Annotated in this window: 53 protein-coding genes (2 of these 53 only partly in view); 13 read left to right on the forward strand and 40 right to left on the reverse strand. The window is 72.3% G+C overall.

Going from position 1 to position 56,590, the window contains the following annotated elements; genetic code table 11:
• The 12 genes from AC0KTA_RS04965 to AC0KTA_RS05020 form a co-directional block, all read right to left on the reverse strand.
• Positions 1-708: the 5' portion of an ABC transporter permease gene (locus AC0KTA_RS04965; protein WP_481053869.1), read on the reverse strand. 159 nt of this gene lie to the left of the window's left edge; 708 of the gene's 867 nt are visible here — the first part of the coding sequence; the start codon lies at positions 706-708; the stop codon falls past the left edge of the window.
• A gap of 140 nt (positions 709-848) precedes the next feature.
• Positions 849-1,748: a LysR family transcriptional regulator gene (locus AC0KTA_RS04970; RefSeq protein ID WP_481053870.1), complete on the reverse strand. Its 900-nt coding sequence runs from the start codon at positions 1,746-1,748 to the stop codon at positions 849-851.
• A 285-nt stretch (positions 1,749-2,033) separates the two neighbouring features.
• Positions 2,034-3,242 carry a glycine C-acetyltransferase gene (locus AC0KTA_RS04975; protein ID WP_481053871.1) on the reverse strand — a complete coding sequence of 403 codons (1,209 nt, stop codon included), beginning with the start codon at positions 3,240-3,242 and terminating at the stop codon, positions 2,034-2,036.
• Between the two features lie 100 nt (positions 3,243-3,342).
• Entirely contained in the window at positions 3,343-4,371 is a 1,029-nt protein-coding gene (gene tdh, locus AC0KTA_RS04980) for an L-threonine 3-dehydrogenase (protein ID WP_481053872.1), read from the reverse strand.
• 163 nt (positions 4,372-4,534) lie between these two features.
• Positions 4,535-5,782 carry a Gfo/Idh/MocA family protein gene (locus AC0KTA_RS04985; RefSeq protein ID WP_481053873.1) on the reverse strand — a complete coding sequence of 416 codons (1,248 nt, stop codon included), beginning with the start codon at positions 5,780-5,782 and terminating at the stop codon, positions 4,535-4,537.
• A 75-nt stretch (positions 5,783-5,857) separates the two neighbouring features.
• Entirely contained in the window at positions 5,858-6,466 is a 609-nt protein-coding gene (locus AC0KTA_RS04990; RefSeq protein WP_481053874.1) for a GAF domain-containing protein, read from the reverse strand.
• A 33-nt stretch (positions 6,467-6,499) separates the two neighbouring features.
• Positions 6,500-7,099 (reverse strand): GTP-binding protein, encoded by a 600-nt coding sequence (locus AC0KTA_RS04995; protein WP_481053875.1) that lies wholly within the window; start codon positions 7,097-7,099, stop codon positions 6,500-6,502.
• Positions 7,077-7,448 (reverse strand): DUF742 domain-containing protein, encoded by a 372-nt coding sequence (locus tag AC0KTA_RS05000; protein ID WP_481053876.1) that lies wholly within the window; start codon positions 7,446-7,448, stop codon positions 7,077-7,079. The genes AC0KTA_RS04995 and AC0KTA_RS05000 overlap by 23 nt, the downstream gene beginning before the upstream one ends.
• Positions 7,449-7,450: 2 nt before the next feature.
• Positions 7,451-7,885: a roadblock/LC7 domain-containing protein gene (locus AC0KTA_RS05005; RefSeq protein ID WP_481053877.1), complete on the reverse strand. Its 435-nt coding sequence runs from the start codon at positions 7,883-7,885 to the stop codon at positions 7,451-7,453.
• Between the two features lie 121 nt (positions 7,886-8,006).
• Complete coding sequence (locus tag AC0KTA_RS05010; RefSeq protein ID WP_481053878.1) at positions 8,007-10,148, reverse strand: sensor histidine kinase; 2,142 nt, start codon at positions 10,146-10,148, stop codon at positions 8,007-8,009.
• Between the two features lie 362 nt (positions 10,149-10,510).
• The gene (locus AC0KTA_RS05015) at positions 10,511-10,969 is read right to left on the reverse strand and encodes a TetR family transcriptional regulator (RefSeq protein ID WP_481053879.1); all 459 of its coding nucleotides are present in this window, start codon (positions 10,967-10,969) and stop codon (positions 10,511-10,513) included.
• Positions 10,970-11,018: 49 nt separating this feature from the next.
• Entirely contained in the window at positions 11,019-12,203 is a 1,185-nt protein-coding gene (locus tag AC0KTA_RS05020; protein ID WP_481053880.1) for an MBL fold metallo-hydrolase, read from the reverse strand.
• A gap of 239 nt (positions 12,204-12,442) precedes the next feature.
• Here AC0KTA_RS05020 and AC0KTA_RS05025 point away from each other — a divergent pair, with 239 nt between their 5' ends.
• The 3 genes from AC0KTA_RS05025 (at position 12,443) to AC0KTA_RS05035 (ending at position 14,068) form a co-directional block, all read left to right on the forward strand.
• Positions 12,443-13,021, forward strand: coding sequence for a carboxymuconolactone decarboxylase family protein (locus tag AC0KTA_RS05025; protein ID WP_481053881.1), 579 nt, complete (start codon positions 12,443-12,445; stop codon positions 13,019-13,021).
• Between the two features lie 106 nt (positions 13,022-13,127).
• Positions 13,128-13,361, forward strand: coding sequence for a hypothetical protein (locus AC0KTA_RS05030; RefSeq protein ID WP_481053882.1), 234 nt, complete (start codon positions 13,128-13,130; stop codon positions 13,359-13,361).
• Positions 13,362-13,456: 95 nt separating this feature from the next.
• On the forward strand, positions 13,457-14,068 hold the full coding sequence (locus tag AC0KTA_RS05035; protein WP_481053883.1) for a TetR/AcrR family transcriptional regulator: 612 nt from the start codon (positions 13,457-13,459) through the stop codon (positions 14,066-14,068).
• A gap of 65 nt (positions 14,069-14,133) precedes the next feature.
• Here the strand turns inward: AC0KTA_RS05035 and AC0KTA_RS05040 are convergent, their stop codons facing one another.
• From AC0KTA_RS05040 to AC0KTA_RS05050, 3 genes are all read right to left on the reverse strand, one after another.
• Positions 14,134-15,006 carry an SIMPL domain-containing protein gene (locus AC0KTA_RS05040; protein ID WP_481053884.1) on the reverse strand — a complete coding sequence of 291 codons (873 nt, stop codon included), beginning with the start codon at positions 15,004-15,006 and terminating at the stop codon, positions 14,134-14,136.
• A 397-nt stretch (positions 15,007-15,403) separates the two neighbouring features.
• A complete protein-coding gene (locus tag AC0KTA_RS05045) occupies positions 15,404-16,210 on the reverse strand; it encodes an SGNH/GDSL hydrolase family protein (RefSeq protein ID WP_481053885.1) in 807 nt (268 codons plus the stop codon).
• Between the two features lie 78 nt (positions 16,211-16,288).
• Positions 16,289-18,484 carry an alpha-galactosidase gene (locus AC0KTA_RS05050; protein WP_481053886.1) on the reverse strand — a complete coding sequence of 732 codons (2,196 nt, stop codon included), beginning with the start codon at positions 18,482-18,484 and terminating at the stop codon, positions 16,289-16,291.
• Positions 18,485-18,772: 288 nt separating this feature from the next.
• Between AC0KTA_RS05050 and AC0KTA_RS05055 the strand changes: the two genes are divergently transcribed.
• Positions 18,773-19,570: a tyrosine-protein phosphatase gene (locus tag AC0KTA_RS05055; RefSeq protein ID WP_481053887.1), complete on the forward strand. Its 798-nt coding sequence runs from the start codon at positions 18,773-18,775 to the stop codon at positions 19,568-19,570.
• A gap of 29 nt (positions 19,571-19,599) precedes the next feature.
• On the opposite strand, the gene AC0KTA_RS05060 is transcribed toward AC0KTA_RS05055, so the two are convergent.
• The 19 genes from AC0KTA_RS05060 to AC0KTA_RS05150 form a co-directional block, all read right to left on the reverse strand.
• Positions 19,600-19,716, reverse strand: coding sequence for a DUF6126 family protein (locus AC0KTA_RS05060; protein WP_037661371.1), 117 nt, complete (start codon positions 19,714-19,716; stop codon positions 19,600-19,602).
• A 55-nt stretch (positions 19,717-19,771) separates the two neighbouring features.
• Positions 19,772-20,443 carry a helix-turn-helix domain-containing protein gene (locus AC0KTA_RS05065; RefSeq protein WP_481053888.1) on the reverse strand — a complete coding sequence of 224 codons (672 nt, stop codon included), beginning with the start codon at positions 20,441-20,443 and terminating at the stop codon, positions 19,772-19,774.
• 75 nt (positions 20,444-20,518) lie between these two features.
• Entirely contained in the window at positions 20,519-21,913 is a 1,395-nt protein-coding gene (locus AC0KTA_RS05070; RefSeq protein WP_481053889.1) for an aspartate aminotransferase family protein, read from the reverse strand.
• Positions 21,910-23,928 (reverse strand): 1-deoxy-D-xylulose-5-phosphate synthase, encoded by a 2,019-nt coding sequence (gene dxs / locus AC0KTA_RS05075; RefSeq protein WP_481053890.1) that lies wholly within the window; start codon positions 23,926-23,928, stop codon positions 21,910-21,912. The genes AC0KTA_RS05070 and dxs overlap by 4 nt, the downstream gene beginning before the upstream one ends.
• 23 nt (positions 23,929-23,951) lie before the next feature.
• The gene (gene ispG, locus AC0KTA_RS05080; protein ID WP_481053891.1) at positions 23,952-25,118 is read right to left on the reverse strand and encodes a flavodoxin-dependent (E)-4-hydroxy-3-methylbut-2-enyl-diphosphate synthase; all 1,167 of its coding nucleotides are present in this window, start codon (positions 25,116-25,118) and stop codon (positions 23,952-23,954) included.
• Positions 25,119-25,122: 4 nt separating this feature from the next.
• A complete protein-coding gene (gene hpnH, locus AC0KTA_RS05085) occupies positions 25,123-26,142 on the reverse strand; it encodes an adenosyl-hopene transferase HpnH (RefSeq protein ID WP_481053892.1) in 1,020 nt (339 codons plus the stop codon).
• A gap of 5 nt (positions 26,143-26,147) precedes the next feature.
• Positions 26,148-26,798 carry a phosphorylase family protein gene (locus AC0KTA_RS05090; RefSeq protein ID WP_481053893.1) on the reverse strand — a complete coding sequence of 217 codons (651 nt, stop codon included), beginning with the start codon at positions 26,796-26,798 and terminating at the stop codon, positions 26,148-26,150.
• Positions 26,798-28,792, reverse strand: a complete 1,995-nt coding sequence (shc, locus tag AC0KTA_RS05095) for a squalene--hopene cyclase (protein WP_481053894.1) — start codon at positions 28,790-28,792, stop codon at positions 26,798-26,800. The genes AC0KTA_RS05090 and shc overlap by 1 nt, the downstream gene beginning before the upstream one ends.
• 105 nt (positions 28,793-28,897) lie before the next feature.
• Entirely contained in the window at positions 28,898-30,022 is a 1,125-nt protein-coding gene (locus tag AC0KTA_RS05100; RefSeq protein ID WP_481053895.1) for a polyprenyl synthetase family protein, read from the reverse strand.
• Positions 30,019-31,608, reverse strand: coding sequence for a hydroxysqualene dehydroxylase HpnE (hpnE, locus tag AC0KTA_RS05105; RefSeq protein WP_481053896.1), 1,590 nt, complete (start codon positions 31,606-31,608; stop codon positions 30,019-30,021). The genes AC0KTA_RS05100 and hpnE overlap by 4 nt, the downstream gene beginning before the upstream one ends.
• Complete coding sequence (hpnD, locus tag AC0KTA_RS05110; RefSeq protein WP_481053897.1) at positions 31,535-32,485, reverse strand: presqualene diphosphate synthase HpnD; 951 nt, start codon at positions 32,483-32,485, stop codon at positions 31,535-31,537. Before hpnD ends, hpnE begins: the two co-directional genes overlap by 74 nt.
• Entirely contained in the window at positions 32,482-33,384 is a 903-nt protein-coding gene (gene hpnC / locus AC0KTA_RS05115; RefSeq protein WP_481053898.1) for a squalene synthase HpnC, read from the reverse strand. Before hpnC ends, hpnD begins: the two co-directional genes overlap by 4 nt.
• Before the next feature lie 336 nt (positions 33,385-33,720).
• Positions 33,721-34,473 carry an ABC transporter ATP-binding protein gene (locus AC0KTA_RS05120; RefSeq protein WP_481056309.1) on the reverse strand — a complete coding sequence of 251 codons (753 nt, stop codon included), beginning with the start codon at positions 34,471-34,473 and terminating at the stop codon, positions 33,721-33,723.
• A gap of 61 nt (positions 34,474-34,534) precedes the next feature.
• Positions 34,535-35,464 (reverse strand): ABC transporter permease, encoded by a 930-nt coding sequence (locus tag AC0KTA_RS05125; protein ID WP_481053899.1) that lies wholly within the window; start codon positions 35,462-35,464, stop codon positions 34,535-34,537.
• Between the two features lie 95 nt (positions 35,465-35,559).
• Positions 35,560-36,432: a glycosyltransferase family 2 protein gene (locus AC0KTA_RS05130; RefSeq protein ID WP_481056310.1), complete on the reverse strand. Its 873-nt coding sequence runs from the start codon at positions 36,430-36,432 to the stop codon at positions 35,560-35,562.
• Positions 36,433-36,449: 17 nt separating this feature from the next.
• Positions 36,450-37,229, reverse strand: a complete 780-nt coding sequence (locus AC0KTA_RS05135; protein ID WP_481053900.1) for a CDP-alcohol phosphatidyltransferase family protein — start codon at positions 37,227-37,229, stop codon at positions 36,450-36,452.
• Positions 37,207-38,271: an iron-containing alcohol dehydrogenase family protein gene (locus AC0KTA_RS05140; RefSeq protein WP_481053901.1), complete on the reverse strand. Its 1,065-nt coding sequence runs from the start codon at positions 38,269-38,271 to the stop codon at positions 37,207-37,209. Before AC0KTA_RS05140 ends, AC0KTA_RS05135 begins: the two co-directional genes overlap by 23 nt.
• Entirely contained in the window at positions 38,259-38,996 is a 738-nt protein-coding gene (locus AC0KTA_RS05145) for a phosphocholine cytidylyltransferase family protein (protein ID WP_481053902.1), read from the reverse strand. The genes AC0KTA_RS05140 and AC0KTA_RS05145 overlap by 13 nt, the downstream gene beginning before the upstream one ends.
• Positions 38,993-40,873: a DUF5941 domain-containing protein gene (locus tag AC0KTA_RS05150; RefSeq protein WP_481056311.1), complete on the reverse strand. Its 1,881-nt coding sequence runs from the start codon at positions 40,871-40,873 to the stop codon at positions 38,993-38,995. The genes AC0KTA_RS05145 and AC0KTA_RS05150 overlap by 4 nt, the downstream gene beginning before the upstream one ends.
• Before the next feature lie 263 nt (positions 40,874-41,136).
• Here AC0KTA_RS05150 and galE point away from each other — a divergent pair, with 263 nt between their 5' ends.
• From galE to idi, 4 genes are all read left to right on the forward strand, one after another.
• Positions 41,137-42,114: a UDP-glucose 4-epimerase GalE gene (gene galE, locus AC0KTA_RS05155; RefSeq protein WP_481053903.1), complete on the forward strand. Its 978-nt coding sequence runs from the start codon at positions 41,137-41,139 to the stop codon at positions 42,112-42,114.
• Between the two features lie 214 nt (positions 42,115-42,328).
• Complete coding sequence (locus tag AC0KTA_RS05160) at positions 42,329-43,261, forward strand: cation diffusion facilitator family transporter (protein WP_481053904.1); 933 nt, start codon at positions 42,329-42,331, stop codon at positions 43,259-43,261.
• Between the two features lie 178 nt (positions 43,262-43,439).
• Entirely contained in the window at positions 43,440-44,723 is a 1,284-nt protein-coding gene (locus AC0KTA_RS05165) for a bifunctional class I SAM-dependent methyltransferase/N-acetyltransferase (protein ID WP_481053905.1), read from the forward strand.
• Between the two features lie 134 nt (positions 44,724-44,857).
• Positions 44,858-45,451 (forward strand): isopentenyl-diphosphate Delta-isomerase, encoded by a 594-nt coding sequence (idi, locus tag AC0KTA_RS05170; protein WP_481053906.1) that lies wholly within the window; start codon positions 44,858-44,860, stop codon positions 45,449-45,451.
• A gap of 35 nt (positions 45,452-45,486) precedes the next feature.
• Here the strand turns inward: idi and AC0KTA_RS05175 are convergent, their stop codons facing one another.
• Entirely contained in the window at positions 45,487-45,999 is a 513-nt protein-coding gene (locus AC0KTA_RS05175) for an ATP-binding protein (protein WP_481053907.1), read from the reverse strand.
• A gap of 93 nt (positions 46,000-46,092) precedes the next feature.
• Positions 46,093-46,797 (reverse strand): HdeD family acid-resistance protein, encoded by a 705-nt coding sequence (locus AC0KTA_RS05180; protein ID WP_481056312.1) that lies wholly within the window; start codon positions 46,795-46,797, stop codon positions 46,093-46,095.
• Positions 46,798-46,880: 83 nt separating this feature from the next.
• Here AC0KTA_RS05180 and AC0KTA_RS05185 point away from each other — a divergent pair, with 83 nt between their 5' ends.
• Entirely contained in the window at positions 46,881-47,636 is a 756-nt protein-coding gene (locus AC0KTA_RS05185) for an enoyl-CoA hydratase/isomerase family protein (RefSeq protein WP_481053908.1), read from the forward strand.
• 12 nt (positions 47,637-47,648) lie between these two features.
• On the opposite strand, the gene AC0KTA_RS05190 is transcribed toward AC0KTA_RS05185, so the two are convergent.
• Both AC0KTA_RS05190 and AC0KTA_RS05195 read right to left on the reverse strand, forming a co-directional pair.
• Positions 47,649-48,317 carry a DJ-1/PfpI family protein gene (locus tag AC0KTA_RS05190; RefSeq protein ID WP_481053909.1) on the reverse strand — a complete coding sequence of 223 codons (669 nt, stop codon included), beginning with the start codon at positions 48,315-48,317 and terminating at the stop codon, positions 47,649-47,651.
• A 76-nt stretch (positions 48,318-48,393) separates the two neighbouring features.
• The gene (locus AC0KTA_RS05195; protein WP_481053910.1) at positions 48,394-49,482 is read right to left on the reverse strand and encodes a GlxA family transcriptional regulator; all 1,089 of its coding nucleotides are present in this window, start codon (positions 49,480-49,482) and stop codon (positions 48,394-48,396) included.
• Between the two features lie 153 nt (positions 49,483-49,635).
• Between AC0KTA_RS05195 and AC0KTA_RS05200 the strand changes: the two genes are divergently transcribed.
• From AC0KTA_RS05200 to AC0KTA_RS05210, 3 genes are all read left to right on the forward strand, one after another.
• Positions 49,636-50,529, forward strand: coding sequence for an SCO6745 family protein (locus AC0KTA_RS05200; RefSeq protein WP_481053911.1), 894 nt, complete (start codon positions 49,636-49,638; stop codon positions 50,527-50,529).
• A gap of 150 nt (positions 50,530-50,679) precedes the next feature.
• Positions 50,680-50,823 carry an LPFR motif small protein gene (locus tag AC0KTA_RS05205; RefSeq protein ID WP_481053912.1) on the forward strand — a complete coding sequence of 48 codons (144 nt, stop codon included), beginning with the start codon at positions 50,680-50,682 and terminating at the stop codon, positions 50,821-50,823.
• Between the two features lie 88 nt (positions 50,824-50,911).
• Complete coding sequence (locus AC0KTA_RS05210; protein WP_481053913.1) at positions 50,912-53,335, forward strand: Tex family protein; 2,424 nt, start codon at positions 50,912-50,914, stop codon at positions 53,333-53,335.
• 190 nt (positions 53,336-53,525) lie between these two features.
• Here the strand turns inward: AC0KTA_RS05210 and AC0KTA_RS05215 are convergent, their stop codons facing one another.
• Positions 53,526-55,169 (reverse strand): ABC-F family ATP-binding cassette domain-containing protein, encoded by a 1,644-nt coding sequence (locus AC0KTA_RS05215; protein WP_481053914.1) that lies wholly within the window; start codon positions 55,167-55,169, stop codon positions 53,526-53,528.
• A gap of 100 nt (positions 55,170-55,269) precedes the next feature.
• The gene (locus AC0KTA_RS05220; protein WP_481053915.1) at positions 55,270-56,292 is read right to left on the reverse strand and encodes an oxidoreductase; all 1,023 of its coding nucleotides are present in this window, start codon (positions 56,290-56,292) and stop codon (positions 55,270-55,272) included.
• A gap of 66 nt (positions 56,293-56,358) precedes the next feature.
• Between AC0KTA_RS05220 and AC0KTA_RS05225 the strand changes: the two genes are divergently transcribed.
• Positions 56,359-56,590 carry the 5' portion of an FAD-dependent oxidoreductase gene (locus AC0KTA_RS05225; RefSeq protein ID WP_481053916.1) on the forward strand. The gene runs 737 nt beyond the window's last position, so 232 of the gene's 969 nt are visible here — the first part of the coding sequence; its start codon is at positions 56,359-56,361; its stop codon lies off the right edge, out of view.

A 56,590-nucleotide genomic window follows, 5' to 3' on the forward strand; every position in this document is an offset into this window, starting at 1 on the left:
GAGAATGACGTAGCCGAGGCCTTCGTTCGCGCCGACGAACTCGCCGACGACGGCGCCGGTGACGGCCAGCGTGACGGCGACCTTCAGGCCGGAGAACAGGTGCGGGAGCGAGGCCGGGAAGCGGATCTTCAGGAAGGTCTGCCAGGGCCGGGCGCCCATGGTGGCGGAGAGCTGGAGCATCTCCGGGTCCACGGCCTTGAGCCCCGTCACCATCGAGATCACCACCGGGAAGAAGGCGATGAGGACGGCGATGAGGACCTTCGGGCCGATGCCGAAGCCGAGCCAGACGACGAACAGCGGCGCGATGGCGATCTTCGGTACGACCTGGGCGAAGAGCAGGATCGGGTACAGGGTCTTCTCGACAGTCGACGAAGCGACCATCACGACCGCGCTGAGGACGCCGACGCCGACGGCGATGAGGAAGCCGAGCAGTGTCTCGTACGTGGTGACCCAGCCGTGCTCCCACAGATAGCCGGGCTTGTCGACGATCACGTCGAGGGTGGCGCCGGGCGTGGGCAGCAGATACGACTCGACCCAGCCGGCGGCGGCGATCACCCACCAGGCGCCGAAGCAGACGACCAGCAGGGCGAGCGGCCGCCAGCTCTTCTCGGCCGCCTCGACGACGCGCCGGCGCGGGCTTGGCAGCGTACGCTCGGCGACTCCCGCCGTCGTCTTCGGGGCAGTGGGGGACAGGACGCGCTGGCTCACGGTGAACTCCCCGGAACGTCGGCGGACATCGTTCACGTCATCCAGAAAGCGCTTTCTCGCACGGTGTCCGCCACGCTAATGACTGGCCGACGGCAGGGTCAATACATGGTCGAGAAGTTTCGGCGTACGCGGAGACCGCCCTATCCGGCCGCATCCCCCAGGGCATCCAGAACCGGCGAAATGAGCGGATGCGCCTCCGCGCCGGTCCGCACCGCGGCGAACACCCGCCGGGTGGGCGCGTTCCCGTCCACGGGCCGGACCACCGCACCGGCCACGTCCATGCCGCGCAGCGCGGACCGCGGTACGAGGGCGACTCCGGCCCCCGCCGAGGCGAGCGCGACGACGGCGCGGAAGTCGTCGGAGGTGTGCTCCAGGACCGGCTGGAACCCGGCCTGTTCGCAGGCCAGCACGACCACGTCGTGGCAGGGGTTGCCGGGGAAGGGCCCGATCCACGGGTCCTTGGCGAGCTCGCCCAGCGGCACCCGCTCGCTCCCGGCGGCCCGGTGCCCCGCGGGCAGCACCGCCTCGAACGGCTCGGCGTACAGCGGCACGCGGGTGAGCCGGGAGTCGTCGGCCCCGGGCGCTCCCCGGTACTCGACGGCCACCGCCACGTCCACCTGCCGGTCGAGGACCATCGGCAGGCTCGCGTCGCCCTCCGCGTCCTGGACACGCACCCGGATCCCCGGCGCGGTCTCGGCGAGCCGGGTCAGCGCGGGCGCGACGACGAGCCCGATGCCGGTCGCGAACGAGGCGAGCGTCACCGTGCCCGCCTCGCCGGAGCCGTACGCGGCCAGCTCGGCCTCGGCCCGTTCCAGCTGGGCGAGGACGGCGTTGGTGTGGGCGAGCAGGATCTCGCCGGCGGCGGTCAGCCGGACCCCGCGCGCCGAGCGCTCCACGAGGCGGTGGCCCGTCTCCTGCTCCAGTGCGGTGAGCTGCTGGGAGACGGCGGACGGGGTGAGGTAGAGGGCGGCGGCCGCGGCGGTGACCGTGCGGTGGTCGGCCACCGCACGGAGGATGTGCAGCCGCCGCGCTTCGATCATGCGGTTATTCTCCCACCCACCCGCCCTCACCTGGCGCGGCGGCCCCAGCCCCCGGGCCCTTATGGGGCTACGCCCCTCTCCCCCTTGTCGGCCCTTCGGGCCTCGTCCTCAAACGCCGGACGGGCTGAATACTCGCCGCACCGGGGCATTTCAGCCCAGCCCGGCACCTTCTAGCCCGTCCGGCGTTTGAGGACGAGCCGCGGAGCGGCGATAGCGGGGGTCCAGGGGGCGGCAGCCCCCTGGTTACGGTGAAGGGGTGGGACTGGGGCGCCTCCCCGCGAGGGCCTACGCGCCCGCGCCCTCCAGCTCCGCCCGAGCCGACACGAACGCGTCCACCGCCCGGTCCACGTCCTCCGTGGAGTGCGCCGCCGACAGCTGGACGCGGATGCGGGCCTGCCCCTGCGGCACCACAGGGTACGAGAAGCCGATCACGTACACGCCCCGCTCGAGGAGCAGCTCGGCCATGCGTCCGGCCACCGCCGCGTCCCCGATCATGACGGGCGCGATCGCGTGGTCGCCGGGAAGGACGTCGAAGCCCTCCGCGGCCATCCGGGACCGGAACAGCGCGGTGTTCGCCGCGAGCCGCTCCCGCAGATCCCCGGCCGACTCCAGCAGGTCGAGCACCTTCAGGGAGGCCGCCGCGATCACCGGGGCGAGGGTGTTGGAGAACAGGTAGGGGCGCGAGCGCTGGCGCAGCAGTGCGACGATCTCGGCGCGGGCGGCGACGTAGCCACCGGACGCACCGCCGAGCGCCTTGCCGAGCGTGCCGGTGATGATGTCGACGCGGTCCATGACGCCGTGCAGCTCGGGCGTGCCCCGGCCGCCGGAGCCGACGAAGCCGACGGCGTGCGAGTCGTCGACCATGACCATGGCGTCGTACCGCTCGGCGAGGTCGCAGATCTCGGCGAGCGGCGCGACGTACCCGTCCATGGAGAAGACGCCGTCGGTGACGACGAGCTTGCGCCGGGCGCCGCCCTCGGTGGCCTCCTTGAGCTGCTTCTCCAGGTCGGCGAGGTCGCGGTTGGCGTAGCGGAAGCGGCGGGCCTTGGACAGGCGGATGCCGTCGATGATCGAGGCGTGGTTCAACGCGTCCGAGATGACCGCGTCCTCGGGGCCGAGCAGCGTCTCGAAGACGCCGCCGTTGGCGTCGAAGCAGGAGGAGTAGAGGATCGTGTCCTCCTGGCCGAGGAAGGAGGAAAGGCGCGCCTCCAGCTCCTTGTGCACCTCCTGGGTGCCGCAGATGAAGCGCACGGACGCCATGCCATAGCCCCACCGGTCGAGGGCCTTGTGCGCGGCGGCGATCACCTCGGGGTGGTCGGCGAGCCCGAGGTAGTTGTTCGCGCAGAAGTTCAGTACGTCGCCGGGGCGGCCGCCCTCGGTGACGCCGACCGTCGCGGACTGCGGGGTGCCGATGACGCGCTCGGGCTTGTGCAGGCCGGCGGCGCGGATCTCGTCGAGGGTGGCGGCGATGTCGTCGCGTACGGAGTCGAACATCAAGGAGTCCTTCGGAGTTCGGAGTTCAGCGGGTGGGCGGAGCCGGGACCCGGGCGGGCCGGGCGCTCGGGCCGCCGCGGGCTCGGGCGGTCCAGGGGGATCAGGCGGTCCAGTCGAGGATGACCTTGCCGCCGCGGCCGCTCGCCGCGTCGTCGAAGGCCTCCTGGAAGTCGCGGTACCCGTACCGGCCGGTGATCACGGGCGCGAGGTCGAGGCCGCCTTCGAGCAGCACCGACATGGCGTACCAGGTCTCGAACATCTCGCGGCCGTAGATGCCCTTGATCGTGATCATGGAGGTGACGATCCGCGCCCAGTCGACGGCGAACTCCTCGGCCGGCAGGCCGAGCATGGCGATCTTGCCGCCGTGGGTCATGTTGGCGACCATGTCGCGCATCGCGCGCGGGTTGCCGGACATCTCCAGGCCGACGTCGAAGCCCTCGCGCAGGCCCAGCTCGCGCTGTCCGTCGGCGATGGTGGACTCGGCGACGTTGAGGGCGAGGCTGACGCCGGTCTTGCGGGCGAGCTGGAGGCGCTCCTCGCTGACGTCGGTGATGACGACGTTGCGGGCGCCCGCGTGCTTGGCGACGGCCGCGGCCATCAGGCCGATCGGCCCCGCGCCGGTGATCAGGACGTCCTCGCCGACCAGCGGGAAGGACAGGGCGGTGTGCACGGCGTTGCCGAACGGGTCGAAGATCGCCGCGACGTCGAGGTCCACCGGCACCCGGTGCACCCACACATTGGCGGCGGGCAGCGCGACGTACTCCGCGAACGCGCCGTCGCGGCCGACGCCGAGCCCGACCGTGGCGCGGCACAGGTGGCGCCGTCCCGCCTGACAGTTGCGGCACTTGCCGCACACCAGGTGGCCCTCGCCGCTCACCCGGTCCCCGGCCTTGATGTCCGCGACGTCGCGGCCGGTGTCGACGACCTCGCCCACGAACTCGTGTCCGACGATCAGTGGCGCCGCGATGGTCTGCTGCGCCCAGCCGTCCCAGGCCCGGATGTGCAGGTCGGTCCCGCAGATCCCGGTGCGCAGCACCTTGATCAGGACGTCGCCGGGGCCGATCTCCGGCTCCGGGACGTCCATCAGGCGGAGCCCGGGCTCCGCTTTCTCCTTGACCAGCGCCTTCACGCGACGACTCCTGTCGTGCCTCTGGGGGGTGCCGGCGTCCCGTACCTCTCGCGTACGTCGCGTCCCGGTGGCCTGCACCGGTCGCACACCGACGCACAGCAATCTTCCGTACGTCGCGCCGCTGGTCCATCGAGGATTTCTTAAGCGCTGCCGCAGCTTTCCTTCAGACCGCAGGCGGGCCACCTGTCACCGGGCCGGTCGGGCCGGCGTGCCTGCTCTTATCGGCCCAGCGCGCCTGCCCTCGTTCGAAGTAGGCGATCAGCTCCGGGGCGAGCTCCGGCACCTCGCGCGGGGTGCCGCCGTCCCGCAGCGACTCGGTGGCCCGCACCCCGGCCGCGACGGCCATCCGCGCGGCCACCGGCGAGGTGTCGGTGGCTCCACCGTCACGCACGAAGCGCAGGAACTCGTCGACGAGCAGCGGATCGGCGCCGCCGTGCCCGCCCTCGTCCTGGACGTCCGGCACCGGGTACGCGGCGTCGCTCTCCGCGCGGTACGTCGAGCGGCGCGCGTTCCAGACCCTGACGACTCCCCCGGGGCTGTCGCCGAAGTTCTCCAGGCGGCCCGCGTCGCCGATGACGGTGTAGTTGCGCCAGTAGTCGGGCGTGAAGTGGCACTGCTGGTAGGCCGCCAACACTCCGTTGTCGAGGCGCATGTTGACCAGGGACACGTCCTCGACGTCGATGACGGGGTTGAGGGCGCGCTGGGTGCCCGGCGGCCAGTGGCCGTCCTCGGCGTACCAGTCGTCGGCCTTGGGTTCGCCGGGCGCGCGGCGGTGCGGGTTGGCGCCGTAGACCATGAGGTCGCCGAGCGCCTGCACCTGCCGGGTCCAGCCGCCCGCGAGCCAGTGCAGTACGTCGATGTCGTGGGCGGCCTTCTGGAGCAACAGGCCGGTGGTGTAACGGCGTTCGGCGTGCCAGTCCTTGAAGTACCAGTCGCCGCCGTATCCGACGAAGTGGCGCACCCAGACCGTCCTGACCTCCCCGATCTCGCCGCGCGCGATGATGTCGCGCATCAGCCGGACCACGGGCATGTGGCGCATGTTGTGCCCGACGTACAGCCGGGTGCCGGTGTCGTACGCGGCGCGCAGGATCTCGTCGCACGCCTCGACGTCGATGGCGAGCGGCTTCTCCACGAACACCGGCCTGCCCGCGCGCAGCGCCTCGACGGTGAGCTCGGCGTGGGTGTGGTCGGGGGTGAGGACGAGGACGGCGTCGACGTCCGGGTCCTCGACGACCTTGCGGTGGTCGGCGGATATCCGGGCGCCGGGGAAGGCCGCGGCGGCGTCCGCGCGGGCCGCCGGGTCGTGGTCGGCGACCGCGGTGACGCGGGAGCCCGCGCCGGGCCGGTGGGCGACGCGCGCGAGGGAGCCGCGCAGTCCATAGCCGAGGACGCCGAGACGGAGGTCGGTCATGTGGAGACCTTTCGTGGGGCGGACACGCACGGCGCCACGGTACGGATCACGTTCCCCGGGAACGACCCGGTTCCGTCACAGCGGGGCGGCCAAGTCCCCGTCGTCCTCGCGGCGCTGGACGCGCTCGGCCAGCTCGGCCGCCATCGACTTGATCGTGTCGAGCCCGGCGCGCCCCCACGGCCGCGGCCGGACGTCGGCGACGCACACCGTGCCGAGCACGAGCCCGGCGCGATCGGCGAGCGGTGCGCCCAGGTAGGACCGGATCCCGATCTCGTCGACGACCGGGTTGCCCGCGAACCGCGGGTAGTCGCTCACGTCCTCAAGGACCAGCGCCTTGCCCCGCACCACCACGTGCGGGCAGTAGCCGCGCTCGCGCGCCATGTGCCGCCCGATGACGCCGGGCGGCAGCTCCGCCACGTCGTTCCCCACCGCGATCTCCACCCCCGCGATCTCCGGCTCCGCGATCAGCGGCGCGTGCAGCCCGGCGAAGAACTGACCTTCCTCGTCGATGAAGTTGACCATCGCGTAGGGCGCGTCCAGCACCCGCGCGAGCCGGTCCGCGAACGCGTCGAGCCCGGGTTCGCACCGCTCCCCCAGGCCCAGTTCGCGCAGCCGCCGCACCCGGGCCGGCGCCTCCTTGTCGACCGGGGTCAGCAGTAGCCGGCCGGCCGCTTCGTACGTCATCGGCGTACTCCCGTCATCGGCGTGCTCCAGGGTTCATGTGGTGCGGGCCCCGTAGGTGGGCTCGGCGGGGGCGTGGGCGAGCAGGTGGCGTACGAGGGTGAGGAGCGTCTGGATGCCGGAGCTGGAGATGCGCGCGTCGCAGCGGACGACCGGCACCTGCGGGTCCAGGTCGATGGCGGCGCGCACTTCCTCGGGCTCGTAGCGGTAGGAGCCGTCGAACTCGTTGATGGCGACGATGAATCCCATGCCGCGCTGCTCGAAGAAGTCGACGGCGGCGAAGCAGTCCTCCAGGCGCCGGGTGTCGGCGAGGACCACCGCGCCGAGCGCTCCCTCGGACAGTTCGTCCCACATGAACCAGAACCGCTCCTGGCCGGGCGTGCCGAAGAGGTACAGCACGTGCTCCGGGTCGAGGGTGATCCGCCCGAAGTCCATGGCGACGGTCGTCGTGGTCTTGTGCTCCACGCCCGACAGGTCGTCGGTGGCCTCGCTGACCGTGGTGAGCAACTCCTCCGTGCTCAGCGGGGCGATCTCGCTGACCGCGCCCACGAAGGTCGTCTTGCCGACCCCGAACCCGCCCGCGACGAGGATCTTCAGCGCGGTGGGGAAGGGGTCAGAGCTGTCGTCGTAGTCCATCGAGCACTGCCTCCAACAGGGACCGGTCAGTTGGGTTGTGGTAGAAGTCCGGGGCTCTGGTGGTGATCGCCCCGCTGTCGACGAGGTCGGAGAGGATCACCTTGGTGACCACCGCGGGCAGCTTGAGCTGGGCGGCGATCTCCGCGACGGACGTGGGGGCCTCGCACATGCCGAGTGCGAGCGTGTGCTCGGGGCCGAGATAGCCGGCCGGGACGGTTCCGGTCGCCCGCACCTGGGACAGCAGGTCGAGCTGTGCCGTCGGTCTGGTGCGTCCGTCGCTGACCGTGTAGGGGCGGATGAGCCGCCCCGCGGCGTCGTCGAGCCATGGCCCGTCGTGCGGGGCCCCCACGCTCAGTGCCTCAACGACGCGGGCTCGACGGCGGGTTGGCGGGGCGCTGTGACCAGGTAGGGGCGCACGCTCTTGACGAGCATCGCCATCTCGTACCCCAGGACCGCGGCGTCCGCGTCGCGCCCGGCGAGTACGGCGAGACAGGTGCCCGAGCCCGCCGTGGACACGAAGAGGAGCGTCGAGTCGAGCTCCACGACCACTTGGCGCACGTCCCCGCCGTCCCCGAAGCGGACGCCCGCGCTGCGGCCGAGGGAGTAGAGCCCCGAGGCCAGCGCCGCCATGTGGTCGGCGCTGTCCGGGTCGAGGCCATGGACCGACTTCACGAGTCCGTCGCAGGAGAGCAGGACGGCGCTCTGAGTGTGCGGCACGCGCTGCACGAGGCCGCTCATCAGCCAGTCGAGATCGGATACATGGCCGGTCGGCGCATCGCTCGCCATGGTGGATCGACTCCTTGAAGTACGGGTTCTCAAAGTGCTCGGGGTCTGCGGGGGCAGAGGGGCGGGGTGCGGGCCGGGGTCGGGGTCGGGGGGTCCGGTCGTGCCGATGGGGCCGCCGTGGTCAGCTGCCGTCCTGGTCGCCGCCGCGGCCGGTGCCGTCGCCGGGTCCCGGGCCCGCACCGGCGTCGTGGTCGTGTGGTGTTTCCCGGGCCTCGGCCGCCTGGGCGAGCCCGATGCCGCGCTGGAAGGCGGCCATCAGGCCCGGGTCGTGGCCGACGTGCTCGTCGTCCGCGCGCGGGGCGCGGGCGTCGCGCAACTGGGGTGCGAGGTGTTCCTGGGCGCGGCGCCTGGGCAACTGCGGTCTGCCGACCCGGCCGCGCACGGCGCCGTTGCGGGGCACCGGCGGGGCGGCGGTGTGCTCGACGGCGCTCTGCCGGTCCTCGGGGCGGATGCCGGGCAGGGCTTCGGCGGGGGTGGGCCGGTCTCCTCGGGGGCGGCGGACGGGCAGGGGGGCGGTCGGGGCGGCGGGGTCGGTGGTGACCGGGCTGCCGTTGCGAGGGGTGAGCGGTTGGGTGGGGTGGTGGGGCTGGGGCGGGTAGGGGGCCGTGGCCTGGGGGGCGGCGTCAGCGCGCGTGCCGGTCCCGGGCCCGGGATACGAAGGGGACGTGCCGGCGGCGGGGTACGAAGCCGACGTACCGCCGCCGGGATGCGAGCCGGACGTCCCGGCCCCAGGCTGCGCGCCGGACGTTCCAGGCCCGGGATGCGAGCCGGACGCCCCGGTGCCGGGATGTGCACCGGACGGGTCAGCCCCGAGCTGCGGACCCGGCGTGCCAGGCGCCCCGAGCCGCGAACCGGGCGCACCTGCTCCGAGCCGCGAACCCGACGCACCCGCCCCGAGCCGCGAACCCGACGTACCGGCCCCGCTCGGCGGACCCGCCCCCCGCCGCGAGGCGGGCGCGGCGCCCGACGTGGCCCGGCGCGGCCCCGGCACCATTCCGCTCGCCCCGCCGCTCCCGTCCTTCCCACCGCCGCGGGCCGCGGCGGCCGCCTCGTCCTGCTCGGCGCCGAGGAGCCCCTGCGGCACGATCAGGACGGCCTGCACACCGCCGTAGATGTTGGTCTGGAGGCGCACCGCGATGCCGTGCCTGCGGGCGAGCGCGGAGACGACGAAGAGCCCGATGCGCCCGTCCTGGAGCAGGCTCGCGACGTTCACCTGGTCGGGGTCGGCGAGGAGTTGGTTCATCCGGCTCTGCTCGGTGAGGGGCATGCCGAGGCCGCGGTCCTCGACCTCGATGGCGAGCCCGGCGGTCACGCGGTTGGCGCGCAGCAGGACTTGGGTGTGCGGGGCGGAGAACACCGTGGCGTTCTCGACGAGTTCGGCGAGCAGGTGGATGACGTCGGCGACGGCGTGCCCGCGCAGGGTGCCGTCGACCGGCGGCACCAGCTTGACCCGCGAGTACTGCTCGACCTCCGCGATCGAGGACCGCAGCACCTCCGTCATGGTCACCGGCCTGCTCCACTGGCGCCGGGACATGGCGCCGCCGAGCACGGCGAGGTTCTCCGCGTGCCGCCGGATACGGGTGGCGAGGTGGTCGATGTGGAAGAGGCCCTTGAGGAGTTCGGGGTCCTCGACGGTGTTCTCCAGGTCGTCGAGGAGCGAGATCTCGCGGTGTACGAGGGACTGGAGCCGCCGGGCCAGATTGACGAAGACCTCGACCTTCTGCTCGCTGCCCGCCTGGCTGGAGAGCTGCGCCGCCTGCACGACGGCGGTGACGGCGCCGTCGTGCGCGCGGGACAGCTCCTCGGCGAGCAGGCCGAATTCGTCCCCCGCGGCCACGGGGCGCGCGGACTGCTGCCCGGGCGCGGGCGGTACGTCGCCGCGGCGCAGCTGTTCGACGAGTTCACGCAGGTCGGCCTGGCCGCGCGCGGTGGCGCGGCGCAGCGCGCCGACGCGCTCGCGCACGGACCGCGCGGCCCGGTCGGCGGCCACCGCGGCGATCACCACGCAGGCGAGGCCCAGGACCGCGGCGGCGGCGAGGACGGCGAGCAGCGGCAGCCGCGGCCGAGCCCCGGCGTCCCGGATCAGGAGGAGCACGGCCGCGCCGCCGCACAGGCCGACCGCGACGGCGGGCAGCACGGCGATGCGTACGAGCTGGGGCCGTATGCGCGCCTCGGGCAGCGACGGGGCGCGGTTCCCGGACCTGCCGTGCCGGCCGCCCTCACGGCGGTCTGCGCGTGCTGCCGGTGCGCGAAGGTGAGACATCAGCGTCCTCGGTACGTTGCGACGGGCGCCGCGGCGGTCTGCTGCGGCACCTCGTCGATGACATCGCGATGCCGGCCGGCAGGCCGTGATGTGACCCCTGCGTCGCCCGACGGCCACACACGGTAGTCGTCAACGCATCATGTGCGATGGGCAGTTGACAAACTCCGATGGGCAGCGTCCCGCTCTGGTATGACGCGTCGCACGCCCGGGCGAAAACACTCGTACGGCCGAGCGAAGAGGGGCTCGGCCGCCGGTTCCGGCGCCGGGCACGCTCCCCTGAGCCCCCGCCAAGCCCCCGTCAGCCCAGGGGATGTTGGTTGAGTGAGCCTCTTGAAGCATCCGGACAGCCGCCGCCAGGTGCATCAGGGCCAGTACGGCGACGGCCACCCCGGTCCAGACGGCGCGGGCGCGCCGTGCAAGAAGATCTCCACCAGCTCCTGCGTGGTCAGCTCCGGCTCGTCCTCCAGATGCGGCTGGGTGAAGAGCAGCCCGAAGAACAGGGCCGCGATCTGCTCCGGCGGCCGGCGCAGCGCGGCCTTGTCGGGCTCGAGGAGCTCCGCGAGGGCCGCGCGGATGCGGGTCGTCGACTCCTCGCGGCCCGCGCCGCGCACCGTGCCGGGGTGCTTGCCGCCGCGGTGCCCGGAGGTGTGCAGCGAGCCGGCGATCGCGCCCATCCGGGGCAGGTGCGCCTGCAACTCGTCCTTGTCGGCGAAGACCCGGAAGATCGTGCCCTCGCCGATGCCCGCGGCGCGGGCGACCTTCGCGGTGGTCACCGCGGCGCCGCACTCGGCGATCAGCGGGATCGCGGTCTGGATGATCATCGCGCGCCGCCGCTCCGGCGACATGCCGGGGGCGCGGCAGCCTCTTCCCTCACCGCTCGCCCGCGAGGTCGAGACCTTCCCGGGCAGAAGCCGTCGAAGCGTCCGGCGACCATGCTCGGCGCCATGGGCGGGCCATCGGTTCGGACAGAGCCCGCCACCAGCGGGTGTTCGGAAGCGCCCCGGAGGGCTCGAAGGGCTCCCCTGGGAGGGGTGTGGCAACGCTCTGCCCGACTGGTTCCGCCGCGTCGACCGTCCACTCGCCCGGCTCTGCCCACGAGTGCGGCGCGAGGTTGAAGGTGCCCCAGTGGATGGGCAGCAGTACGCCGTGCGGCCGCCCGCCCTGGAGGTCGAGGTGGGCGCGCATGCCCTCGTCCGGTCGCATGTGGATATCTGGCCAGAAGTCCGAATATGCCCCGATCTGGATCATCGTGGCGTCGAACGGGCCGTGCAGGGCGCCGATGTCCTTGAACCCGGGGAAGTACCCGGTGTCGCCGCTGTGGAAGACGCGGTGCTCCGGGCCGCGCACGCTCCAGGACGCCCACAGCGTGTGCTGCCCGTTGCGCAGGCCGCGCCCGCAGAAGTGCCGCGCGGGCGTCGCCGTCAGGCTCAGCCCGGCGACGTCCGTGGACTCGTGCCAGTCCAGCTCGCGCAGCCGGTCCGCGGGCACGCCCCACCGCTCCAGGTGCGCGCCGACGCCGAGCGGCACCACGAACACCGTGTCCGTGCCCGCGAGCGCCTTGATGCTGGGCAGGTCCAGGTGATCGTAGTGGTCATGCGAGATGACGACCGCGTCGACCGGGCCGAGCGCCGCGAGCGGCACCGGCACCGGGTGCAGCCGCTTCGGCCCGACGAAGGCGAACGGCGAGCACCGCTCGCCCCACACGGGGTCGAAGAGCACCCGGCGCCCGTCGATCTCGGCGAGCACGCTGGAGTGCCCCATCCAGGTGAGCCGGAGGCCGCTCGCGGGAGGCTTGGCGAGGTCCGCCAGGGTCGTCGCGTGCACCGGGATCGGGCCGGACGGGCTGCGGCGGGCCCGCTCCTCCTTACGGAAGTAGATCTTCGCGAACTCCAGGGCGGACCCGGACGGCCTGGTGCGCGCCCCCATCGGGTTCTGGAACGAGCCGTTCGCGAAGTGCGGCGATCTGCGGATGCGCGCGAGCCGCTCACCGGTGGGATCCGCTCCGAAGGCGGGCGGCCGCAGTGAACGGAGCCGGGGGCTCGAGAACCGGGACACGGCACCTCCAGGAACAGGATTGCTCAGGCTCCCCCATTATGTGCGCCACTCCCGACAGCGGCTGTCGGAAGGGGCTCGGGCCACGGTCGGCCGCTGTCGGACCGGGCGCCCCTGGCCAGGCACCGGGCGCCAGCGGCCGCCGCGGCCCGCCGCGATGTCACATCCGCGCCCGTCCGTTCCGTCACCTCATCGAGACGGCGAACCACGCCGCGTACGACGTACGACATGGAGGTGGCCCCATGGCCCGCATCTCGCTGAGCCCGCCCCGCACGCTGTTCTTCCGCGCCATGGAGTGGTATTCGAAGCGTACGTACGGCAAGGTCCTCGACCCGGGCAGGGCGATGGCCCACCACCGGCGCGCCCTCTGGTCCTACCTCCGCTTCGAGCAGTCCGTGGCCAAGTGGAACAAGCTCGACGCCGACCTGAAGGCGCTGGCCGTCATGGCGTCGGCGGCGTCCATCGGCTGCTCCTGGTGCATGGATTTCGGCTACTGGGAGAACCACGGGCGCGGCATGGACCCGCGGAAGCTGCACGACGTGCCGCTGTGGCGCGAGAGCGACGTCTACACACCGCTGGAGCGTGACGTGATGGCGTACGCGGAGGCGATGACCGCGAACCCGCCCGAGGTCGACGACGAGCTCGCCGACCGGCTGCTCACGCGGCTCGGCGAGCCCGCGTTCGTGGAGCTGACCATGATGGTGGCCGTGGAGAACCTGCGCTCGCGCTTCAACTCCGCGATGGGGCTGACCAGTCAGGGCTTCAAGGCGTCCTGCGAGCTGCGCGACGCGCCCGCCCACAGGTCCGCGGAGCGCCCGTGATGCACTCGCTACTGACCGATCAGTCAGTAGCCTCCGACGGGAGCCGCGCCATGGACCGTCGGGAGCCGCGCCACTGAGGGGCAGGAGCCGCCGCGGCTTCCTCGTCGTGGACCGGCTGGTGCGCGGGGTGTGCGGCGGGGGCCTGCGGATGCGGCCGGGCTGCACTCTGCACTACGACCCGCGGGCCCGCTACGTCCCGCTCGGCGGCGCCAAGGGCGGCGAGGTACTCGCGCGGGCGCGGCGGGACGGCACGACACCCCGCGCCGCCGCACACGCCCTGGCCGCCGAACGCCTCCCGGAGATCACCGAACGCTTCGGCCGGTACGCACCGGGCGCGTGAGTGCGCGCCGCGGGGGAACCCACGCGCCGTGCCGCTGATGGGCCCCGCCTGACGCGCATAGGCCCAGCGTGACGCGCGTAGGTAGGGTGCACGGCGTGACAAGAGTGCGGTTGAGCGTGGCGGAGCGGCGGGCGGAGCTGTTGGCCGCCACCGTCGAACAGATCGAGGCGCGCGGCGTGGCGGCCGTGCGCATCGCGGACGTCGCCGCCGCGCTGGGCGTGAGCAACGCCCTTGTCCTGTACCACTTCTCGACCAAGGACGAGCTGGTGGCCGCAGCGTTCGCGCACGCCGCCGAGGGCGATCTGGCGCACCTGCACAAGCTGCTCGGCCGCCGTACGTCGGCGGTGCGCCGGCTGCGGGCGGCGGTGCGCTGGTACGCGCCGACGGGCCCGGCCAAGGGATGGCGGCTGTGGATCGAGGGCTGGTCGTCGGCCCTGCGCGAGCCCGCGCTGCGGTCGGTCACCCGTGATCTGGACCGCCGCTGGAAGGAAGCCCTCGCCGACGTCATCGCACAGGGCGTGGCCGCGGGCGAGTTCCGCTGCCCCGACCCCGCGGTCGCCGCCTTGCGCCTGACGGCCCTGCTCGACGGCCTCGCCGTCCAGATGACGGCCTACCCCGGCGCGGTGTCCCGGGCCCGGACCCGTGCCTGGGCGGACGAGGCCCTGGCCCGCGAACTCGGCCTGTCCCCGGAGGACTTGAAGGGCTGAGGCTCGAAGGGCGGAGGCTGGAACGGCTGAGGACTTGAAGAGCTGAGGACTCGAGGGGCTGCGCCTCACCGCAACTCGTACACCGCCACCACCGACACGTTGTCCTCGATCTCCCCCGGCGCCACCGGCACCCCGTCGTGCTTGGCGAAGGCGGCCGGGGACACCGTCAGCGGGCGCGGGTCGGCGGCCTCGGCCTCGTTGAGGGAGACCAGGCGGCCGAGCCCGCGGCCGGACAGGCTCGCGTAGTGCTCGGCCTTGGAGCGGGCGTCCGCGTGCGCGGCCTGGCGGGCCTTGGCGCGCAGGGGCCGCGCGTCGGCGATGTCGAAGGACACCCCGTTGATGCGGACGGCGTCCCCCGCGGCGTCCGACGCGGCCTTGATCACCCGGCTGGTCCGGTGCAGCTCGCGGACCTTGACGCTGAAGCTCTGCGCGGCCCGGTAGCCGGTCAGCTTCGACACCCCGCTGCTGTCCTCGTACACAGCGGAGAGCTCAAGGCTGTCGGTCCGCACGTCGCGCTCGGCGACCCCCTGCCCGCGCACCGCGCGGAGCAGCGCGTCGGCGGCGGCGTGCTGCGCGGCGAGCGCCTTCTCGGCCGTCGGCGCGGTGACCTCCACGGCCATGCTGACCACGGCGAGATCGGGCGCCGCACTCGCGGAGCCGGTGCCGGTGACGGTCACCGTGGAGGGCGCGGGAGCCGGAGCGGCGGCTGGAGCGAGCACCTGCGAGGCGGGCGGGGCCGGGGCCGCGTCGGCGGCCGCGGGCACGGCGAGCGCCCCGGAGAGACCGAGCGCGGCGAGCGTGACGAGGGCCGCGGCGAGGGCGCGCAGCGGAGTACGCGGACGCGCGGCGCCTGCGGGCGCGGACGGCCGACGGACGAAGGCGGCCGCAGGAATGCGGTGGTCCCCGGGGCGCGCGGACGGGCGCGGAATCGCGGCCATGGGTGGGCGCGGAGTTGTGGCCACGGGCGGGCGCGGCGGTGCGGACACCAGCGGGCACAGAGTCGCCGACACAGGTGGGCGCGGCGGTGCGGACACAGGCGGACGCGGAGTCGCCGCCATAGGCGGGCACGGAGTCACGGACACAAGCGGGCACGGAGTCACGGACACAAGCGGGCACGAAGTCGCGGACACGGGCAGACGCGAAGTCGCGGACACAGGCGGGCGCGGCGTTGCGGGCATGGGCGGGAGTCCTTCCGGTGTGGCGGTCTTCCGCCCCTGTGGGGACGGCTGGCCGTCATCCCAGCACCCGCGCGCCCGCGCGCGGGGCCGCCACTCCCGCCCTGTCACCTCACCGGTCGAGCCCGCGCCACCCGCCGGGTGGGCCACCGCCGCGGCCTCACGTCAGCGGCATCAAGTCGGGCCGTTTGGCCGCCACATGATCACCGGAGGACTCGCCGCGCAGCCGCCGTCCGATCCAGGGCACCAGATGCTCGCGCGCCCAGTGGATGTCGTCGCGCCGCTCCTCCAAGGTGCCGCGCGGCCGCAGCGGCGGCCACGGCTGCTCCGGGTCGGCGGGCACCTCGATCCCGAGCACCTGGCCCGCCCGCATCGCCACCCGCGTGTGCCCCTCGGGCGACAGGTGGAGGCGGTCGGTGTCCCAGGCCCGCCGGTCCTGGACGGACTTCAGCGACCACAGGTCGAGCACCGGGCAGCCGTAGCGGTCGGCGACCGCGCGGACATGGCCGTTGTACGTGGCGATCTTGCCGCGCAGATGCTTCAGGAGCGGCACGCGCCGGGTGTCGAAGCCGGTGGTGACGACGACGGTGCCGACGGCGGAGGCGAGCTCGGCGACGGCCCGCTCGAAGCGTTCGGCGACCTCGTCGGGGTCGGTGCCGGGCCGGATGATGTCGTTGCCGCCCGCGGCGAACGTCACCAGGTCGGGCCCGAGCTCCTTGGCCCGCGGCACCTGGTCCGTGACGATCTGGTCGAGGAGCTTGCCGCGCACGGCGAGGTTGGCGTACCGGAAGGAGTGCTCGGGCACGCGGTCGTCGAGGAGGACCGCGAGCCGGTCGGCCCAGCCGACGAAGGTGCCGTCGGGTCCGGGATCCCCCACTCCTTCGGTGAAGCTGTCGCCGACCGCTGCGTAGGAGGTGAACGTGTCCGTGGGTGTGTTTTTGATGAAGTGTGTCGACTCTGCTGTCACGTCGTCACATCTTTCCTGGCGACAAGTGACCTACGCCATCGTAATAAGGGGTTGACGAGGGGTGAGATAAGCCACCGGTCAAGATTGCACCAACCCGGAATACGCGTCAGTGACCCGCCGGAGACGGAAGACGGCCGCGTCCAGGTCGCCCCGCAGCCCGGTCTGCAGCCCGTGGTGCAGCAGGACCGCGCCGCGCCGCACCTCCCCCGTCTCCCGGCACGCGTAGGCCGCCGTCGGGTCGAGGCCCCGCAGCCGCACCGGCGCCGGCTGTTGTCCGTACGCCTGCGCCGGGAGCCAGGCGAGGACGACCACGTCGTCCCCGCGGACGTACTGCACCGCGCAGAGCCCGCCGTCCGGGTCCCGCAGCCGGTACAGGTCGCCGAGCTGCACGACGGGCCTGATCTCCTTGTACAGCTCCACCCACCGGCGCGCCTCGGCGAGCTCGTCCGCGCTCCACCGGGTCAGGTCGCCGCCGACACCCAGCACCCCCGCCATGGCGCTGACGAAGCGGAACCGCAGCGAGCTCTCCCGCCCGTTGAGCTGCGTGTTGGGGCTGTCGGTGACCCAGGCGGCCATCACGCGCGCGGGATGGATCTGGCTGAATCCGTGCTGGATGGCGAGCCGGTCCAGCGGGTCGGTGTTGTCGGACGTCCAGACCTGGTCGGTGCGGGCGAGGACGCCGAGGTCGATCCGGCCGCCACCGCCCGAGCAGGACTCGAAGGCCACGGTCGGGTGCGCGGCCCGCAGCCGGTCCACCAGGTCGTAGAAGGCGTGCACGTGGGCGTCCCACAGGCGCTGCGGGTAGGGCTCGCCGGGCCATCCCGGGTCGGTGAAGCAGCGGTTGAAGTCCCACTTCACGTAGTCGACGGTCGCACTGGAGAGGAGGGTGTCGAGTTTCTCCCAGAGGTACGCCTGTACGTCGGCACGGGCGAGGTTGAGGACGAGCTGGTTGCGGAACTCGGTGCGGGCGCGGCCGGGATGGTGCTGCACCCAGTCGGGGTGCGCGCGGTACAGGTCGCTGTCGGCGTTGACCATCTCCGGCTCGACCCAGATCCCGAACCGCATGCCCAGGGCGTGCACCTCGTCGGCGAGCGGCTTGAGCCCGTCGGGGAAGCGGCCGGGGTTGGGCGTCCAGTCACCGAGTCCGGCCCGGTCGGACACGCGCGCGCCGAACCACGCGTCGTCGACGACGAACAGCTCCACGCCGAGCGCCGCGGCCCGCCCGGCGAGCGCCCGCTGCTGGTCCTCGGCGATGTCGAACCCGGTGGCCTCCCAGGAGTTGTAGAGCACCGGCCGCACCTCGTCCGCGTCCGGGATCACGTGCGCGCGCTGGTAGGCGTGCCAGGCCCGGCTGGCCCCGCCGAAGCCGCCGTCGCTCCACAGCCCCGCGAAGACCGGCGTGGCGACCGCCGTGCCGGGCGGGAGCAGCCGCTGCCCGGAGTCGTCGTGCCCGCTGCCGCCGGTGATCTGCACGGCGCCGTCCGGGAGTTGGTGCACGGCGATGCGCCACGACCCGGACCACGCGAGCGCGCAGCTGTAGACCTCGCCGCTCTCCTCGGTGGCGCCGTCCGCGTCGAGCGCCACCCAGGGCAGGTGCTGGTGCCCGGTGTGCCCGCGCCGGCTGCCGATGACCTTCTCGCCGTACGTGAGTTCCGACCGGACGAGCCGGGACTCCGCCGCCCAGCGCCCGTGCAGCTGCGAAAGGCGCCAGCGCTCGCGCAGGGGCAGGGTCCAGGTCGCGGAGTCGGCGCGCAGGAGCTCCAACTCCGGTGATCCCGCGGGGGCTTGGTTGACGAGGACGGCGTACCGCTCCACGACGTCGCCGCGCATCCGGTACGACAGCGTGACCTGGAGCCCGTGCACGGCGTCGGTGAAGTGCAGCTGGAGTTCGTCGTCGGAGTTGCCGGAGTCGCTGGAGTCGCCGGAGTCGCCGGAGTCGCCGGAGTCGGCGGAGTCGGCGGAGTCGGCGGAGTCGGCGGCCGCACTCAGGAAGCGCCACTCCGTCCCGCGCACTCCGCCGCCGCGCACCGAGAGCGCGGGCCGCACGAATCGCGGCCCGCCCTCCACCGGGTACTCCTCGCGCCCGTCGAGCCACGACTCGAAGGGCCAGTCGAGGGGCGGCGGCACCGCGGCCAGCGCCTCGGCGTCGGCCAGGGCGATCCGCGGGCCCCAGTGCAGATGCAGCAGCTCGTCGCGGTCGGTGAGGTGCAGCGCGTAGCTGCTGGTGGGCCCCGAGAGGAGCCACGTACGACCGTCTGCGCCGACCTCGATCATCGAACCCCCAGAGCCCCACTGATACGGAAACAGATCTCAACAGGCACGCACGTCCATCTCAACAGGCACGCGCGCGTACGCACATCTTCGGGCCCCGTGACCACCGGGGCAACGTCTGTGCACCTCCCGCGTGCGCCACCCTGACGTGCCCCCGCGCGCGCCTCCGGCCACCCCTGTACCAGGACTGATTGCCTCAGGAACCCGTGTCGTATCGTCGAAGGCGCAACCATCCGCGGGCCACGCGCCCGCGAGGTCGCGCGACGCCGCCCCCGAGCATGAGGAGACCCCGTGACGCAGCAGGTCCCGTCCACCGAGCCCGAGCTGGCCGGCGTGCGCAACTTCCGTGACGTGGGCGGACTGCCGACGGTGGACGGCCGCAGGGTGCGCCACGGCGTGCTCTTCCGCAGCGGTCACCTCGCGCACGCCACGGCGGCCGACGCGGCGTTCCTCGCCTCGCTGGGCCTGCACACGATCTTCGACTTCCGCAACGCCGCCGACCAGCGCCTCGAGGGCCCGGACGTGGAGCTGCCGGGGGTGCGCAATGTGAACCTGCCGCTGACCGACCCGGCCGACGGCGCCGAGTTCTGGAAGATGGTCCGCGACGGCGACCTGGACCAGCTCCGCACGGTCCTCTCCGACGGCAAGGCCGCGGGCCGGATGACGGCGTCGTACCGGACGATCATCAAGGAGCGCACGGCCGAGCACGGCCGGGTGCTGCACGCCCTCGCCGAGGACAGCGTGCCCGCGCTCATGCACTGCGCGGCGGGCAAGGACCGCGCGGGCCTGTCCATAGCGGTGGCCCTGCTGGCTGTCGGTGTGGAGCGCGAGGCGATCGAGGCGGACTATCTGGAGTCGAACGCCGCCCACCGCCGCTACAAGGTGCACCGCAGCAGCACCTCGCCGGACGCGATGTCCCCCGAGGTCATGGAGCTGCTGAGCCCGCTGTTCGACGCCCGCGCCGAGTATCTGGCGGCGGCCTTCGAGACCATCGAGCTGACCTGGGGCGACACCGACACCTATCTGGCGCGGGGCCTCGGCGTCACGCCCGGGACGCGGGAGCGGCTGCGCGAGCGGCTCCTCGACTGAGCCACCATGTCACTGACCGAGCCGCCACCTCACTGGTTCTTGCCCCCGAGCACGAACAGCAGATAGACGAAGAACGCGAACACGTGGCCCACGGCCACATAGATGATCAGCCGGATCCACAGGGCGCGCGGGAACTTCTCCTCCATGGCCATGCGGCGTGCGGGCTGCTCCGGCCGCGGCTGCTGCGGTTGCCGCGGCTGCTCAGATTCCGTCATGTCGGTCTCCCTGGGTGGTGCCGCCGAGGCACAGCGCGGTGGCGGGGCTCTGCAGCAAGGTGTGGACGAAGAGGAAGTCGGCGCCGCCGTGGTCCGCGGCGGCGATCCGGTGCGGGGTCAGCGAGTCGAAGTGCGCGCTGTCGCCCGGCGCGAGGGTGTGCGCGGTGTCGCCGAGCCGCAGCCGCACCCGCCCCTTGAGGACGTACAGCCACTCCTCGCCGGGATGCACCCGCACGATGTCGCCCTGCGCCCCGTGCGGGACGTGCACGCGCAGCGCCTGCATGCCCCGGCCCGGCGCGCCGGCCTGCCAGTACGTCCAGCCGCCCGCGGCGGTGGGCTCCATGTCCGGGGCGCGGACGACCGCGTCCCGGTCCGCGGGCGTCTCGCCGAGCAGCTCGGAGACCGTCGTACCGTAGGTGCGCGCGAGCGCGAGCAGCATCGGCAGCGACGGCTGGCGCTGCCCGGTCTCCAGGCGGGACAGGTGCGCGGGCGAGAGTCCGGCCGCGCGGGCCGCGGCCTCCAGGGTCAGGGCGGCGCGGCGGCGCAGCTCACGGAGCTGGGGCGCGACGGCGGGCAGGCCGTCGGCGGCGACATCGGAGTCGTCGGGGGCGGCAGGCCCGGCGGACTCGGCGGGCCCCGCGGGCTCGGCAGGGTTCATGCCTCCGATTCAGCCAGAGGTTTGCCCCTGGGGCAACTTTCTTGCCCCAGGGGCAAAAGCGTCCGACCTGCCCTGTTACCGGTTGCCCACCGCCTGCTTCACCAGTGTCTTGCCGAAGTCCCACATCAGCCCGCCCCCGCTGTGCGCGTCGTCCATGACGGCGATGAAGGCCTCCACGAACCGGTCGACCTCCTTCTCCCCCACGGTGAGCGGCGGGATCAGCTTGATGACCTCCAGGTGGTCGCCGGAGACCTGGGTGAGGATGCGGTGCTTCTGCAGCAGGGGTACGACCACCATCTGCGCGAACAGGCCCTTGCGCGCGGCCTGGAGCATCGTCCAACGGCTGCGCAGCTTCAGGGACTGGGGCCTGCCGAACTCGATGCCGACCATGAGCCCGCGCCCGCGCACCTCACTCAGCAGCTCGTAGCGGTCGACGAGGGCCGCGAGCCGTGACTTCAGGAGCTCGCCGGTCACGTACGCGTTCTCGACGACCTTCTCGTCCCGCAGCACGGCGAGGACCGCGAGCCCGGCCGCCATGGCCTGCGCGTTGGACCCGAAGCTCGCCGAGTGCACGAGGACGCGGTCCATGGACGAGTAGACCTTCTTGAAGATCCAGTCCTTGCCGAGGGTCGCGCCGACCGGCACATAGCCGCCGGACAGCGCCTTGGCCACGCACACCAGGTCGGGCTCGACGCCCTCCTCGTGCTGGTGGCCGTAGAACGCGCCGGTCCTGCCGAGGCCGGTCTGCACCTCGTCGGCGATCAGGAGCGCCTTGTGCCGGTGCAGCAGCTCCTGGGCGGCGCGCAGATAACCGGGCGGCGTCTCGTGCACGCCCTTGCCCTGGATGGGCTCGACGATCAGCGCGGCGACGTCACCGCGCCGCAGCTCCGCGCGCAGCGCGTCGAGGTCGCCGAGCGGCACCGCCGTGTCGGGCAGCAGCGGCGCGAAGCCGTCGCGGAAGCCCGTCTCGCCGTTCACCGAGAGCGAGCCGGTGGTCAGGCCGTGGAAGGCGTGCGCGCAGTAGAGCACACGCGGCTTGCCGGTGGCGTAGCGCGCGAACTTCAGGGCGGTCTCCACCGCCTCGGTGCCGCTGTTACCGAAGAACACCCGGTCCAAGTGCGGGCTGTGGGTGAGCAGTTGCTCCGCGAGCAGCCCGGGAAGGGGCTGGCAGTCGAAGCGGGTGAGGTCGGCGAGCGAGGCGTCGAGGACGTCGTGCAGCGCCTTGCGTACGACGGGGTGGTGCCGGCCGAGGCCCATCACGCCGAAGCCGGCGAGCATGTCCAGGTAGTCGTTGCCGTCCGCGTCCCAGAAGTACGCGCCCTCGGCCCGTTCGTAGACCTTGTCGAAGCCGATGGTGTGCAGCATGCGCGGCAGTTGGTGGTTGAGGTGCCGCGCGTGCAGTTCGTAGCGTTCACCGCTGCGCTCGGCGAGCAGTCTGCCGAGGTCGAACTCCTTGCTCATGCTGCTCATGCTCGGGTCTCCTCGCCGGCCACACCGGCTTTCTCCTTGCCGGGGCGACCGGCCTGTTTACCGGGGGAACCGGCCTGCTTGCCGGGGGAACCGGCCTGTTCCCGTGCGTCCGCGCGCGATTCCTGGCGTACGCCCGCGCCGGACGCGTCCTTGCGCGCGATGGTCGCGCTGATGCTCCCGGCGATCTCGACGGGAGTGAGCCCCAGGTCCGCGAGCACCTCGCCGCGCTTGGCGTGCGCGAGGAACTGGTCGGGGATGCCGAACCGCCGTACGGGAACGTCCACTTCGGCCTCCCCCAGCGCCAGCGCGACCGCCGAACCGACCCCGGCGGCCTTGCTGTTGTCCTCGACGACCGCGACGAGCCGGTGGCGTGCCGCCAGTGGGGGCAACGCCGGGTCGACCGGCTTGACCCAGCGCGGGTCGACCACGGTGCAGCGGATCCCGCGCTCCGCGAGGAGGTCGGCGGCCTGCAGGCACACGGGCGCCATCACGCCGACCGAGACGAGCAGCACGTCCGCCTCCGGGTCCTGGCGCAGCACGTCCATGGCGCCCACGCGGTCCACGGCCGGGACGGCGGGCCCCACCGACTCCTTGGGGAACCGCAGCAGCGTCGGCGCGTCGTCGACGGTGACCGCCTCGCGCAACTGCGCCCGGAGCTGGTCGGCGTCGCGCGGCGCGGCGATCCTGAGGCCCGGGACGACCTGGAGGATCGACATGTCCCACATGCCGTTGTGCGAGGCCCCGTCGGGCCCGGTGACCCCGGCCCGGTCGAGCACGAACGTCACCCCGCACTGGTGCAGCGCGACGTCCATCAGGAGCTGGTCGAAGGCCCGGTTGAGGAAGGTGGCGTAGACGGCGACGACGGGATGGAGCCCGCCCGTGGCGAGCCCGGCGGCCGACACGGCGGCGTGCTGCTCGGCGATGCCGACGTCCCACACCCGGTCCGGGTAGGCCTCCGCGAACTTGGTGAGGCCCACCGGGTGCAGCATGGCCGCCGTGATCGCCACGACGTCCTCGCGTTCGGCGCCGATGCGGACGATCTCCTCGCCGAACACCGAGGTCCAGGAGGGTCCGTTGGACGGGGCGAGGGGCTCGCAGGTCAGGGGGTCCATGACGCCGACGGTGTGGAAGCGGTCCGCCTCGTCGGCGAGCGCGGGCTCGTAGCCGCGGCCCTTCTCGGTGAGGCAGTGCACGAGCACGGGCCCGTGGAAGCGTTTCGCGCGCCGCAGGGCGGACTCGACGGCCTTGGTGTCGTGCCCGTCGATCGGGCCGACGTACTTGAGGCCCAGGTCCTCGAACATCCCCTGCGGCGCGAAGGCGTCCTTGAATCCCTTCTTCGCGCCGTGCAGCGACTCGTACAGCGTCCGTCCGACGACGGGAGTGCGCTGGAGGACCTCCTTGCCCCAGGCGAGCACCTGCTCATAGCTGTCGGTGGTGCGCAGGGTGGCCAGATGGTTGGCGAGCCCGCCGATGGTCGGCGCGTACGAACGCTCGTTGTCATTGACCACGATGATCAGCGGCTGGTCCTTCGCGGCCGCGATGTTGTTCAGCGCCTCCCACGCCATGCCGCCGGTGAGCGCCCCGTCGCCGATGACCGCGACGACGTGCCCGCGCTCGCCGAGCACGTCACGGGCCTTGGCGAGACCGTCCGCCCAGCCGAGCGCCGTCGAGGCGTGGCTGTTCTCGACGATGTCGTGCGCGGACTCCTCACGCGAGGGGTAGCCGGACAGGCCCCCCTTGCCGCGCAGCTTCGAAAAGTCCTGACGGCCTGTCAATAGTTTGTGTACGTAGCTCTGGTGGCCGGTGTCCCACACGATGCGGTCGGTGGGCGACTCGAAGACCCGGTGCAGGGCGATGGTGAGCTCCACCACCCCCAGATTGGGCCCGAGATGACCGCCGGTCCTGGCGACCGCGTGCACCAGGAACTCCCGGATCTCCTCTGCCAGTTCGCCCAGCTCGGCCTCGGTCAGCGCCTTCAGGTCGCGCGGCCCCCGGATCGTCTCCAGAATGGTCATGCTCGGGCCCCCTTACTGGTTGTTCAGCTCACTGTGACGTCGGGCACCCCGGACGGGACGCCTGCGGCCTCCATCTGTTCGGCGATCTTCATCGCCTCGTCGATCAGGGTCTCCACGATCTTCGACTCGGGCACCGTCTTGATCACCTCACCCTTGACGAAGATCTGCCCCTTGCCGTTGCCGGACGCGACACCCAGATCAGCCTCACGCGCCTCACCCGGCCCGTTCACCACACACCCCATCACGGCCACCCGCAACGGCACCTCCATGCCCTCCAAGCCCGCCGTCACCTCATCCGCCAGCTTGTACACATCCACCTGCGCCCGCCCGCACGACGGACACGACACGATCTCCAGACGGCGCTGGCGCAGATTCAGCGACTCCAGGATCTGGATACCGACCTTGACCTCCTCCGCCGGCGGAGCCGACAGCGACACCCGGATCGTGTCCCCGATGCCCTCACTCAGCAGCGCACCGAAGGCCACCGCGGACTTGATGGTGCCCTGGAACGCCGGACCGGCCTCCGTCACCCCCAGGTGCAGCGGGTAATCGCACGCGGCCGCCAGCTGCCGGTAGGCATTGACCATCACCACCGGGTCGTTGTGCTTCACCGAGATCTTGATGTCCCGGAACCCGTGCTCCTCGAAGAGTGAGGCCTCCCACAGCGCCGACTCCACCAGCGCCTCCGGCGTCGCCTTGCCGTACTTCGCCAGCAGCCGCTGATCCAGCGACCCCGCGTTCACCCCGATCCGGATCGGCGTCCCCGCCTCCGAGGCCGCCCGCGCGATCTCCTTCACCTTGTCGTCGAACTGCTTGATGTTGCCCGGATTCACCCGCACCGCCGCACACCCGGCATCGATCGCCGCGAACACATACTTCGGCTGGAAGTGAATATCCGCGATCACCGGAATCTGCGACTTCCGCGCGATCGTCGCCAACGCATCCGCATCATCCTGCGTCGGACACGCCACCCGCACGATCTGACAGCCCGACGCCGTCAACTCCGCGATCTGCTGCAACGTCGCCCCGATGTCCGACGTACGCGTCGTCGTCATCGACTGCACCGACACCGGCGCATCCCCGCCGACAGCCACCGGTCCGACCTCGATGCGCCGCGAGACGCGGCGCCCCGCGATCGGCCGGACCGGCAGCTCCGGGAGGCCCAGGGCGACGGGCACTCCTGGGGTCATGACGTCACCGGTTTCCGGAGACGGTCTCGCGCATGGCTCGCAGGGACTCCTTGAGGGAGCCCATGGTGGCGAGCACGGCCGTCGGCTCGTAGCCGCAGTGCGCCATGCAGTTGGCGCACCGGTCGTCCTTGCCGCGGCCGTACTTGGACCAGTCGGTCTCCTCGATCAGCTCGCGGTACGTGGGCACGTACCCGTCGCTCATCAGGTAGCAGGGGCGCTGCCAGCCGAAGAGCGAGTAGTTGGGGATCGCCCACGCCGTGCACTGGAAGTCGACCTTGCCCTCGAGGAAGTCGAGGAACAGCGGCGAGTGGTTCAGCCGCCAGCGCCGCCGGTTGCCGCCCGCGAAGGCCTTCTTGAACAGCTCGCGGGTCTGCTCCACACCGAGGAAGTGCTCCTGGTCGGGCGCCTTCTCGTAGGCGTAGGCCGGCGACAGCATCATCTCGTCGACCTTGAGTTCGTCATTGAGGAAATTCAGGACCTCAATGATCGTCTGCGGGGTGTCCGTGTTGAAGAAGGTCGAGTTGGTGGTGACCCGGAAGCCGCGCCGCTTGGCCTCCTTGATGGCCTCGACCGCCTCGTCGAACACCCCCTCCTTCGCCACGGACTCGTCGTGCCGCTCCCGCATTCCGTCGATGTGCACGGCGAACGCGAAGTACGGCGAGGGCTTGAACTTGTCCATCTTCTTGCGCATCAGCATGGCGTTGGTGCAAAGGAAGACATACTTCTTCTTCGCCACCAACTGCCGCACGATCTCATCGATCTGAGGATGCATCAGCGGCTCACCACCGGCGATGGACACCATCGGCGCACCGGACTCGAGCACGGCACCGACGGCCTGGGCCACCGGCATCCGCTGCTTGAGCACACCGGCCGGGTGCTGGATCTTGCCGCAGCCCTCACACTTCAAATTGCACGCGAAAAGCGGCTCCAACTCGACGATCAACGGGAACTTGTCCCGCTTGCGCAGCTTCTGTTCCATCAAATACGTCGCGACCTTGATGGACTGACGCAGCGGCATAGCCATCTGGCTCACCTCCGGGGGAGCAGCGAAGAACGGTGCCATTCGAAGAAAGCGGGTAGCACGGCACGGAGAACGCGGAAGGCCGATATTCCACCGCGCACCGTGCCGATTCGTACGAGTTCGTGCTGTGGGGCGTCCACGACCACCCGGACGGCCGCAACCGGCCGGGGCCCGGCCGTCACGGCGCTGTGCAATGTGACGGCGGATTCCATGTCCACCGCGATCGCGCCGGTGGCCAGCAGTTCGCCGCGTTCGTGGCCGCGGACGACATGGTCGGAGCCGGTGAGCGGCCCCGTGTGCACGGTGCGCCGGGGCAGCGCCCGCACCAGCTCCTCGACCAGGAGCTCGGTGCCGACGCAGGGCGTGCGGCCGCCGTCGTGCCGGGTCTCCTCGGCGACGACCAGGTCGCCGGGGTGCATGCCGGGGGCGAGCCCGGCGCAGAAGCCGGTGGCCACGACGGCCGCGTCGTGCAGGGACGGCTTGCCGAGCGCCTTGGAGACCGCGCGCTCGGCGGCCTTGGGGCCCATGCCCGTCCGCAGGACGGTCATGGGCCCGCGCGCGCCGCCCCGGTCGCCGGTGCGCAGGGCGAGGTGCTCGATGCCGAGCGCGCAGGCGACGAGGAGCGGTGCGGGGCCCGGCTGAGCCGGGGATGCGGCCATCAGCTCCCCTTGCCGGAGGCGCCGGCGAGCGGCTCTCCGTTGACGTACCGACCGAGCGCGGTCAGCGGGAAGACCTGCCGGTAGAGGTGGTAGTTGATGGAGAAGTCCCAGGGGAAGCCGGTGCCGGTGAAGTACGGCTCGTCCCAGGAGCCGTCCTCCCGCTGCGCCTCGGCGAGCCACGCGATGCCGCGCTCCACCGCCTTGGAGTCCCGCTCGCCGGCCGCGAGCAGCCCGATCAGCGCCCAGGCCGTCTGCGAGGCCGTGGACGCGCCGTGCCCGATCCACCGCTCCTCGCGGTAGGAGCGCAGGTCCTCGCCCCAGCCGCCGTCGTCGTTCTGCACCGACTCCAGCCAGGCCACCGCCCGCCGGATCGCCGGGTGCGAGCCGGGAATCCCGACGGCGGTCAGGGCGGGCAGCACCGAGCCGGTGCCGTAGATGTAGTTGACGCCCCAGCGCCCGAACCAGGCGCCGTTGGCCTCCTGCTCGGCGAGCAGCCACTCGATGCCGCGCCGGGTGCGCGGGTCGTGCGACTTCCCCTCGTACGCCAGCATCTCCACGACGTGCGCGGTGACGTCGGCGGACGGCGGGTCGATGACCTCACCGAAGTCGCAGAACGGCAGCCGGTTGGGGAAGGCGCTGGTGTTGTCGACGTCGAAGGCGGCCCAGGCACCGTTCCTCGACTGCATGCCGAGGTTCCAGCGCACGCCGCGCGCGATGGCGTTCTCCATCCGCGGCTTGTCCGGATGCGCGACGCGGCGCAGCGCGAGGACGACCTCGGCGGTGTCGTCGATGTCGGGGTAGTTGTCGTTGTGGAACTCGAACGCCCAGCCGCCCGGCGTGAGGCCCGGCCTGCGCACGGACCAGTCGCCGGGCCGCACGATCTGCTCGCCCAGCATCCAGTCCGCGGCCTTGACGAGCTGCGGGTGGTCGGCGGGCACGCCGGCGTCGGCGAGCGCGATCGTCGCCAGGCAGGTGTCCCACACCGGCGACTGACAGGCCTCGATCATCCGCGCGCCGTCCTCGCGCCACACGGCGAACCGGTCGAGGGATTCGAGGCCGGCCTTCAGGACCGGGTGGTCGAGGTCGTAGCCGAGCAGATGCAGCGCGATGACCGAGTACACGGCAGGCGGCTGGATGCCGCCCCAGCAGCCGTCGTTCTCCTGCCGTTCGATGATCCAGCGCGCGGCGCTGTTCATCGCCGCCTTGCGCACACCGCGCGGCGCGACCTTGTGGTACAGGTGCAGCGCCTTGTCCAGGCGCTGGAAGACGCCGTCCCAACTCGCCACGGGGGCAAGGGGCTTGGCGGGGTTCGGTACGCGCGCGTTGGTGTGCAGCTCGTCCAGCGGGAAGGGCGCGGGACGCACCGGGCGCTTGGCGGAGACAATGGTGAGCGGCACTATGGTCTGCCGCGCCCAGCAGCCGAAGTCATAGATGTTGAGCGGAAACCACTTGGGGAAATAGATGAGCTCCGGCGGCAGCTCGGGCAGGTCGTCCCACTTCCACCAGCCGAAGAGGGCGAGCCAGATCCGGGTGAAGACGCGCGCCGACGCGATGCCGCCCTGCTCCCGGATCCAGGCGGACGCCCGGGCCATGTGCGGCTCGTCCGGGGCGTCACCGGCCAGGCGCAGCGCGACGTACGCCTCGATGGTGGTGGAGAGTTCGCCGGGACCGCCGAAGAAGGTGGCCCAGGTGCCGTCGTCACGCTGCTCGCCGCGGATGAACAGCGCGGCGGCCCGGGTCGTCGACTCGTCCTGGATGCCCAGGAACTGACGGAGCAGCAGGTCCTCGGCGTCCATGGTCACATTGGTTTCCAGGTCGCCCTTCCACCATCCCTGGGCGTCCTGGCGGGACAGAAGAAAATCCGTCGAGCGTTGTATGGCTCGGGTGGCGGCGTCGAATGCCCCTGCCGCCGCGGGGGTGGTGTCGGTCTTTCCGGTGGCCGAGGCCGCCCGGGGCGTCGCCGCTCCGGCGCTTCCGTCGGTCGTCGCTGTCATGGCTTCCCCTTCTACGCAGTGCTTCTTCTCTGCTGGGTCCGCCGTCGGCCGGGGCCCTGGAGGGACACCGGCCGGCGACTGCGATTCAGTTGGGGCCGATAGTGATCATCTCTTTCGTACGACGACGAAGTCGGCGAGCGCGGTGAGCTGCGCCCGCACCTGGTCCGGCATCTGGACCGCGTCCAGGGCCTCGATGGCGACGGTGTGCTGCCGTCGCGCCTCCTCGGCGGTCCACTCGCGGCCGCCCGCCTCCTCGATCAGGGCGGCGCGCATGGCGAACTCCTCCTCGGAGAAGCTGTCGAAGTCACTGCTCTTGGCGTCGGCGGCGAGCAGCTCGCCGAGCCGTTCGGAGGCCGGTCCGCCCGCGGCAAGGGCGGCGACGACCGGCAGGGACTTCTTGCGCTGGCGCAGGTCGCTCCACGTCTGCTTGCCGGTGGCCTCCGGGTCGCCCCAGATGCCGAGCAGGTCGTCGACGGCCTGGAAGGCGAGGCCGAGGTGGTAGCCGTACTTCTCCAGGGTGTCGGCGGTGGCGTCGTCGGCGCCGCCGAGGACCGCGCCGATGGAGCACGCGCAGGCCAGCAGCGCGCCCGTCTTGTTGCCCTCCATCTCCAGGCACTCCTCGACGGTGACCCGCTCGCGGTGCTCATAGGAGATGTCCTGCGCCTGCCCGTCGATGAGGGCGCGGGTCGCGGTGGTCAGACGGCGCGTGGCGCGGCCCGCCTCGACGGTGCCGAGTTCCAGCAGGATCTCGTTGGCGAGGGCGAACAGCGCGTCGCCGACGAGGATGGCCTGGGCGGGGCCGTGCACCTTCCACACCGTGTCGCGGTGGCGGCGCTGCTCGTCGCCGTCCATCAGGTCGTCGTGCAGGAGCGAGAAGTTGTGCACCAGTTCGACGGCGACCGCGCCGGGCACGCCGGTTTCCGGGGTGGCGCCCGCGGCTTCCGCGGACAGCAGGGCGAGCGCCGGACGCACGGCCTTGCCCCCGTCGCCGACGGCCGGCTTGCCGTCGGCGTCGATCCAGCCGAAGTGGTAGGCGGCGACGGTGTCCATGGGCGGCGCCAGGCGGTCCACCGCGGACCGCAGCACCGGGGTGGCCAGTGTCCGGCCGCGCTCGAGCAGCGCGGTCACGTCCACGGCGGCCGGTTCGGCCGAGGGCACAGTCGGCACAGTCTCTCCTCTGGTTCCGGTGCGGGGTTCGTGGGGCGGCGGCCCCAGCAGGTCGAGCTTCACGCCGCCTCCTCGAAGAGATGGTCATGAGGGCGGTCGAGGGCGCTGAGTGCGGCCCGGGCCGCGGTGATTCCGCTGCGTACAGCGCTTTCCATCGTCGCGGGCCAGCCGGTGGCGGTCCACGCGCCGGCCAGGTAGAGCCCGGACTCGTTGGTGCGCGCACCCGGCCGCAGGCGGCCGACGCCCGGGGTCGGCGCGAAGGTCGCCGTGCGCTCCCGGGTCACGAAGAAGTCGAGGACCCGCGCGCCGTGCGCGGCGGGCAGCAGGCGCTCGAGCTCCGGCAGATAGCGCTCTCTCAGCGCGGCCACAGGTGCGTCGATCTCGTCCTGGGCGGCCGACTGCGACAGCGCCAGATACTGGCCCTCCGCGAGGCCGGAGGCCTCCGTCCGATCGAAGACCCACTGCACGGGGGTGCCGAGCGCGGCGAAAAAGGGCCGCTTGAGCACCTTCCTGTCGTACACGACGTGGATGTTCAGGATCGGCGCCGTGTCGATGCCGAGCAGCCGGTCGGGCTCGTCCAGGGCGCCGTCCGGGAGCAGGTCGTGGGTCTCGGCCTGGGCCACCGCGAGCACCACGGTGTCCGCCTCGATGGCCTCGCCGGGAACCTCGACGCGCCAACTTCCGTTCTTATTACGAGAGATGGAGGTGACACGTGTTCGCAGTTCGGTACGCACGCCCGCCGAGTCGAGCGCCTTGCGGGCCAGACCGTCATGGATGTCACCGAGGGGCACCCGCGCCCAGCCGATGTCGGCGGCGCCCGGCTCGGAGAGCAGCCCGGTCTTGAACACCATCGCGGCGAGGCCCAGCGAGGCATCGCCCGCGACGGCGTTGAGGGTGGCGACCCCGACGAGGTCCCACAGGGCCTCGACGGCGCGCTTCGACTGCCCGTGGGCCGCCAGCCAGCTGCCGAAGTCCTGGCTGTCGAGCGCCGGGTCGGCCGGGTCCAGTCCCTTGAGGGCGAGCGCCGCGCGGCCCACGTTGGCGCGCTCGGCGAGCGACAGATGGGGGTACGTGGCGAGGCTCGCGGCCAGATGCAGCGGCACCGGCAGCGCGGTGCGGCGCAGGCGGCCGAGCCGGTGCCGGTCGGCGTCGAGCACGGGCACGTCGAGACGTTCCTGCAGCGGCGCCAGGTGCGCGCCCTCGACGCGGTCGAGGAACCACCGGTAGGCGGTGCAGCAGCGCAGATAGACGTGCTGGCCGTTGTCGACGGTCAGGTCGCCGCGCTGGAAGGAGAAGGCGAGTCCGCCGAGCCGCGGGCGGCCTTCGAGCAGCGTGACCTCGACGCCCGCGTCGGCGAGGGCGAGGGCGGAGGTGATGCCGGCCAGGCCGCCGCCCACGACGACGGCGGACGCGCGTTTTCCGGCTTCGTCGGCGCCCCCTTCGGGCTGCCTGTCGTCCTGCCTCATGCGTCCTCCCTTTCGGCAGTTGCAGTCTGGGACGCCAAGGTCACGCGGAGGGTTGCCCGCCGCTTGGGGCGCCGCGCCGCGCCTGCGGCCGCTCCGCCGTGCATGCGCGTCATGTACGCCTCCTGACGGCGCCGCGGGAGACGCTGCGCGTGTCGAGGCCGGACAGGCCGCGCACGGCGACATACGCCTTCTCGCGTCCCGGCAGTGAAACGCGGCCCCTGAGGACCGCCTCCGGCTCCCGCTCGATGCGATCGAGCAAGCGGCGGTAGATGCCCGCCATCGCCGCCACACAGGCACCGCTGCGCCGGTCGAGCATCGGAAGCAGCCGGTAGCCCTCTGCGAACAGGGCCCGGGCGCGGCGGACTTCGAAGTGGACGAGGCCCGCGAAGTCCGACCCGGCGGGTGGCTCGGGCCGCGAAAACCCGGTGGAGCAGCCGAACTTGGCGAGGTCGTCGGCGGGCAGATAGGTGCGCCCCTCCAGGGCGTCCTCGCGAACGTCCCGGAGAATGTTGGTGAGTTGGAGCGCGAGACCGAGCGTGTCGGCATACTCCGGCGCGCGCTCCGCGTGCAGCGCCCCCGGCTCGGTGCCGAACACGCCGAGGGAGAGCCGCCCGATGGCGCCGGCGACGCAGCGGCAGTAGACCTTCAGGTCCTCCCAGGTTTCGTACGTCTCGCCGCGCACGTCCATCAGGACGCCGTCGATCAGCTCGTCCAGCCCGCCGAGCGGGATCGGGAAGTGCCGGGCCGCGTGGCTGAGCGCCACCGCCACCGGGTCGGTGTCGTCCTCAGCCACGTCGCCGTCGCGGACGCGGGTGAGCAGGGCCCGGGTCTCGTCGAGCCGCTCCCCCTTCACGTCCGGCGCCAGGGTGCCGTCACCGATGTCGTCCACGCGCCGGGAGAACGCGTAGAGCGCGGACATCGCCCGCCGCTTGGGCGCCGGCAGCAACCTGATGCCGTACGCGAAATTGCGTGCCTGCTGCCCGGTCACGGTCTCGCAATAGCTGTATGCGGCGAGTACCGGCGCGGACACGCGAGGTTCTGACTCCACGGTCCGGCTCACCCCTCTCCTCGCAGAACCGCTCCCACCTCGCGCAGCAAACGCGGCTTCGTGGGCTTCGGCGGCCTTGGAAGTACGTCGTATCCGGCGGCGGCGATCGCGGCGATCGCAGCCCTCCCCCCTGCAACGAACCCGGCAAGCAGCAGCTTCAGCCTGCCGTGGACGCTACCCACCAGGGGGGTGCCTTCATTCAAGAGGCGATGGGCGCGTTCCGCTTCATATGCAACCAGTGCGCGCACCGACGCGCCTGCCGTAGGGACGGCGAGATCCCGCTCCTGGACATGAAACCGCTTCATGTCCTGTGCGGGCAGATAGACGCGGTCGCGGCCCATGTCCTCGCGCACGTCCTGGAGGTGCTCCACGATCTGCAGCGCGGTGCACACGGAGTCCGAGAGGCGGACGCGCTCGGGCGTCGCGGTGCCGGTGATGGCCAGGACCAGGCGGCCGACGGGGTTCGCGGACAGCTCGCAGTAGGCCACGAGGTCGTCGTACGTCTCGTACCGCTTGACGAGCTGGTCCTGGCGGTTCGCCACGATCAGGCCGAGAAAGGGCTCGGGGGTCAGGCTCCGGCGGCGCACGGTGGGCACCAGGGCCCGCAGCAGCGGGTGGCCGGGCTCCTGCCCCGCGGCGAAGACCTTGCGCAGGTCGGCCTCGAAGGCGTCGAGCAGGGCGAGCGGGTCACCGGCCGCCTCGGGGTCCGCGCCCAGCCAGCGCGCGTGGGCGCTGCCGCGGGCCAGGTCCGAGTCGCCGATGTCGTCGACCAGGCGGGCGTAGCCGTACACGGCCATGAGGTCCTCGCGCCAGGCGCGCGGGAGGAAGAAGGGGGCCACGGGAAAGTTCTCGTCCGCGGCTTTGTCGAGGACGGCGGACGCATCGCGGAGCCGGAGATCGTCCGTAGCCATTGCCGTCACATCTCCCGTTCTACACTGCCGACCCAATACATCCTATTTCGGACACGCCGCCCGGACCCCCTCGCGGCGCACCCCGCCCGGCGCCGCAGTGCCGCGCGATATCGCCCCACTTGCCGCGAATCAGCACCGGTACAGCTTACGTTGTACAGCGCACACCGGGTCGCCGGGGTATTCAGCGCATCACAAGAACGCACCGATTGGCTTCAATCTTCCCCGAACTCCCGTGACTTGAGGGTCGGGTGTTGTCCGAAAACGGGTCAGGGCCCCGCCCGGACGTCCCGGCGGGGCCCTGCTCCGTTCGGCCGCCTTCAACCTACGGCCATCCGGCTACTTACCGGTGAACTTCTCGTACTCCTTGATGACCTCGTCGGTCGGTCCGTCCATCCGCAGCTCGCCCCGCTCCAGCCAGAGCACCCGGTCACAGGTGTCGCGAATCGACTTGTTGTTGTGGCTGACCAGGAAGACCGTGCCCGCCTCCTTGCGCAGCTCGCGGATGCGGGCCTCGGAGCGCTTCTGGAACTTGCGGTCACCGGTGGCCAGCGCCTCGTCGATCATCAGGACGTCGTGGTCCTTGGCCGCCGCAATGGAGAACCGCAGGCGGGCGGCCATGCCGGAGGAGTAGGTGCGCATCGGCAGGGTGATGAAGTCTCCCTTCTCGTTGATGCCCGAGAAGTCGACGATCTCCTGGTAGCGCTGCCTGATCTGCTCGCGGCTCATGCCCATCGCGAGCCCGCCGAGTATGACGTTGCGCTCGCCGGTCAGGTCGTTCATGAGGGCCGCGTTCACGCCGAGCAGCGAGGGCTGGCCGTCGGTGTAGACCTTGCCCTTCTCGGCCGGGAGCAGGCCGGCGATGGCCCGCAGCAGGGTGGACTTGCCGGAGCCGTTCGAGCCGATCAGGCCGATGGCCTCGCCGCGGTAGGCGGTGAAGCTGACGCCGCGCACGGCGTGCACCTTGCGCACGCCGCGTTCCTCGCCGCGCCTGAGGATGCGGCTCAGCGCGGAGGTGGCGCTGCCCTTGCCCGTCTTCGCGCCGTTGACGCGGTAGACGATGTGCAGTTCGTCGGCGATGACGGTGGGGATGTGCCCCTTGTCTGCGTTCCGGTCGGTCCGGTCGGTCTTGTCGAACTTGTCGAGCTTGTCGTCAGCCACGGCCGTACCGCTCCTCAGCCTTCCAGAAGTACACGAAGCCGCCCGCCGCGACGAGCACGGACCAGCCGGCCGCGACCGCCCAGACGTGCGGGGGCAGGTTCTCCGAGCCGTAGCCGTCGATGAGCGCGAAGCGCATCAGGTCCATGTAGATGGCGGCCGGGTTCCACTGCAGGATGTCCGCGATCCACGCCGGGTGCTCCTTGAGCATCACCGGGATGGAGAACATCACGCCCGAGGCGTACATCCAGGTGCGCATCACGAACGGCATGAGCTGCGCGAGGTCCGGGGTCTTGCTGCCGAGGCGGGCCATGACCAGCGCGAGGCCGGTGTTGAAGAGGAACTGCAGCGCGAGGACGGGCAGGATCAGCAGCCACGAAAGGCGCGGATAGCTGCCGAAGCCGACCGCCACGACGAACAGCACGATCATCGAGAACAGCAGCTGCTGGAGCTGCTGCAGCGAGAACGAGATGGGCAGCGAGGCACGCGGGAAGTGCAGGGCCCGCACCAGGCCCAGATTGCCCGAGATCGCCCGGACGCCCGCCATCACCGAGCTCTGCGTGAAGGTGAAGACGAAGACACCGGTCACGAGGAACGGGATGTAGACCTCCCGTTCCATGCCCCGGTCGGCCTTCAGGATCAGGCCGAAGATGAGGAAGTAGACGAGCGCGTTGAGCAGCGGTGTCGCCACCTGCCAGAGCTGGCCGAGCTTGGCCTGGCTGTACTGGGCGGTGAGCTTCGCCTGGGAGAAGGCGAGGATGAAGTGGCGCCGTCCCCAGAGCTGGCGGACGTACTCGATAAGACCGGGACGGGCGCCGCTGACGGACAGGCCGTACTTGGCCGCCAGCTCGGCGGGGGACAGCCCGTCGTCGGGCGACGGTGGCGCGGTCACCGCGACTCCACCGTCCTGCGTTGTCTCACTCACGAAGGGAAACTTTCGTCTTCAGATGCGCGGCCGGTCGGGCGTAGGCGGGGGCCAGGGACCGGGATACGGCCCGAATGTTCTCAGACCCGAGCTTGTCAGATGACGGGAGGGCGGCCCAGTCGGGTCAGGCGCCACACCGTACGCCACTTCATGGGGCGCCGGGGCCCGCACGGGCTGGTCCAGCCCTCGCGGAAACCGCCGAACCAGGCCTTCAGGGCGGGCCGCGAGGGGCGCCGGGCGAGGGTCAGCAGAAGCCACACGCCGAGGTACACCGGCACCAGCAGAGCGGGCAGGTTGCGGCGGGCCAGCCAGACGCGGTTGCGGGCCACCATGCGGTGGTAGACCGCGTGCCGGGAGGGCGCCGTGGTGGGGTGGAAGAGCACCATGTCGGCGCGGTAGTCGATCATCCAGCCCGCGTCCAGGGCGCGCCAGGCGAGGTCGGTCTCCTCGTGCGCGTAGAAGAACGCGTCGGGCAGGCCGCCGACCTCCTTGAGGACGGCGGTGCGCACGGCGTTGGCACCGCCGAGGAACGTCGTCACCCGGGAGGAGCGCATCGGGTCGGAGGCGCGCAGGCGCGGCACGTGGCGGCGCTGGGTGACGCCGGTGTCCGGGTCGGCGATGCGGAAGGAGATGATCCCGAGATCCGGGGCCGCCGCGAAGGCCTCGCGGCACAGTTCGGCGGTGTCCGTGTGGGCGAGCAGTCCGTCGTCGTCGAGGAAGAGCAGGATGTCGACGTCGGTGCCGCCGGGGCCGAAGGCCTCGATGCCCACGTTGCGTCCGCCGGGGATGCCCAGGTTCTCGGGCAGTTCTATGGTGCGCACGCCCTCGGGCACGTCCGGTACGGGGGCGCCGTTGCCGACGACGACCACCTCGATCCGGTCGCCGTCCTGCTTGGCGACCGAGTCGAGGAGGGCGCGCAGCTCCTGCGGGCGGTTGCCCATGGTGATGACGACCGCGCCGACCTTCAGGTGCTGTCCGGGGGAGCTCACTTCAGCCTGCTCGACACGAGGATGGACACGAGGTGGAGCAGGGTCTGCAGGAGCGCGATGCCGGCGAGGACGGCGACACCGAGGCGGGAGAAGAACAGGTCTCCGCGGATCTGGTCCACGACGGCGATGACCAGGATCAGCAGGGACGCCTCGATGCCGAGGATGAGGCGGTGGAACTTCAGCGCGGCGGCGGCCTTGCGGGCCAGGGCCATGCCGGACGCGCGCGGCTCGGACGCCGACTCCTGCACCGGCGCCATGCCCTGCTGGTGCCGGGCGACGGCGACGAGGTCGGTCTCCGCCTTGATCAGGATCGCGCCGAGGGCGGCCAGGGTGCCGAGGAAGGCCCACAGCCAGTCGATCCGGCCGGAGCCCCACAGGTCGGCGGCGCGCAGGCCGAAGCCGACCAGGACCGCGGCGTCGCACAGGTAGGCGCCGACGCGGTCCAGGTACACCCCGGACATCGAGTACTGCTTGCGCCAGCGGGCGATCTCGCCGTCGACGCAGTCGAGCAGCAGATAGAGCTGGACCGCGACGACACCGAGCACAGCGCCCCAGATCCCCGGGACCAGCAGGGCCGGGGCGGCCAGGACGCCCGCGACGGTCATCAGATACGTGAGCTGGTTGGGCGTGATCCTGGTGTTCACCAGGTAGCGGTCGCAGCGCAGCGAGATCTCTCGCATGTACAGGCGTCCCGCCCAGTGCTCACCGCTGCGGCGGTCCTTCACCCCCGCGGGGTGAACGACGGGCCGGAGTTCAGCTACCGATGGCCTTGGCATAGTCGGCGTATGCGTCCTTGATCTGGTCGTGGTTCAGATTGAGGTGCTCGAGGATCGTGTAGCGGCCCGGCCGGGTCTGCGGCGCGTACTCCACGACCTGGACGAACTCGTCCACGGTGAAGCCGATCTCCTCCGGAAGCACCGGCAGCCCGTGGCGGCGCAGCACCTCGGCCATGAACGCCGACTCCTCGCGGGCACCGCGCAGGTGCATCGCGAAGGCGGCGCCGAGGCCGCACTGCTCACCGTGGCTCGCCGCGCGCTTCGGGAACAGCAGGTCGAAGGCGTGGTTGATCTCGTGGCAGGCGCCGGACGCCGGGCGGGAGTCGCCCGAGACGGACATGGCGATGCCGGTGAGGACCAGGCCCTCGGCGAGCACCTGCAGGAAGCCGTCGTCGCCGACGCCGCCGGGGTGGCGCAGCACCGCCTCGCCGGCCTGGCGGGCCATCGCGGCGGCGAGGCCGTCGATGTCCTCGCCGCGCTCGCGGGCGGCGAGCTCCCAGTCCCGGATCGCGGAGATGTTGGACAGGGCGTCGCCGATGCCGGAGCGCACGAAGCGGACCGGGGCCTCGCGGATGACGTCCAGGTCGATGACGACCGCGATCGGGGTCGGCACGCCGTACGAGCCGCGGCCCGCGTCGTTGTCGAGGGTCGCGACGGGCGAGCACAGGCCGTCGTGCGACAGGTTCGTCGCGACGGCGACGAGCGGCAGGCCGACGCGCGCCGCGGCGAACTTGGCACAGTCGATGATCTTGCCGCCGCCGAGGCCCACGACCGCGTCGTAGCGGCCCTTCTTCATGGCGTCGGCGAGCTTGATGGCGTCGTCGAGCGTGCCGCCGCCGACCTCGAACCACTCGGCGTTCGGCAGCGACGGCTCGAGCCGCGCGCGCAGCACCGCGCCGGAGCCGCCGCTGATGGCGACGGCCAGCTTGCCGGTCGCCGAGCAGATCCGCTGGTCGGCGAGGACGCTCGCCAGGTCGTTGAGCGCCCCCGCCCGGATGTCGACGACGACCGGCGAGGGGATGAGCCTCGTCAGTACTGGCACGCGATTTCACGTCCCTTGGCGAGGTCGTCGTGGTTGTCGATCTCGACCCACTTGATGTCGCCGATCGGCGCCACGTCGACCTTGAAGCCGCGGTTGACGAGCTCCTGGTAGCCGTCCTCGTAGTAGAGGTCGGGGTCGCGCTCGAAGGTGGTCTTCAGGGCGTCGGCCAGCTCGTCGGCGGCGGAGCCCTCGATGAGGGTGACGCCGATGTACTCGCCGGTGGCCTCGGCCGGGTCCATCAGCTTGGTGATGCGCTGCACGCCCTTCTCGGCGTCCACGACGACCTTCATCTCCTCGTCGGCGAGCTGCTTCACCGTGTCGAGGGCGAGGATGATCTTCTGGCCGTTGCCGCGGGCGGCGAGCAGCGTCTTCTCGACGGAGACCGGGTGCACGGTGTCGCCGTTGGCGAGGATCACGTCGTGCTTGATGGCGTCACGGCCGCACCACAGGGAGTAGGCGTTGTTCCACTCCTCGGCCTTGTCGTTGTCGATGAGGGTCAGCTTGAGGCCGTACTTCGCCTCCAGGGCCGCCTTGCGGTCGTAGACGGCCTCCTTCTTGTAACCGACGATGATCGCGACCTCGGTCAGACCGATCTCGGCGAAGTTGCCGAGCGTCAGGTCGAGGATGGTGGTGTCGCCGTCGACGGGCACCAGGGCCTTGGGCAGGGTGTCCGTGTAAGGGCGAAGACGCCGTCCGGCGCCGGCCGCCAGCACGAGGCCGATCATGCGGGTTCTCCTTCATCGTGTACGGCGGGTGCGCCACGCTTGTGAGCGGTCACCCAGAAGCGGATGCTCTCGACGAGCACCACGAGTGCCACGGCCACGGCGAGAGCCGTGAGCGCGACGGTGAAATCTGTGTCGTGCAGTACGGCGGCGGCCAGCGCGACCACCAGGGTCCTGCCTTCTTGGCCGCCGATCGCCCGCACCAGCCGGCGCGGAGGCGCGCCGGTGCCGCCCTTGATGCGGTACACCGTGTCGTAGTGATGGTAGGCGACCGCGGCCACCAGGCCGAAAGCTGCCGGAAGGCAGCCGTTCACGTCGGCTTTGGCCGCCAGTACCAGCACCGTCCCGTATTCGGCGACGCGGAAGAACGGCGGAACCAGCCAGTCCAGGGCGCCCTTGAGGGGCCGGGAGAGCGCGAGGCCGGACGTGATGACGTAGATCACGGCGGCGACGACCACCCAGGGGCTGCCGTAGGACGTGAACGCGGCCGCGCCGACGACGGCCGCGCCGCCCAGGAAGGCGAGGACGGGAGCGGGCAGCGGCCCGCCGCGCCGGAGAGCGGCGAAGGACGACGCGAGCAGGCCGTTGTCGGCGAGGTCGGCGAGCGCCCCCGCGGCCCGGTCGGTGCGGGTGGCCTTGCGGGTCAGCGAGCGCAGCACGCGGCCGGCCGTGGTGTAGCAGGCCGCGAGGGCGCAGCCGACGAGCAGGACGACCAGGGTGACGCGGGGGGTGCTGACGGCGGTGAGCACGGCGATCAGCGCCCACCGTTCACCGATGGGCAGCACGATCATCCGGCGCACCCAGACCGTCCAGCCGACGCTGTCCAGCTTGTCCGAAAGGGCGGCCGTGGGGCTGGTGTTGGCGGCCGCGTCGTGATTCGCCTCGTTGAAGGAGAAGTCGACGACGTGCCGGCACGTCTGCAGGACCATCGCGCCGAGCGCGAGCGCCCATACGTCGTCCCCGCCCCGGGCGGCGCCGAGGGCGAGGCCCGCGTAGTACGCGTACTCCTTGGCGCGGTCGAAGGTCGCGTCCAGCCAGGCGCCGAGCGTGGAGTACTGCAGCGAGTAGCGGGCGAGCTGGCCGTCCGTGCAGTCGAGGACGAAGGAGAACAGGAGCAGCAGTCCCGCGGCGACGAAGCCGCCGCGGGTGCCGGTGGCCGCGCAGCCCGCCGCGATCAGGGCGGTGAGCAGCGAGGCCGTGGTGACCTGGTTCGGGGTGAAGCCGCGCCGGGCGCACCAGCGGGCGAGGTAGCGCGAGTACGGGCTGATGCAGTACGTCGTGAAGAAGCCGTCGCGGGCCTTCACGGCGCCGCGCAGGCGTACCGCCTCGTCGTCGACGGCGGCGACGGCCTGGCGCGCGGTGTTGCGGGCCTCCGGGTCGCTGGGCACGGCCGCGACGAGGGTGCCGAGTTCGGGGCGGTGCACGTCGACACCGGCGGCTTCGAGGGCGACGGCGAGGCGGTCGGGCACGGCCTGGCCGGGGGCACCGACCGCTGACTGCCCGGGCTGCGCGGACTGCACGGACTGCTCGGGGGCGAGCGCCACGGCCGTGCCGCCGCCGTCGGGCGTGGCCCCAACTGCCGTACGCAGCACGGTCGTCAGCTCTCCGCGCGCCCCGGCCTGTGCGGTCACGGCGCCGGGCACCGCGGACACCGGGAAGCGCGGGTCGGTCAGGCCGAGCCGCAGCGCGTGCACATGGCCGACGAAGCGGGTGTCGACGAGGGCGACGCGCTCGCCCGCGGGCAGGTCGCGCAGCAGGGCCTCGAGCTCTTCGGGGGACGCCGCGTCGGGGGCGGTCCGCACGTCGAAGCCGAGGGACCGCAGATCGCCTTCGAGCGGCGAACCGGGCACCGGCCGGCCGGTGAGGATGGCGGTCGACAGACGAACTCACTCCTTGATTCCCGGCGCGGCTCGCGCGGGCACATGCGTGACGGGGGCGCCCTGGCAGCGAGGCGGCCGGGCGGCGTGTCGGCTGAGGCTATCGGATGAATGGAAGCGGGCGTTCACCGCCCGTTCACGCCCCGATCAACGCGGTCCGGCTGCGCCGCGCCCTCTCTGATCGCCGCGATCATCATGGTCGAAAGCGGCCCGCGGCCACAAACCGTGGGGTCACACCCACCCAAGCCCGCCTAAGGTGGACTGCCATGACATGGCTGATCACAGGTGGAGCGGGATATATCGGGGCGCATGTGGCGCGGGCGATGACCGCGGTCGGCGAGCGGGTGGTCGTCCTGGACGACGTCTCCTCGGGGGTGCCCGAGCGACTGCCCGCGGACATTCCTCTGATACGGGGCACTTCGCTCGACGGGGAGCTGGTGCGGCGGGTGCTCACCGAGCACGCGGTCACGGGGGTGGTGCATCTCGCGGCCCGCAAGCAGGTCGGTGAGTCGGTGGAGCAGCCGCTGCGTTACTACCGGGAGAACGTCGGGGGCCTGACGACGCTCCTGGAGGCGGTGGTGGACGCCGGGGTCGGCCGGTTCGTCTTCTCGTCGTCGGCGGCGGTGTACGGCAACCCGCCGGACGCCGACCTGGTCGCCGAGGACACGCCCTGTGCGCCGGTGAGCCCGTACGGCGAGACGAAGCTGGCCGGCGAGTGGCTGGTGCGGGCGGCGGGGCGGGCGCACGGGATCACCACGACGTCGCTGCGCTACTTCAACGTGGCGGGCGCCGCGAGCCCCGAGCTCGCCGACACCGGGGTCTACAACGTGATCCCGATGGTCTTCGACCGCCTCACCCGCGGCGAGGCCCCGCGCATCTTCGGCACCGATCACCCCACGCCGGACGGCACCTGCGTGCGCGACTACATCCACGTCGACGACCTCGCCGAGGCCCACCTCGCCGCCGCCCGCAGGGCCGCCGCGCCCGGCACCGATCTGACGGTGAACATCGGCCGCGGCGAGGGCGTTTCCGTACGCGAACTCCTCACCGTGATCGCGGAGGTCACCGGGGACTCGCGCGCCCCGGTCGTCGAGCCGCGCCGCGCGGGTGACGCGCCGCGCGCCGTGGCGGACGCGCGCCTGGCCGCGAAGGAGCTGGGCTTCACCGCCCGGCGCGGGGTGCGCGAGATGGTGGAGTCCGCGTGGGCGGGCTGGTGCCTGCGCCACCCCGAGGCTCGCGACTAACGGCCCGGGGGGCGCTCACCGCTCTGACCTGCGGAACGTTTCCGCAGGTCAGGGCATATGACAACGGTTCTCAAGAGCGTGTTGCAGATACCCCCCACCCGTAGTTCACTGTGATCGCGAGCACGGGCGTCGGACGGCGTCGGACGGCGTCGGCCGACCTGCGACGCCCGCCCGCGCCCGCCGACGACCACCGATGAGCACGGAGGACCGCACCATGGGGGCTGGACACGACCACGGCCACGCGCCGCCCGCCCAGGGCACGGCGACGGCCGCCTACAAGGGCCGGCTGCGGATCGCGCTGTCCATCACGCTCACCGTCATGGTGGTGGAGATCGTCGGCGGTCTCGTCGCGGATTCGCTCGCGCTGATCGCGGATGCGACGCACATGGCGACGGACGCGCTCGGCCTCGGCATGGCGCTGCTCGCCATCCACTTCGCGAACCGCCCGCCGAGCGACAACCGCACCTTCGGCTACGCCCGCGCCGAGATCCTGGCCGCGCTCGCCAACTGTCTGCTGCTGTTCGGCGTCGGCGGATACGTCCTGTACGAGGCGATCCAGCGGTTCGTCACGCCCGCCGAGACCGAGGGCGGCCTCACGATCGTCTTCGGCCTGATCGGCCTGGTGGCGAACCTCGTCTCGCTGTCGCTGCTGATGCGCGGCCAGCAGGACAGCCTGAACGTGCGCGGCGCCTTCCTGGAGGTCCTCGCGGACGCGCTCGGCTCGGTGGCGGTCCTCGTCTCGGCCGTGGTCATCCTGCTCAGCGGCTGGCAGGCGGCCGACCCCATCGCCTCGATCGTCATCGGCCTCATGATCGTCCCGCGCACCTGGAAGCTGCTGCGCGAGACCCTGAACGTCCTGCTCGAATCGGCACCCAAGGGCGTCGACATGGCCGAGGTGCGCGCCCACATGCTGGCCCTGCCCGGCGTCGAGGACGTCCACGACCTGCACGCCTGGACGATCACGTCGGGCATGCCGGTGCTGTCCGCGCACGTCGTCGTGAGCTCCGAGGCGCTCACCGCGATCGGCCACGAGAAGATGCTGCACGAGCTGCAGGGCTGCCTGGGCGGCCACTTCGACGTCCAGCACTGCACGTTCCAGCTGGAGCCGGGCGGCCACGCGGAGCACGAGCCGAGGCTCTGCCACTGAGGTGGCTCTGCCACTGAGGTAGAGTGGTCTGCGATCTTTGAGGATACGAGTGCGGGAGGTGGGTTGATGACTGTCGCGGCCGGCGCTGCCACGCGCAGCGACATGTGCATCCCCACATCCCGGGCCCACGGCTGACCTTTCACGCGGCCGGGCCCTCTCACTCAAAGGGTTTCCTCCGTTGACTCAGAAGTCGACTCAGAACGCGATCACCGACGCCTTCTTCGCCCTGCACCACGGCCTGCCGCGGCAGGGCCCCGGCTCGGACTCCACCACCCGCGCGCTGCTCGCCCTCGCCGGTGAGCTGCCCGCCCGCCCGCGCGTGCTCGACCTGGGCTGCGGCCCCGGCCGGGCCGCCCTGCTGCTCGCCGCCGAGGCCGGCGCCGACGTCACGGCCGTCGACCTGCACGAGCCGTTCCTCGCCGAGCTGCGCGCGGCGGCGCAGGCCCGCGGGCTCGCCGACTCCGTGCACACCGTCCGCGCGGACATGGGGGAACTCCCCTACGCGGACGGTTCGTTCGACCTGATCTGGGCCGAGAGCTCGGCCTACAGCATCGGCTTCGACACCGCTCTCGACGCCTGGCGGCGGCTCCTCGCGCCCGGCGGGACGCTCGTCGTCACCGAGTGCGAGTGGACCACCGACGAGGTGTCCGATGAAGCGCGCTCCTTCTGGGACGCGCACTACCCGCTGCGCACCCCCGCGGAGAACACCCGCGCGGCGCTCGCCGCCGGGTACGCGGTGCTCGGCACCGTGTCCCAGCCGGAGTCCGACTGGGACGAGTACTACGGCCCGCTCGCCGCCCGCGCGGAGGCGGCCGACCCCGGCGCGCCCGGCATGGCCGAGGCCCTGGCCGCGACGCGCGCCGAGCTCGCCATGCGCCGGGAGCACGGGGCGGAGTACGGGTACACCGGCTACGCCCTGCGCCCCGCGGGCGGCGGCTGGCGCACCCGGCCCGAGGCGGCGTCCGGCGCCGACCGCGCGGCCGTGCACGCCGTGAACGCCGCCGCGTTCCCGACCGTCGCGGAGGCCGACCTCGTGGACGCCCTCCGAGAGGACCCCGAGGCCTGGCTCGACGGGCTCTCGTACGTCGCCGAGACCTCGGCGGGCGAGATCGCGGCGCACGCCCTGATCACCCGCTGTCACGTGGACGGCGCCCCGGCCCTGTGTCTGGCGCCCGTGGCCGTGCTCCCGGCGCATCAGGGAACGGGCGCCGGTTCGGCCGTCGTGCGCGCCGTGCTGCACGCCGCACGCGCGCGGGGCGAGCAACTGGTGCTGGTGCTCGGGCACCCGGACTACTATCCGCGGTTCGGTTTCACCCCGGCCTCGGGCTATGGGATCCGGCCAAGTTTCGACGTGCCGGACGAGGCCATGCTGGCCCTCGCCCTGGAGGGGCCGTCCGGAGCCGGTGATTCCGGGCCGCTGCCGCGGGGCACGATCACCTATCCGGCGGCCTTCGGGGTCTGATCCCGGCGGCGTCCGCGCGTCCCGCCATGTCCCGTCCCCGACGTCGGGGACGGGACATGCGGGGCCACCGGAGTGCCAGGAGTACCGGTGTCGTACGGCAGACTTGAGATCCGAGACCGAAGCGAAGGATGGGTATGCCGATCACACCTGCCACCGCGGCGAACAGCTCGTCGAACGGCACCGGAGAAACTATCTTGCTCGAACTCGTCGACGAGGACGGCAGGACGATCGGCACGGCGGAGAAGCTCGCCGCCCATGAGGCGCCCGGGCAGTTGCACCGGGCGTTCTCCGTCTTCCTCTTCGACGAGCAGGGGCGGCTGCTGATCCAGCAGCGGGCGCTCGGGAAGTACCACTCCCCCGGCGTCTGGTCCAACACCTGCTGTGGCCACCCGTATCCGGGCGAGGCACCGTTCGCGGCCGCCGCCCGGCGCACCTTCGAGGAGCTCGGCGTCTCGCCGTCGCTGCTCGCCGAGGCGGGCACCGTGCGCTACAACCACCCGGACCCGGATTCGGGCCTGGTGGAGCAGGAGTTCAACCACCTCTTCGTGGGGATGGTGCAGGCCGAGCTGCGCCCGGATCCCAGCGAGGTGGGCGACACGGCGTTCGTCACGGCCGACGAGCTGGCGGAGCGGCACGCGAAGGGGCCGTTCTCGGCGTGGTTCATGACGGTCCTGGACGCGGCGCGGCCCGCGATCAAGGAGCTGACGGGGCCGGCGGCGGGCTGGTAGGCCGCCCCCGGGCGGGCCTCAGCTCCCGTTCGGCTTCACATTCCGTTCGGCTTCAGGGGCAGGGCCGCCCAGATGACCTTGCCCCCGCTCGCCGTGTGCTCGACGTCGCAGGCGCCGCCCGCCTCGCGGGTGATCTCGCGGACCAGGAGCAGGCCGCGGCCGCCCGTCTGGCCGTAGTCGGCCACCAGGGCGGTCGGTCGGTAGGGGTGGTTGTCCTCCACGGAGACCCGCACCCACTCGGCGCCCACCGCGACCTCCACGGCGAGCATCGGCGACAGCAGCGCCGCGTGCCGCACCGCGTTGGTGACGAGCTCGGAGACGATCAGGAGCAGCCCCTGCACCACGTCGTCCGTCGCCGGCACGCCCTGGCGCGCGAGCAGGTCGCGCACCGCGTGCCGTGCCTGGGGCACCGACGCGTCGACGGCCGGGGCGGTGAACCGCCACACGCCCTCGTACGGCACGCGCCCACCACCCCCGGGGAGCGGGCCCGGCCCTCTCCCGTCGTCGCCCATCGCCCGGTCCCCGCCCTCGCGCTCGGTTGTCACCACACGTCGAGTGTTGGGAACGCACTGGTCCGTACCGCGCTACTGACCAGAAGTCAGCGACTATCGACGGGAATTGATCGCGCCCGCATGACGCCGTCAGTTGCGCGACTGCTCCTGCCCTTCTTGTTCTGTCTTCAAGGGTTCTTCAGGTTGTACGGCTTCGGGGCCCGGTGCGCCGTCCGGCGTGACCATGCTGATGAGGCGCCGGCCGCCGATCGCCGCCGCGAGCAGGCCGAGCCCGTCGAAGAGCAGCGCGAGGGAGAAGAACGTACCAATGACGTACTGGCTGCTGCTCGGCCACGAGCCGAGCACGAGCACGCCGAGGAGCACGCCGAAGGCGCCCTGCAGCAGCGTCACGGCCATCTGCGGGCCGCGCACCACCAGGCTGCCGACCAGCCGGAACACCCCTCCGGTGAGGAAGAGCAGCGCCGCGAACATCGTCAGCGCCTCCGCCGCCACGTCGGGTCTGCGGATCACGACGACGCCCGCCGCCAGGTTCAGCGCGGCCACCACCACGCCCAGCCAGAAGAAGTTCGAGCCGCGCGACTGCACCGCGTGCAGCAGCGCGACGATGCCGCCCACCAGGAGCAGCCAGCCGAACAGCAGCATCGAGGTGAGGGTGGCGACCCACGCGTACACGATGCCGATGAGCCCGCCGACGGCGAGGATCGCGCCGAGCAGGGCGAGCCAGCCGAGGCCGCGCCGCAGCCTGGCCCCCTGGGCGGCCGCGGTGCCGGTCCCCTGGTCCGTGGTGCCGGGGTCTTCGGCACCGGCCTGTGTGCGTCTGGTGACCCTGTCCATCAAGCCCATGAGCGCCTCCGTCCGCCGTGCGAAGCCGCCCCTTCTTGATCGTACGTTCGCGGGCTGCGGATAGCATCCGGCGTATGGAGCCCCAGCTTCGGCAGGCCGTCGCCGACGGCGTCGCCACTGTCGTCATCGACCATCCGGCCAAGCGCAACGCCATGACGGCGGACATGTGGCGCGCGCTGCCTCCGCTGCTCGCGGCGCTCGCCGCCGACCCCGCCGTGCGGACGCTGGTCCTGACCGGCGCCGGGGACACGTTCTGCGCGGGCGCCGACATCTCCTCGCTGCGCGAGGAGCCCGGCCGCGCCCAGGAGCTCGCGGTGCGGGCCGAGGAGGCCCTGGCGGCGTTCCCCAAGCCGACGCTCGCGGCGGTGCGCGGGTACTGCGTTGGCGGCGGCTGTCAGTTGGCGGCGGCCTGCGACCTGCGGTTCGCCGACGAGGGCGCGGCGTTCGCGGTCACTCCGGCGAAGCTGGGCATCGTCTATCCGGCGTCGACGACACGGCGCCTGGTGTCCCTCGTGGGCCCCGCGACGGCCAAGTACCTGTTGTTCTCCGGCGAGTCGATCGACGCGGCGCGGGCGCTACGGAGCGGGCTCGTGGACGAGGTGCTGCCCGCCGGTGAACTGGACGCGCGCGTCAAGGAGTTCACGCGGATCCTGGCGTCGCGTTCGCTGCTGACGCAGGCGGCGGCGAAGGAGTTCGCGGGCGCCGCCGGGGAGGGGCGGGAGGCCCACTGGGCCGAGCAGGCACGCGCGAGCGGCGACACCGCCGAGGGTGTCGCCGCCTTCCTGGAGCGCAGGCAGCCGCGCTTCGCCTGGACGCCGCCGGAGGGCTAGGCGCCGACGGGACTACGCCGACGCCTCGGCCCCGGTGTCCTCCTGCTCCTCGTCGTTGAACCGGCTGCGGTCGCGGAACATGCTCACGAGGTGGGCCGGCGCCTTCTCCGGCGATCCGGCGTCGTAGGGCGGCTGCGGGTCGTACTCGATCATCAACTGGACGGCCTGGGCCCGCTCGTCGCCCGCGATCCTGCCGACGAGCGCGAGGCCCATGTCGATGCCGGAGGACACCCCGGCCGCCGTCACGTACTTGCCGTCGAAGACCACGCGCTGCCCCGCGGAGTGCGCGCCGAGCCGGTCCAGCTGCTCCAGGGCCAGCCAGTGCGAGGTCGCCGAGCGGCCCTTCAGGAGTCCGGCGGCGGCGAGGGCCAGCGAGCCGGTGCACACGGACGTCGTCCAGGTGCTGGTGGCGTCGGCGGTGCGCAGCCAGCCGAGCAGCGCCTCGTTCTCCATCTGGTCGCTCTGCCCGGGGCCGCCGGGGACCACCACGATGTCCGGGTGCGCCACCTCGTCGAAGGTCTTGTCGGCGACGAGGGCGAGCCGGCCGCTGTCGTCACGGACGGGTCCCGTCCGCTCGGCGACGAAGACGACCTCGGCGTCCGGGATGCCGCCGAGCGTCTGGTAAGGGCCGATGGCGTCCAGGGCGGTGAAGCGTTCGTACAGGGCGATGGCGATCTGCATGCGGGCTCCTTGGGGAGGCGGGTCCGACAACGGTGTGCGGTGGGTGTGCGGCCGCTGATGGGCGATGGGTGTGCGGTCACCGATGGGCGGTGAGTGGGCTGTGGAAGCGGCGGCGGTACTCGGCCGGTGCCGTGCCGAGCGCCTTGACGAAGGCGCGGCGCATGGCCTCCGGGGTGCCGTAGCCGCAGGCGCGCGAGATCTCCTCGACGCCGTCGGAGGTGTCCTCCAGGAGCCTACGCGCGTGCTCGACGCGGACGCGCTCGACGTACTTGCCGGGCGTCGTGCCGGTCTCCGCCTGGAAGGCGCGGGCGAAGTGCCGGGGCGAGAGCCGGGCGCGCTCGGCCAGCGCGTCCACGCTGAGGTCGCCGCCGGGGTGTTCGGTGATCCACTGCTGGACCTCGCGCAGCGGCTCCCGCTGGGCGGTCTGCGCCGACAACTGGGCGCTGAACTGCGCCTGGTTGCCCGGGCGGCGCAGGAACACCACGAGGTGGCGGGCCACGGTCAGCGCGGTGTCCCGGCCCAGGTCCTCCTCGACGAGCGCGAGCGCGAGATCGATGCCCGCGGTCACGCCCGCCGAGGTCGCGACATGGCCGTCGCGTACGTAGATGGGGTCCGGGTCCACGTCGATCTCCGGGTGGTTCCTGGCGAGGGTGTCGCAGTACGCCCAGTGGGTCGTCGCGCGGCGGCCGTCGAGCAGGCCCGCGCGGGCCAGCAGGACCGCACCGGTGCAGACGGAGACCAGGCGCCGGGCGCACGGCGCGTGGGCCCGCAGCCAGGCGACAAGATCGGCGTCCGCGGCGCGGGTGCCGGGGCCGCCGGGGACGAGGAGCGTGTGCGGCGCGGCGCCCTCGGCGAATCCGGGGGTTCCGGTCGGCGCGGTCGGCGCGGTCGGCGCGGTCGGCGCAGGTGACTTGGGCGGCCCAGGCGGCTCGGTCGGCGCCGTCGACCCGGTCAGCTCGGTCAGCCCGGTCAGCGACGTGTCCGGGACCAGAGTGAGCCCGCTCGACGTCCGGACGGGGGCGCCGTCCAGGGACGCGGTGCGCACCCGGTACGGGGCCTCGGGGCCGTGACAGTGGCTCGCGCCCGTGAAGACCTCCAGAGGGCCCGTGACGTCGAGGCTCTGGACGCCGTCGAAGAGGACGACCAGGACGGTTCGCTGCTCCATGGCCTTGATTCTTGGGGTGAGGGCGGGGTGGCTGCAATGACGAGGACCCCACCTTTTCTGCCATGCCCCGGCTCTTCTGCCACGCCCCGGGCGGGCGGGTACTGTGCGGCGACCGCTCTTCACGTCATACCGACCAGTCGGTAACGTGTGGGCATGACCTCTTCGACGACTTCCGCGCCGACCGCGACCCCGCTGCCCCCGCGCGCGGGACGGCGCTGCCACAGCGCGCTCAACGCCTTCCACACCCCGCACTATTTCTCCCCCGACGCGGGCCGCGAGCTGGCCGCGCTCGGCATCACGCACCCGAAGGCCGTCAACTTCGCCATCAGGGCGGCGGCGATGGGGGCCGTGGGCGCGGGTACGGTGACGGCCGCGTTCTACAACTACAAGCCGGACGTCGTCACCCGGTTCGTGCCCGACGTGTGGCGCACCGCGTCCCCCGAGGACGTGCTGGCCGCCCGGCTGCGTGCCGTCGACTCCACCCTGCGGCGGCTCCTCGGGGACGACGTCCTGGCCTCCCCGGAGATGGCGGAGGCGGCCCGGCTCGCCCTGACGGCCGCGGAGGCCTGCTCGCCGAGCGGCCGCCCGCTGTACGCCGCGCACGCCGCCCTGCCCGTGCCCGACGAGCCGCACCTGGCCTACTGGCACGCGGCGACGCTGCTGCGCGAGCACCGGGGCGACGGCCACCTGGCCGCCCTCCTGGACGCCGAACTCGATGCCGTGGAGGCGCTGGTGAGCCACACCGCCACAGGCAAGAGCATGACGCCGAAGTGGAACCTGAACACCCGCGGCTGGACCCAGGAGGACTGGGACGCGGCCGTCGAGCGGCTGCGCGGGCGCGGACTCATCGACGGCGCGGGCGAGTTGACGGAAGCCGGCGTCGCGCTGCGGGCGGGCATCGAGGAGCGGACCGACCGGCTCGACCGGGCGCCGTACGAACACCTCGGCGCGGACGGCGTGGCACGGCTGACGGAGCTGGGCGGCGCCTTCGCCGGAGCGCTGGTGCAGGCGGGCGCGTTCCCCGGGGACCTGCTCGGCAAGGCCTGAGCTTCTCGGGCCCGAGTGGCTCGGGCCCGAGCGTCTCCCGAAGCATGTGCCCCGGCCCCCGGGGTACTCGCCCGTCCCGCGGCCTAGAACATTCCTCCGGAAAGTGGCATTCCTCCGTAAAATGGGCCGGGGGGACGAAGGGAGAACCTCGTGTTCCGTGCGATTGCGGATGTGCTGCGCCAGATCGCCGGGGCGATCGCCACTGTGGTCACCCTGCCGTTCCGGATCCTGGCCCGGCTCTTCGGCGGAGCCTCACGCTCCGGACGCCGAACGGGCCGGGCCCGCCGGGTCTGACCGCGCGACCCGCCGGTCCGACCGCCTCACTGTCGGTGCCACCTGCCACAATTGGCGGGCAACCTCAGTGAGAAGGCGGTACCGGAACGTGACGACCACCCCAGCGTCCATCGAAGGCAGGATCGCCGAGGAGCTCGGCGTGCGGGAGCGGCAGGTGAAGGCTGCCGTGGACCTGCTCGACGGCGGATCGACGGTGCCCTTCATCGCGCGCTACCGCAAGGAAGCGACCGAGATGCTCGACGACGCGCAGCTGCGCACGCTCGAGGAGCGGCTGCGCTATCTGCGCGAGCTCGAAGAGCGGCGGAGCGCGATCCTCGACTCCGTGCGCGAGCAGGGCAAGCTCACCGACGAGCTGGAGGCCCGCATCCGCGAGGCCGACACGAAGGCCCGCCTCGAAGACATTTACCTGCCGTTCAAGCCCAAGCGGCGCACCAAGGCGCAGATCGCCCGCGAGGCCGGTCTCGAACCGCTGGCGGAAGGACTGCTCGCGGACCCGACGGTGGCGCCGCTGGCGGCCGCTGCCGCGTTCGTCGACGCCGACAAGGGCGTGGCCGACCCGCAGGCCGCCCTGGACGGCGCCCGCGCCATTCTCACCGAGCGGTTCTCCGAGGACGCCGACCTCATCGGCGAGCTGCGCGAGCGCATGTGGGTGCGCGGGCGCCTCGCCGCGAAGGTGCGCGAGGGCAAGGAGGAGGCGGGCGCCAAGTTCGCCGACTACTTCGACTTCGCCGAGCCGTTCACGGAGCTGCCCTCGCACCGCGTCCTCGCCATGCTGCGCGGCGAGAAGGAGGACGTGCTCGACCTGGTCCTGGAGCCGGAGGAGCCGCCGGCGGATCCGTCCGCGCCGGCCGTCCCGTCTTCGTACGAGGCCTCGATCGCCCAGCGCTTCGGGGTCGCCGACCGCGGGCGGCCCGCCGACAAGTGGCTTGCCGACACGGTCCGCTGGGCCTGGCGGACCCGGATCCTGGTGCACCTCGGCATCGACCTGCGGCTGCGGCTGCGCACGGCCGCGGAGGACGAGGCGGTGCGGGTGTTCGCGGCGAACCTGCGCGACCTGCTGCTCGCCGCCCCGGCGGGCACGCGCGCGACGCTGGGCCTCGACCCCGGTTTCCGTACGGGCGTGAAGGTCGCCGTCGTGGACGCCACCGGCAAGGTCGTGGCGACGGACACCATCCACCCGCACGTCCCGGCGAACAAGTGGGACAAGGCCCTGGCCACCCTCGCGAGGCTCGCCAAGGAGCACGACGTCGACCTGATCGCGATCGGCAACGGCACCGCCTCCCGCGAGACCGACAAGCTCGCCGGTGAACTCATCACCAAGCACCCGGAGTTGAAGCTCACCAAGGTGATGGTCTCCGAGGCCGGCGCCTCGGTGTATTCGGCGTCGGCGTTCGCCTCGCAGGAGCTGCCGGAGCTCGACGTGTCGCTGCGCGGCGCCGTGTCCATCGCCCGGCGCCTCCAGGACCCGCTCGCCGAGCTGGTGAAGATCGACCCGAAGTCCATCGGCGTGGGTCAGTACCAGCACGACCTGTCGGAAGTGAAGCTGTCCCGCTCCCTCGACGCGGTCGTCGAGGACTGTGTGAACGGCGTCGGCGTGGACGTGAACACGGCGTCCGCCCCGCTGCTCGCCCGGGTGTCCGGCATCGGCTCCGGCCTCGCCGAGAACATCGTGGCGCACCGCGACGCGAACGGCCCGTTCAAGAACCGCAAGGGCCTCAAGGACGTGCCCCGGCTCGGCCCCAAGGCGTACGAACAGTGCGCGGGCTTCCTGCGCATCCGCGGCGACGACCCGCTGGACGCCTCCAGCGTGCACCCCGAGGCGTATCCCGTGGTGCGGCGGATGGCGGGCACGGCGGGCGGTGACGTCGGCGCGCTGGTCGGCGACACGGCCACGCTGCGCTCCCTGAAGCCCGCCGACTTCGTGGACGACGTGTTCGGTCTGCCGACCGTCACGGACATCCTCAAGGAACTGGAGAAGCCCGGGCGCGACCCGCGTCCGGCCTTCAAGACGGCGACCTTCATGGACGGCGTCGAGAAGATCTCCGACCTCACCTCCGGAATGGTCCTCGAAGGCGTCGTCACGAACGTCGCCGCGTTCGGCGCGTTCGTGGACGTCGGCGTCCACCAGGACGGGCTCGTGCACGTGTCGGCGATGTCCAAGACCTTCGTCAAGGACCCGCGCGACGTGGTGAAGCCGGGCGACATCGTCAAGGTGAAGGTCCTCGACGTGGACGTGCCGCGCAAGCGGATCTCGCTGACGCTCAGGCTCGACGACGGGGCGGCGCCGGACGCCGCCTCGGGCGGTGGGGGCGGTGGGCGCCAGCAGCGTGGTGGGCGCCCGCCTCAGCAGCGTGGGGCCTCCGGCCAGGGTCAGGGCCAGGGGCGCGGCGGCCAAGGCCGGGGGCAGGGCGGACGCCCTCAGCGGCAGCAGCGGCAGGGGCCGCCGCCTGCGAACGACGCGATGGCGGAGGCTCTGCGCCGGGCGGGTCTGGTCGACCCTAAGCGGCGCTGAGCGCTCCACCGGTTTTGCCTCGCCATGTCGCCTTGCGTCTGCGGGCTCGTCGGGGCTGGTCGCGCCCACGCGGCGGAGCCGCATATCGGCACAGCCCCGCGCCCCTTCAGGGCGCTTCCGCACCGTAGGCATACCGGCACTGCAGGGGGCGCTTCCGACACCACAGCGGAGTGCCGCGTGACGGCGGAGGTCAGGGTGACGGTTCCGTCACCTTGCCCTCCTTCACCTCCAGGCGGCGGGTGACGCGCACGGCGTCGAGCATGCGGCGGTCGTGGGTGACCAGGAGCAGCGTGCCGGGGTAGGAGTCCAGGGCCGATTCGAGCTGCTCGATGGCGGGCAGGTCGAGGTGGTTCGTCGGCTCGTCGAGGACCAGCAGGTTCACGCCCCGGCCCTGGAGCAGGGCGAGGGCGGCGCGGGTGCGCTCCCCCGGGGACAGGGTCACCGCGGGCCGCAGCACGTGCTCGGCCTTCAGGCCGAACTTGGCGAGGAGCGTGCGGACTTCCGCCGGGTCGGTGTCCGGCACGGCCGCGCGGAACGCGTCGAGCAGCGACTCCGCGCCGTGGAACAGGGCACGGGCCTGGTCGACCTCGCCCACGACGACGCCCGAGCCGAGCGCCGCGTGCCCCTCGTCCACGGGGACGCGGCCGAGCAGGGCGGCCAGCAGGGTCGACTTGCCGGAGCCGTTGGCGCCGGTGATGGCGACGCGGTCGGCCCAGTCGATCTGCAGGCCGACGGGGCCGAGCGCGAACGCCCCGCGGCGCACGACGGCGTCGCGCAGGGTGGCGACGACGCTGCCGGAGCGGGGCGCCGCGGCGATCTCCATCCGCAGCTGCCACTCCTTGCGCGGCTCCTCGACGACGTCGAGGCGCTCGATCATCCGCTGGGTCTGGCGCGCCTTCGCGGCCTGCTTCTCGCTGGCCTCGCTGCGGAACTTGCGGCCGAGCTTGTCGCTGTCGGTGGCCTTGCGGCGGGCGTTCTTCACGCCCTTGTCCATCCAGGAGCGCTGCATCTGGGCGCGGTCCTGGAGCGCGGCCCGCTTGTCGGCGTACTCCTCGTAGTCGTCGCGGGCGTGCCTGCGGGCGACCTCGCGCTCCTCCAGATACGCCTCGTACCCACCGCCGAAGAGGTTGATCTGCTGCTGGGCCAGGTCGAGTTCGAGGACCTTGGTGACCGTGCGGGCCAGGAACTCGCGGTCGTGGCTCACCACGACGGTGCCCGCGCGCAGGCCGCGGACGAAGGCCTCCAGGCGCTCCAGGCCCGCCAGGTCCAGGTCGTTGGTGGGCTCGTCGAGCAGGAACACGTCGTAGCGGGACAGCAGCAGCGAGGCGAGGCCCGCGCGGGCCGCCTGGCCGCCGGAGAGCGCCGTCATCGGGTGGTCGAGGCGCACCCCGAGGCCGAGCGACTCGGCGACTTCCTCGGCGCGTTCGTCCAGGTCGGCGCCGCCGAGGGCGAGCCAGCGCTCCAGGCTGTGGGCGTACGCGTCGTCGGCGCCGGGCGCGCCCGCGACCAGGCGCTCGGTCGCCTCGTCCATGGCGGTCTGCGCGGCGGCGACGCCGGTGCGGCGGGCCAGGAAGGCCTGGATCGTCTCGTCCGGGCGGCGCTCGGGCTCCTGGGGCAGGTGGCCGACCGACGCCGACGGGGGCGACAGGCTGAGCCCGCCGGCCTCCGGGGTGTCCAGGCCCGCCAGGAGGCGCAGGAGGGTGGACTTTCCGGCGCCGTTGGCGCCCACGAGGCCGATGACGTCGCCGGGGGCGACGACGAGGTCCAGGCCCTCGAAGAGGGTGCGGTCGCCGTGGCCGGCGGCGAGGTGCTTCGCGACAAGAGTGGCGTTCATCAGGCCCTCGAGCCTAATGCCCGGCACGGCGGGCGCGGACCGGCCGGGTCGGGGCGACGCGTCAGGGCGGCACGTCAGCGTGCCGCGTCAGAGCGCCGCCTCAGCGCGCCGCCGGCGAGACCAGCACGCTGTCCGGCGTCCGCGCCACGACGAAGCGGGCCTTGCCCGGCAGGGTGAACCGGTGCTCGCCGGGTTCGAGGACCTCGTCGAGGACTTCGTGGACGCGGGTGCGCAGGAGCCGGTCGACGCGGTAGGCGGTGAGCCGCACCCGGCACGACGAGGTGACCTCGGCGACCACCGCGTCACCGGCCACCACGAGCCGCGTCAGCCGCCGCTGCGCCACCGGACTGCGGTCGAGGGCGTACTCGATCTGCGCGACGAGCAGCGGAACGATGGGCGCGAGGCCGTCGACGTACGCCACCTCGACCCCCGCCTCCTCGAAGGCGGCCCGCACCCCGTCCCGCGTGCGCTCCGGCACGGCCTGCCCGAACGCCACGGCCCCGTACGTCCGCAGTTCCTCCGGGGGCACCCCGGCCGCGTCCGCCGCGATCTCCGCCCCGATGCCGATCGTCCGCAGCGCCGCCGCGAGCCTGGCGAGCAGCGCCACCCGCGCCCCGATGAGCAGCACCCGCCGCCGCTCCGGCACCGGCTCGGCCCCGTTCAGTAACCGCCCCAGCGCCACGCGGTACTCGCCGCCGCGGAAGCGGAACGGCCCTATGCCGTGGTAGCCGTTCAGCTCCAGGTCGGCGTGTTCGGCGGTCTGCCAGGCGAAGTCCCGCCACACATAGTCCTCGCCGTGCGGGCCCGCGCGGTCGATGACGGCCGTGACGGCCCCGCACTCCAGGCCCTCGCACTCGGGACAGCCGTAGATCACGTACCGCCCGTCGTGCAGCGGGGCCTCGGCCTCCAGCAGGAGCCTGCGCACATGCGTCGTGAAGATCGCGGGCGGGATGTCGGACGCGAGCGGGGACACGGCGTCGAGGTCGGCGAGCTGGAACAGCAGCGGGCGGCCGTTCACGATGAAGTCGACGAAATCACGGTGCACTTGGTAGTCACCGTTGGCGAGAACTCCACCGGCGCGCATCGCCGGGGCCAGGCCGAAGGTCGCGTACTCGGCAGACATGCCCCGAGTATCCCCACCTGGTAGGGGCTCTGCGCACGGCATGACGTATTCCGCTACGTTTCCGGGATGGGTGGGAACGAACGGACTGATGTGATCGTCGTGGGCGGTGGGGTCATCGGGCTCACCACCGCCGTGGTGCTCGCGGAGCGCGGCCGCCGCGTCCGCGTCTGGACGCGGGACCCTGCCGGGCGCACGACCTCGGCTGTTGCGGGCGGCCTGTGGTGGCCGTACCGCATCGAGCCCGAGGCGCTGGTGGGCGAGTGGTCGCTGGAGTCCCTCGCGGTGTACGCGGAGTTGG

This window comes from Streptomyces sp. Y309 (assembly GCF_056712025.1).

Coding starts and splice junctions, on each gene's coding strand:
- AC0KTA_RS04970 (WP_481053870.1), bottom strand. CDS start 1,748: ATGATCGAAGCGCGGCGGCTGCACATCCTCCGTGCGGTGGCCGACCAC.
- AC0KTA_RS04975 (WP_481053871.1), bottom strand. CDS start 3,242: ATGTTCGACTCCGTACGCGACGACATCGCCGCCACCCTCGACGAGATC.
- AC0KTA_RS04985 (WP_481053873.1), bottom strand. CDS start 5,782: ATGACCGACCTCCGTCTCGGCGTCCTCGGCTATGGACTGCGCGGCTCC.
- AC0KTA_RS04990 (WP_481053874.1), bottom strand. CDS start 6,466: ATGACGTACGAAGCGGCCGGCCGGCTACTGCTGACCCCGGTCGACAAG.
- AC0KTA_RS04995 (WP_481053875.1), bottom strand. CDS start 7,099: ATGGACTACGACGACAGCTCTGACCCCTTCCCCACCGCGCTGAAGATC.
- AC0KTA_RS05005 (WP_481053877.1), bottom strand. CDS start 7,885: ATGGCGAGCGATGCGCCGACCGGCCATGTATCCGATCTCGACTGGCTG.
- AC0KTA_RS05010 (WP_481053878.1), bottom strand. CDS start 10,148: ATGTCTCACCTTCGCGCACCGGCAGCACGCGCAGACCGCCGTGAGGGC.
- AC0KTA_RS05015 (WP_481053879.1), bottom strand. CDS start 10,969: ATGATCATCCAGACCGCGATCCCGCTGATCGCCGAGTGCGGCGCCGCG.
- AC0KTA_RS05025 (WP_481053881.1), top strand. CDS start 12,443: ATGGCCCGCATCTCGCTGAGCCCGCCCCGCACGCTGTTCTTCCGCGCC.
- AC0KTA_RS05040 (WP_481053884.1), bottom strand. CDS start 15,006: ATGGCCGCGATTCCGCGCCCGTCCGCGCGCCCCGGGGACCACCGCATT.
- AC0KTA_RS05050 (WP_481053886.1), bottom strand. CDS start 18,484: ATGATCGAGGTCGGCGCAGACGGTCGTACGTGGCTCCTCTCGGGGCCC.
- AC0KTA_RS05060 (WP_037661371.1), bottom strand. CDS start 19,716: ATGGAGGAGAAGTTCCCGCGCGCCCTGTGGATCCGGCTGATCATCTAT.
- AC0KTA_RS05065 (WP_481053888.1), bottom strand. CDS start 20,443: ATGAACCCTGCCGAGCCCGCGGGGCCCGCCGAGTCCGCCGGGCCTGCC.
- AC0KTA_RS05070 (WP_481053889.1), bottom strand. CDS start 21,913: ATGAGCAGCATGAGCAAGGAGTTCGACCTCGGCAGACTGCTCGCCGAG.
- dxs (WP_481053890.1), bottom strand. CDS start 23,928: ATGACCATTCTGGAGACGATCCGGGGGCCGCGCGACCTGAAGGCGCTG.
- ispG (WP_481053891.1), bottom strand. CDS start 25,118: ATGACCCCAGGAGTGCCCGTCGCCCTGGGCCTCCCGGAGCTGCCGGTC.
- hpnH (WP_481053892.1), bottom strand. CDS start 26,142: ATGGCTATGCCGCTGCGTCAGTCCATCAAGGTCGCGACGTATTTGATG.
- AC0KTA_RS05090 (WP_481053893.1), bottom strand. CDS start 26,798: ATGGCCGCATCCCCGGCTCAGCCGGGCCCCGCACCGCTCCTCGTCGCC.
- shc (WP_481053894.1), bottom strand. CDS start 28,792: ATGACAGCGACGACCGACGGAAGCGCCGGAGCGGCGACGCCCCGGGCG.
- hpnE (WP_481053896.1), bottom strand. CDS start 31,608: ATGTCGCCGTGCGCGGCCTGTCCGGCCTCGACACGCGCAGCGTCTCCC.
- hpnC (WP_481053898.1), bottom strand. CDS start 33,384: ATGGCTACGGACGATCTCCGGCTCCGCGATGCGTCCGCCGTCCTCGAC.
- AC0KTA_RS05135 (WP_481053900.1), bottom strand. CDS start 37,229: ATGCCAAGGCCATCGGTAGCTGAACTCCGGCCCGTCGTTCACCCCGCG.
- AC0KTA_RS05145 (WP_481053902.1), bottom strand. CDS start 38,996: ATGATCGGCCTCGTGCTGGCGGCCGGCGCCGGACGGCGTCTTCGCCCT.
- galE (WP_481053903.1), top strand. CDS start 41,137: ATGACATGGCTGATCACAGGTGGAGCGGGATATATCGGGGCGCATGTG.
- AC0KTA_RS05160 (WP_481053904.1), top strand. CDS start 42,329: ATGGGGGCTGGACACGACCACGGCCACGCGCCGCCCGCCCAGGGCACG.
- idi (WP_481053906.1), top strand. CDS start 44,858: ATGCCGATCACACCTGCCACCGCGGCGAACAGCTCGTCGAACGGCACC.
- AC0KTA_RS05180 (WP_481056312.1), bottom strand. CDS start 46,797: ATGGACAGGGTCACCAGACGCACACAGGCCGGTGCCGAAGACCCCGGC.
- AC0KTA_RS05185 (WP_481053908.1), top strand. CDS start 46,881: ATGGAGCCCCAGCTTCGGCAGGCCGTCGCCGACGGCGTCGCCACTGTC.
- AC0KTA_RS05190 (WP_481053909.1), bottom strand. CDS start 48,317: ATGCAGATCGCCATCGCCCTGTACGAACGCTTCACCGCCCTGGACGCC.
- AC0KTA_RS05195 (WP_481053910.1), bottom strand. CDS start 49,482: ATGGAGCAGCGAACCGTCCTGGTCGTCCTCTTCGACGGCGTCCAGAGC.
- AC0KTA_RS05200 (WP_481053911.1), top strand. CDS start 49,636: ATGACCTCTTCGACGACTTCCGCGCCGACCGCGACCCCGCTGCCCCCG.
- AC0KTA_RS05215 (WP_481053914.1), bottom strand. CDS start 55,169: ATGAACGCCACTCTTGTCGCGAAGCACCTCGCCGCCGGCCACGGCGAC.
- AC0KTA_RS05220 (WP_481053915.1), bottom strand. CDS start 56,292: ATGTCTGCCGAGTACGCGACCTTCGGCCTGGCCCCGGCGATGCGCGCC.